Raw genomic sequence first — 57,671 nt, 5'->3', positions numbered from 1 at the left:
ACATCTCCAGAGAGTCTTGTTAAGGTGACGGGTAGTATGATCACTACAAATCCAATTGCGGGCACACGTCCACGAGGAAAAAACACTGTAGAAGATCAACATCTAGCTCGAGAACTGTTACAAGACGAAAAAGAACTCGCTGAACATAAAATGTTGATTGACCTAAGCCGTAATGACCTCGGAAAAATTTCGAATATTGGCTCTATTACAATTAAGAAATATGCGAATATTGAAAAATATCAACATGTTATGCATATTGTTTCAGAAGTTACAGGCGAACTCCCTGATGACCTGCATGCATTAGATGCATTAATGGCTTGTTTACCTGCTGGTACTGTGACGGGGGCACCAAAAATTAGAGCGATGCAACTCATTAATGAATTAGAGTCAGAAGCACGCAATCATTATGCTGGCGCTGTAGGTTATATTTCTTTTTATGCGATGGATTTTGCATTAGCCATTCGTACTATGCTAGTCAAAGATCATATTGCGACTGTACAGGCTGGTGCTGGCATCGTCTATGACTCAGACCCGCAAAAAGAATATGAAGAAACGCTACACAAAGCGCGAGCGCTATTGGAGGTTATACAATGATTTTATTAATTGATCACTATGATTCTTTCACATTCAATCTCTATCAACAAATTAGTGAACTTGGTAAAACGGTAAAAGTGGTACGTTATGATGAAATTACTGTCGATGCTATTGAAGCTATGCAACCAGAGGCTATTGTTTTCTCTCCTGGTCCTGGTCACCCTAAAGATAAACAACAATCACTAACCATCATACGTGCCTTGTATCATCGTTACCCTATGCTTGGTATTTGCTTAGGTCATCAGTTAATTGCCTTAGCTTTTGGTGGCACGATTACACGTGCTACACAAATTAAACATGGTAAAACATCACTCATCACGCATCATAGTGAAGGACCGTTCTCAGCTTTTACTGCACCTATTGTAGCTATGCGTTATCATTCCTTAGTCGTTGACGAGACGCCTGCTCAATTTTCTTGTATTGCTACTGCTGTAGATGATGACACCATCATGGCTATTAGACATCAGCACTATCCTGTAGTTGGGCTGCAATTTCATCCCGAATCAATTGGTACTAAAGATGGCACTACTTTATTAGCACAGTTTTTCCGTTCCTATCATAATACAACCTCTATTCAACAACACTTACTTGCTTTAAGTGAAGGGAAAGACTTACCGACTCAAGCATTACAAACGATTATGGATGATATTTTAGAAGGCAATTTAACAGAAAGTGAAATCGCTGCTTTATTAATGGGCTTAAAAATGAAAGGCGAAACGGTAGAAGAAATTACCGCACTCGTTACATCTTTAACTAAACATGCAACACCTATTACAGTTAGTGACCAAGTCATTGATATTTGTGGCACAGGTGGAGATGGTGTCCAAAGTTTCAATGTAAGTACAACTACCGCTTTTGTTTTGGCTGGCGCTGGTGCTAAAGTTGTCAAAAATGGTAACCGTAGTGTTTCAAGCAAAACAGGTAGTGCAGATGTGTTAGAACATCTCGGTTTACCGTTAAATTTAACGGCTGATGAGACAACACAACTATTAGAGGATATTGGAATTGCATTCTTGTTTGCACCTCATATTCATCCTAAATTAAAACCGATTATGAAGGTACGCAGAGACCTTAAAGTACCTACTATCTTTAATCTTATTGGTCCTCTCACAAATCCCATTGCCCTACATTCGCAATTTATGGGCGTTTATCGTAGAGATATGCTAGAGAAGTTGGCACAAACCTTACATGCATTAGGAAGAGAAAGAGCTGTTGTCATTAACGGTGCAGGTTATGTTGATGAAGCTTCCCTTGCCGGTGATAATGTCTTAGCGATCCTTTGTGATGGTAAAGTACAAACAAAAATCATTAATGCTAAGGACTATGGTTTAGAAAACGCGCCTCTAGATGCCATTCGTGGTGGTGAAGCTTTAGAAAACGCTAAGATTTTACAAGGGATTTTACAAGGTGAACGTGGACCAAAACGAGATACAGTTATTTTCAACGCAGCCATTGCTATGTTTGCTTATGGCATGTGTTCCATTGAAGAAGGCATTGAACGAGCTAAGTCAAGTATTGATAGCGGAAATGCGCTAGCTAAATTGCAAGCTATGCAACAATTTGCTAAACAACGTTTGGAGGTTATATCATGACTATTTTACAGAAAATTATCGACCATAAAAGAAAAGAAGTACATGCATTACCTGATGTATTTCCAGCAAGAGAGACACCTATTATTCCCTTCTTACCAACATTACAACAAAATACCTTAGCTTTAATCACGGAAATCAAAAGAGCTTCTCCTTCAAAAGGCATCATTAATAAACATGTAAACCCTGTACAACAAGCGTTATCTTACGAAAATGCTGGTGCGAGCGCTATTTCTGTGTTAACGGACTTTACCTTTTTCAAGGGTACGATGGATGACTTACGCCAAGTAAAACAAGCCGTTACCATACCCGTTTTAAATAAAGACTTTATTATTCATAAAAAACAAATTGATTATGCTTATGCAAGTGGAGCTGACATCATTTTACTCATTGTAGCAGCACTTGATGACCCTACATTAAAACAACTGTATGAATATGCTAGCTCTCTACAATTACATATCATTGTAGAAGTTCATAATGCAAATGAATTACAACGGGCTGAAGCTATTCATGCACAAATCATCGGTATTAATCATCGCAACTTACATGATTTTTCAGTAGATATTACACGTAGTGAAACATTGCGAAGTAAAGCGAAGTCCGATGCATATTTTATTGCAGAAAGCGGAATTCAAAACAGAGAAGATGCCACATATCTTGCAAATGTAGGTGTAGATGGGCTACTTGTTGGCGAATCGTTAATGCAAGCAAACCGAACAGAAGATTTAGTCAAAAGTTTGAGGGTGACAAAATGCTAATTAAAATTTGTGGGATTCAAGATGTAGAGACAGCTCGTTTTGTACAACTTACTGGCGCTGATTTAATCGGTGTAGTCTTTGCTAAGAGCAAACGTCAAATTACAAAGGAAGTAGCACAAGACATTGCTAAAACGGTCAAGATCCCTGTGGTAGGTGTATTTGTCAATGAAAGCATAAAGACGATTAACCAATTAGTAAAGGATATTCCATTAGATTACGTACAGTTACATGGTGATGAAACAGAAGATTTTGCAAAAAAAATAACAGTGCCTGTTATTAAAGCCTTCAAAAAGGGGCATGAGAATCCACATTATGCATCTTGTTATCACCTCATTGATAATGAGGTAGCTGGTGCTGGCATTGCTTATGATTACCGCACTGTAACATTAAGTGATCGCACATTTTTAGCGGGAGGCTTAACTGTTGAGAATGTTACACAAGCTGTACAACTACAGCCCATTGGTATCGATGTCTCAAGCGGCGTTGAAACAAATGGCGTAAAAGATAAAATAAAAATCAAACAATTCATTGAGAAAGCAAGGAGTGTTACACATGTATAATATGCCAAATGAACAAGGCTATTTTGGCCCCTATGGTGGACGTTTCGTGCCTGAAACATTAATGCATGCCATCACAGAATTAACAAATGCTTATGAACAAATAAAAGAGGACCCACAATTCCAACAAGAATTGCATTACTATTTAAAACAATATGTAGGTCGGGAAAACCCACTATATTATGCCGAACAATTAACAAAATATATTGGCGGAGCTAAAATTTACTTAAAACGCGAAGACCTTAACCATACGGGCGCTCATAAAATTAACAATACAATCGGTCAAGCCTTACTGGCAAAGCGCATGGGGAAAAAACATATCGTAGCCGAAACGGGCGCTGGTCAACATGGTGTTGCCACAGCTACTGTCTGCGCATTATTGGATATGTCTTGCACTATTTTCATGGGGGCAGAAGACGTTGCACGCCAAGAATTGAATGTCTTTCGTATGGAATTATTAGGTGCAAAAGTTGTCAGCGTACAACAAGGCAGTCGCACATTGAAAGATGCGGTAAATGAGGCTTTACGTTACTGGGTTACAAATGTCGACAACACACATTACATTATGGGCTCAGTACTAGGACCGCACCCCTTCCCTGTAATGGTTCGGGATTTTCAAGCTGTCATTGGCAAGGAGACGAAAGCACAATTATTAGAACAAGAAGGTTGTCTACCTCATGCTGTTGTAGCATGTATTGGTGGTGGTAGTAATGCGATGGGAATGTTTTACCCTTTCATACATGATGATGTGGCGTTATACGGTGTGGAAGCTGCTGGTGAAGGATTACAAGCCAAACACGCAGCCGCAATTGCTGAAGGTAAAGTCGGGATTTTACATGGCAGTAAAATGTATCTTATGCAACAAGCTGGACAAATTACAGAGGCTCATTCCATTTCTGCTGGCTTAGACTACCCTGGCGTTGGGCCTGAGCATAGCCACCTACACGATATCGAGCGCGTAACATATACAAGTGTAACCGATGAAGAAGCGCTCACTGCTTTTCAATTACTTGCAAAAACAGAAGGTATTATTCCTGCATTAGAAAGTGCTCATGCCATTGCCTATGTTACACAATTAGCCAAAACAATGGACAAAGATAACATTATTGCAGTGTGTTTATCTGGTCGTGGAGATAAAGATGTACATACTGTAAAACAATTATTACGAGGTGATCAACATGAGTAAAGGTATTGCGCCCTATATTATGGCTGGTGACGGTGGGATACAAACATTACTCCCTACTATTGAATTTTTACAAAAAAATGGGGCAACAATGATTGAGGTTGGTATCCCGTTTTCTGACCCCGTTGCAGATGGTCCTGTTATTCAAGAAGCAGGATTACGTGCACTACAAGCCAATGTGACATTGCAAGATGTCTTACAAGAGATTACTTTACACAAAGCACGCATTCATATCCCACTTGTTATTATGTGCTATGCTAATCCTATTTATGCTTTTGGTATTGAGTCGTTTGCCAAAGCATGTGATGAAGCGAATATTAAAGGGGTTATTATTCCAGATGTGCCTCTTGAAGAAGAATTGGCATTTAGCTCACCCTTAAAGGCATACCAAATTCCATTTATTCGCTTTATTACTTTAACAAGCCCGAAAGAGCGTATTGCTACAATTATAGAAAATGCAGAAGGCTTTATTTATGCTGTAACAGTAAAAGGGACTACTGGAGAACGTGCATCATATGATCAGACTATTTTCGAATTATTGAAAGAGGTCAAAGCAATAAGCCATATTCCTGTATATGCAGGTTTTGGTATTCATACGAAAGAACAAATCACACAATTTCACGAAGTTTGTGATGGCGTTATTATTGGTAGTAAAATTGTACAAGCCTTACATCACAAAGATTATGAGAGTATTACCAAATTACTCGCGCCATAACTAACGACCAGTCTACATCAAACCAATAAACTATCATTGTTGCTAGTGCAATAGAAGGGCCAAATGGAAAGACCGTTTGCTGCCCTTTTTTGCTATATTTGATTAAGCTACCTGTTAATAAGCCAATAAGAGCAGCTAACATAATAATGACTAATACTTGCATACTTCCCACGACATAGCCAATAACAAAAAATAATTTAATATCACCGCTACCTAAACCATCTTTTGAAATGCTTTGTACAATATATAAAATAGTGAAGGCTAGTGTTGCACCTAGCACACTCATTTGCCAATCTTGTGGGCTAATGCCTATAAATATAATAAGAAAGAATAATAAAACTTGATTCGGTATGATCATATATATGAGGTCTGATACGGTGATAATAGCAAATAATATACTTAATAAACAGCCTATGTAAAAGTCTATCGTTAAGCCATATTGACTATAGCAAAACATAAAGCTAACGCCTGTGAGTACTTCTATTAGAGGGTATAAAAAAGTAATCTTTTTTTCACAAAATCGGCATTTCCCCTGTAATCTAATATAGGAAATAACAGGAATTAAATCTTGATAGTTTAATGGCGTATGGCAAGAAGGACATGTGGAAGCTGGCCATATTATAGACTGATGCTTAGGTAGGCGTAGCCCAACAACATTGCAAAATGAGCCAAAAACCATACCTACAATAAAACAACTTAACATATTTTTCATTCCTTTAGCGTAGCATAGGGGTGTCTCAATAAGACACCCTCGATTTATGTGCCACAGTATGTGGTATAAGAACGGGATTTTTCTGATGAAGGGATAACATATTCACATTGTTCTTTCGTATAAGCATAGGGGTTTTGGAGGAGCTGTTGTAAGTTATGAAAAGCGGTTGTATCATTTGCTAATGTCCAGTTAATGATGGCTTGCTCGACTAAATGATTGCGTGGAATCATAGCAGGATTGACTTTTCTCATCATAGTTTGGCTCTCTGTTGTAAGTTGCATTATCCAGTTGTCATACCACGCTGTCATAGCAGTTGTTGTGCAGATTGTATGGTCTTGTAACGTTAATGCACGAAACGTTTCTGTAAAATCTCTTTGCTCCTTTTCCATAATGGTTAGGAGCGTTTCAATGAAAGAACGCTCTGCTTTAGGCAAGCCTATTTTTTCCCTCATCAATTGTAACCACACTTCTTCGTAGTATTCACCATAGCGATTAATTTCTTGTTGGGCGATTTCTAAAGCTTGTGCTTCATTTGAATGAAATAAAGGATAGAGCGCTTCAACAAAACGGGCTAAATTCCAACCTGCTATTTTGGGTTGATTTTCATAGCGATAGCGCCCTGCTGAATCGATAGAGCTAAACACTGTACCTCCGTAATACGTATCCATAAAAGCACATGGCCCATAGTCAATCGTTTCACCGCTTATCGTCATATTATCTGTATTCATCACGCCATGAACAAAGCCTACACTCATCCATTGTGCAACTAATGTTGCCTGTTTGAGCATCACAGCTCTAAAAAAAGCGATATACTTTTGAGGTTGCTGTTGAAGCTCAGGGAAATGGCGTTCAATCGCATAATCTGCCAATTGGCGTAAGTCATCTAGTGTGCCATAATACCTTGCATATTGAAAAGTACCAACGCGCAGATGACTACTCGCCACACGTATAATAGCAGCGCCTCTCTCCTCTGTTGCTCGCTGTACAATTTGGTGTGTGTCTAATAACGCTAGACTGCGCGTTGTAGGGATTTGTAGCGCATGCATTGCCTCGCTAATCACGTATTCGCGCAACATAGGACCTAAGCTGGCTTGCCCATCTCCCCCTCTTGAGTACTTTGTACGCCCACTACCTTTAATTTGTAAATCATAACCAGCAACCTCACCTAGTAAAACCGCTCGGCCATCGCCTAACATAGTTAAATGGCCAAACTGATGCCCCATATACGCTTGTGCTATGGATGATGTTTTGGTATGAAAAAAGTCATATTCCCTAGGTATTTCTAACGTTTGTGCTAATGATTCATTCCATAATAAAGTAGTCGCTTTAACATCTTGTGGCTTGGTTTCTTGATAAAATAAATTAGGTAATGTCGTATAACTTGTGTTTTTCATTCTCTCACCTCACTACATGAAGTATAACAAATTTCTTTACATAGCGAAAAAGCCGCAGTATATGAAATATGAAATACTACGGCTTTTACATCATCTATTTTGCTATTATCAAAGGTGTTTTATCGTATCTATTTTATTTTAATACATTTTTAAATATTGGTCGCGTTCCCATTGATGTACGGTTGTACGATACATATCAAACTCAATTTCTTTTGCTTCTTTAAAATTGGTATAAATATGGTTACCTAACGCTTCTTGTGCAATCTTGTCTTGCGATAATAATAATAAAGCATCGTCTAAATTAGCAGGCAAACTTGTGATACCATTATCTTCACGTTCTTGTTCTGTCATTACATAAATATTGCGGTCTACTGCTGGTGGTGGTGTTAAGGCATTCTTCACCCCATCTAAACCTGCTTCTAAAATTACAGCCATGGCTAAATAAGGATTGGCTGACGGGTCAACAGAGCGTACTTCAATTCGTGTAGATAAGCCACGTGAAGAAGGAATACGTACTAATGGTGAACGATTTTGACCAGACCATGCGACATAACAAGGTGCCTCATAACCTGGTACTAAGCGTTTATACGAGTTTACGGTTGGATTTGTCACAGCGGTAAAGCCACGCACATGTTTTAATACGCCTGCCATAAATTGCATAGCTGTTTCGGATAAACCATGCTTCTCACTTTCATCATAAAAAGCATTTTCTTTACCATTGAATAAGCTCACATTAAAATGCATGCCTGACCCTGCCTCACCAAATAATGGTTTTGGCATAAACGTTGCATGCAAACCATGTTTACGTGCAATCGTTTTAACGACTAATTTAAATGTTTGAATATTATCACATGCCGTAATAGCATCTGCATATTTAAAGTCAATTTCATGTTGGCCTGGTGCTACCTCATGGTGCGAAGCCTCAATCTCAAAGCCCATTTCTTCTAATTCAAGTACAATGTCACGACGGCAATTTTCGCCTAAGTCTGTAGGTGCTAAATCAAAATAACCCCCATGGTCGTTTACTTCTAATGTAGGTTCACCACGTTCGTCTAACTTGAATAAAAAGAACTCAGGCTCTGGTCCTAAATTGAAATCTGTAAATCCTAATTCCTCCATTTTCTTTAACACACGTTTTAAATTATTACGTGGGTCACCTGCAAATGGCTCACCCTTAGCGGTATATACATCACACACAAAGCGGGCTACTTTACCTTTAGCTGCTGTCCATGGAAAAACAACAAATGTATCTAAATCAGGATATAAATACATGTCTGACTCTTCAATACGCACAAAACCTTCAATTGATGAGCCATCAAACATCATTTTATTATCTAACGCTTTATCTAATTGGCTCACAGGAATCTCTACATTTTTAATGGTGCCTAAAATGTCTGTAAATTGTAGACGTATAAAATTGACATCCTTCTCTTCAATTAATTTTTTAATATCTTCTCGTGTATACTTTGCCATACACATCACGCTCCCTTTTAATAAAATCGAGATAAATCACCTTGACGAATAGACGTTGTTTTTAAACGTTGTGCACGTAAATGTTCTTCTCTCATCATTCGTCTTAACGCTTCGTTGTCTTGCTCTTCTTGCTTTTGTTGTGCTCGCATAGCAAATATTTTTCTTACACTCGCCATATTCATTTGATCATCTACTAAATCTTTAATATCAAATAAAATATCGACATCATTTAAAGAGAATTTGCGCTGATTACCTGCTGTACGAGCTGGTGTAATAAACCCTTGTTCTTCGTAATAACGAATTTGCCGGGCGGTTAAATCTGTTAATTGCATCACGACACTTATGGATAAGAGCGGCATTGATTTTCGAACTTCACTTCGCATAAATCAGTAACCCCTTCCTTAAACATGTTGTTATTTTATAGCCATTTTATCCCTTCGTCAAATGTATGTTAGGAAACCTCACATATCATTTTATCATTAACCAAAAAAAGCGTAACCTAAACATAAATTTATGTTAGATTACGCCACACATTATGCATTATTCATTTTTTGTACAGCACTGCAAATAGCTAATTTAACATGTTCATATGTTAAGCCACCTTGAATAAATGCAGTGAATGGCGGTCGAATTGGCCCATCTGCTGTTAACTCAATTGAAGAGCCTTGTATAAACGTACCAGCTGCCATAATGACATCATCCTCATACCCAGGCATATAAGCTGGTACGGGCGCATAATGTGCATTAACTGGTGAATTCACTTGCACCTCTTGACAAAAGGCAATCATTTGTTCAGCTGTTTGGAAAGACACAGATTGAATCAAATCTGTACGTTTAGCTGTATAATGTGGCGTTGTGGTCATTCCTACTTCTTCTAACATAGCCGCTGTAAATACGGCTCCTTTTAGTGCTTGTGCTACAACGTGTGGTGCTAAAAAGAACCCTTGATAAAAATCACTTAATGTATTTAAACTTGCACCCGCTTCTGCGCCTAAACCTGGTGCTGTCATACGATGTGCACAGCGTTCTACCAAATCTGCACGCCCCGCAACATAACCGCCAATCTTAGCTAAACCACCGCCGGGATTTTTGATTAATGAGCCTGCCATCAAGTCAGCACCTACTTCAGTAGGCTCTAACTGTTCAACAAACTCACCATAACAATTATCCACAAAAATAAGGGCATGTGGTGCAATCTCTTTGATTTTGACACACATCTCAGCAATTTCCGCTACGCTAAAGGATGGGCGTAATGCGTAACCTTTTGAGCGCTGAATAGCAATTACTTTTGTTTGTTTGGAAACCGCAGTCGCTACCGCTTGCCAATCAATCATTTGTTGCGTAGTTAAATCAATATGTTGATAGGCGATATTAAAATCTTTTAAGGAACCAATATCTTTGCCACCACCATCTACAATAGATTGCAATGAGTCATATGGCTTTCCTGTAATATACATTAATTCATCACCTGGACGTAATACCCCAAATAATGCGGTGGAGATGGCATGTGTCCCTGAAATAATTTGTTGTCGCACAATACACGCCTCTGCACCAAATACCGTGGCATAAACACGCTCTAAATTATCGCGCCCCTCATCATCATAACCATAACCGTTGGATGGGTTAAAATGATAATCGCTCACTTGATGCTTACGAAAAGCAGCTAATACTTTTTGCTGGTTGAAAAATGCGATATTATCAATGAATTGATGCTGTTCTTCAATTTTCCCTTCTATTTTTTGTGCTAATTGTAGCGTTTCTTCTGTTAGTGTGGATTGAAACATGTTAAAACTCCTTTATTTATAATCTTTACTATCGTATCATGCCAATTTTGAAACAGCTACTAGCTTTTCAAGAGAACTCGCATAGCAACTTGGAAAATAAAAGAGAACTTCTCTTCCTTAATTGCCTTGCTGCAAATGAGTAAAGTTTAAAGCACACCTTCATCATAAATAATTACAAAGCAAAAAAGCACTAAAGGAAAATAGCACATTTCCCTTTAGCACTTTTTATTTCAACCTTTTAAGGTGAGTGATTTATTCTTCTTCACCGTAAGCAATTGGCTTGCTCGGTAAAAATGTTGAGATGGCATGTTTATAAATTAAATGTTGTGCGCCTTCAGCATCTTGCAATAAAACAGTAAAGTTATCATAAGATTTAATCGTCCCTTTAAGTTGAAAACCATTTAATAAAAATACAGTAACAAATATATTATTTTTACGTAATTGATTCAGTGCTGTTTCTTGTAAATTAATTGCTTTCATGTCTCTTGCCCCCTGCATCATTTATAATACCTATACCACTTCAACCTTATAAACAAACCCCTTTTACGTTTGTGCTAATGGATTGATAAACTGAATGTCCATTTTATTACGGAAATAGGTCAGTTGTCGTTTAGCGTAACGACGCGAGTTTTGTTTTAAAGCATCTAGTGCTTCATCTAATGTACATTGGCCATCTAAATAAGCATAAATCTCTTTATAGCCAATAGCTTGAATCGCTTGCACATCTCGAATGCCTTGGTTGTATAAGCCTTCTACTTCTTGTAGTAGCCCTTGTGCCATCATTGCATCTACTCGTTGATTAATTCGTTCATATAATTTTTCTCTTGGGAGATCAAGCCCTATAATAGCGTGATTGTATAGTGGTTGATTCCCTTGCTGTTTATCTGTTGTTGACTTTTTCTCACCTGTTAAGGCCATCTCTAAAGCTCGCACGACTCGTCTTGTGTTGTTTGGATGAATTTGTTGTGCGGTTTGTGCATCTAACACTTCTAGTTTTTGATGCATATGAAGAGGGCCATTTGCTTCTAACTCTTCATACAACGTAAGTCGCAATGCCTCGTCAATTTTTGCTTCTGTAAAGCGAAAATCATAAAGTGCTGCTTGTACATATAAACCTGTGCCACCAACAATAATAGGCATGCGCCCCCGCTGTTGTATGTCAGCAATCTTCTCTCGTGCTAAGCATTGAAAATCTGCCACCGAAAAATCTGCTGTTGGGGCTAAAAAACTCAATAAATGATGGGGTACTCCAGCCATTTCCTCTTTTGTTACCTTAGCAGTGCCAATATCTAACCCTTGATACACTTGCATAGAGTCTCCGTTGATAATTTCGCCATTTAGTTGCTTGGCTAACTGGATGCTGAGTGCTGTTTTACCTGAGGCTGTTGGCCCTACAATGGCTATCACTTCTTTATCTTGTAACTGTAATTCATTCATAACGTTGTAGCCAGCGTAACATAATACGATACGTTGACATTCGATTCTCCTCGTTCATAATTTCATGTCGCATGCCTTCTACTAAGTGTACACAAACCGTTTCTACACCTGCATCTGCCATTTGCTGTCCCACTTTCATTACGCCTTTGCCATTTTCACCTACAGCGTCTTCACTACCGCTGATTAATAATACAGGTAATGTCACAGGGATTTTCATCATTTCTCTCGGCTGGCTGATGGTTAAAATGCCTTCTGTCAAATCTGCGTAAAATTGATTCGTTGCAATGAAGCCGCATTGGGCATCTGCAATATAGGCATCTACAGCCTTTTCATTACAACAAATCCAATCATATTCTGTACGCGGATTCTTGATCTTTTTATTAAAGCCACCAAAGCTTAACTCATTTAACAATGGGCTAGGTTCAGCCTTTCCTTGTTGTTTAGCTAATGCTTTTGCTACTATTGTGCCTACTTGGTGCAAGGGGCTCATAGCACCAGTACCAACTAAAATAACATTGGCTACCTCATATTGCTGGATATAACGCCTTGCAATAAATGACCCCATACTATGTCCAATCAATTGTAAAGGTGGTAATTCTTTATTTTTTCGTACAGCTTCAATTACTTCATGAGCATCAATTACTACTCGGTGAAATCCTGCTTCTTCCGCAAAGTAACCATATGTCCCATTACGCTCTGCTGTTTCACCGTGCCCACGATGGTCATGCAAGGTCACGTAATATCCTGCTTCTTGTAAAAACTGTGCAAATTCATCGTAACGTGCACTATGCTCTGCCATGCCATGCAAAATATGCACATGACCTTTTATTATCGTTGGTTCATATTCACGCACAAAAACTTCATGACCATCACTCATACGTACAAACATGTACAACTCTCCCTTACTGTGGATGTTTGGCTGCATCAATTGCAGCATCTAATTGCGCTGTATATTGAGCAAGCTCATCTGGACGATATTTTATCATTTTGTTCATTACACCGATGACAGCTTTTTTATAACGTTCTACCTTATTGATAGCAAAGTAGAGCATGCCTGTGCGGCGAATAAAGAAGTCTGCTGGTGTGTATACCATCTCATGATTAATCGCATAAAGCAATTTTGCTTGTAAACACTTAGGTAATTCACTTTCTTCATGGCGTAATGCTCGTAAGTACATAAAGACATCATCTACATTCGTGCCATACGTAGAGACAATATTTTTCGCACGCTCATAAGAAATCCCTAAAGCCTCGCCTTCTTTTGCTTTATTTTCTACATATTGCATAAAGTTTTTAGAGTTTAACCCGTTAGCACCTGACAACGTTAAATGTTTAGTAACACATTGTTGCGCATGTTTAAACTTATGCAACTTCACTACGCGGTCTACAATATCTTCTGCCATTTGACGATAGCCTGTTAACTTGCCTCCTGCAATCGTCATAAGGCCATTTTTAGATAGCCATATTTCATCTTTACGTGAAATCTCTGAAGGGTCTTTACCCTTCTCATAAATAAGTGGTCTCACACCTGCCCACGTAGATTCCACGTCTTTTGCTGTCACTTGAACATCGGGGAACATATCATGAATTGTGTGTAATAAGTACGTTACATCCTCAGCCGTCGCTACGGGGTTTTTAGGGTCTTTATCATAAAAGGTATCAGTTGTCCCTACATATGCTTTCCCATCTCTCGGTATCGCAAAGACCATACGACCATCTGGCGTGTCAAAATACACTGCTTGATGCAGTGGGAAAACGGCTTGGTCAATAACAATATGCACACCTTTTGTTAAACGCAATTGCTTATTATTATCCACCACATCTTTATTACGTACCGCATCTACCCAAGGCCCTGTAGCATTAATGACTTGTGTTGCTGTAATATCGAAGGTGTCTCCATGCAACATATCTTGAATTTGTGCACCTGTCACTTTATTTTTTTTATCATACATAAACTCTGTAGCCTTAGCATAATTTAAACAAAGCGCTTGGTATTCTACCGCCTTTTTTAATACCTCAATCGTCAGCCGTGCATCATCTGTACGATATTCCACATAATAACCACCACCGCGAATATCTTTTTCCTTTAATAAGGGTTCTAACGCTAGTGTCTGTTTTTTAGTTAACATCGTGCGTCTTTCCTCTTTTTTCACACCTGCTAAACGATCATAAACTTTTAAGGCTACAGACGTTGCAAGGGGGCCATACGTACCTTTTTTATAAAGGGGCAACAACATATGTTCAGGTGTTGTAATATGAACACCATTCTCATAAACGATTTCACGCTCTCGACCAACTTCAGCCACTACATTTACTTCTAAGTTTTTCAAGTAACGTAATCCACCATGGACAAGCTTAGTTGAACGACTCGAAGTACCTTCAGAAAAATCCTGCATCTCCACAAGGGCAACGGATAATCCGCGCGAGGCAGCATCTAAGGCAATACCTGCACCTGTAATACCGCCACCAATAACTAAGACATCAAAGTGGTAATTACTCATTAATTGTTTAATTTTTGGACGTTGCTCATATGAAAACATCTGTTTTCCTCCTTTTATTATGCTTATTTTTACGTTAGCTTCTTCTCACTTTATTACCCTCACAACCGCTACATCACACGTTTAAACATTTTTTCTATCTCATAAGTTGTGAAATGAATTAACACTGGTCTGCCATGGGGGCATGTAAAGGGATGTTTGGCTTGACGTAAATCAGCGAGAAGTTGTTCCATTTGGGCTCTTGTTAAATAATGATTGGCTTTGATTGAACGCTTGCAGCTCATCATAATAGCGGCTTCCTCACGTAACTTTTTAATATCCGTTTGCTTTTTCGTTAATACTTGTTCAATTAGCCCTTCAATAATAGTTTGTTCCTCCCCTGTAGGGAACCATGTCGGATGCTCTCTCACAACAAAGGTACCTTGCCCAAAAGGCTCTAAATATACCCCCACTTGTTGTAGCACTTCTTGATGAGCTTCTATTAAAATGGCCTCATCACTTGTGTAATGGAAGGTGAGGGGTAATAGTAAACTTTGGCGTTCATTAGGATTTACATCGCCCACCTTCTCTTTAAAAAACTCGTATTTAATGCGCTCTTGTGCCGCATGTTGGTCAATCAAATAAAAGCCATCTTCCATTTGCGCTACGATATAAGTTCCGTGAATTTGCCCAACAACCTCAAGCATAGGAAAGGCCTCATTTTCTACCACTTCTTGAGGTGATTCTTCTTGAATGATGGGTGCTGCTGGCTCATAAATCCATTCAGGCTCTTCTTTTGGCAGTTGTTGCACCGTTTCTTGCCATGTTGTATTAGCCGTTGTTTGTGGTTTCTTCCAGATATTTAGTTGCTCTGTAGGCAATTTAGGTGGCTTTTTCGGCTGTTCGATTTGTGGCACACGGCTTGCTTGATGAATGGTTGTGCGAATAGTATCTGTTATAAGTGACAATAATTCTTTTTCTTTACTCATCCTAATCTGATGTTTAGCAGGATGCACGTTAACATCCGTTAATTGTGGATCACTCTCAATGTAAACGACAACGATAGGGTGTCTATGAATTGGCAAATACGTATGATAGGCATCTGTCACTGCATTTTGCATCAAGAAACTCTTTACCCAGCGACCATTAACAAAAAACGACATATAGTTTTTCGAAGCTCTTGTAATCTCTGGTAATGCTGCAAAGCCATGTATCCTATAATCGTGACTCTCTCCTTCAAAAGGAACCATCTTTTTCGCATTTGCTACGCCATATACTGCCGCTAATACTTGAGCGATATTTCCTCTACCGTTCGTATATAATTGCTCTTGGTCATTGTGCACTAAACGAAATGCGATATCAGGATTACAAAGGGCAAGTCGATTCATTAAGTCCATAATATGCCCTAACTCTGTTTGTAATGTTTTCATATATTTTAAACGTGCTGGTGTATTATAAAATAATTGAGATACTGTAATAGCTGTCCCTTGTCGCAAGTCGGCTTTGTCGTGTTGTTTGATCTCGCCACCTTCAATGACTAGAGTAGTGCCTGTCTGTCCATCTGATGTTTTCATATGCACTTTAGCTACTGCTGCAATGGATGCCAGTGCTTCCCCTCTAAAGCCTAATGTGCGAATGCGGAACAAGTCATGTTCATGGTGAATTTTTGAGGTGGCATGACGAGCAAAGCACTGCATAGCATCGGAGTCATCCATTCCTGCCCCATCATCAATGACTTGAATAGATGTCAAACCAGCTTCTACTAAATAAACAGCAATGCTTTTACTCCCTGCATCAATAGCATTCTCTACAAGCTCTTTAACAACGGATGCAGGGCGCTCTACCACTTCACCTGCTGCAATACGGTTTGATAATAACTCATCCATTACTTGAATATTTCCCATTCCATCACCTTCTTACTTTTTCAATTGTTGCTGTAATTCGTATAATAAATTCATAGCTTCCATAGGCGTTGAAGTAATTAAATTTGCTTGTTGTAATTTCTTTATCACAGCAGCTTGTGCTGATTTTGCTTTTGGTTTCTCCGCCTCAAATAAAGTAAGTTGTGCTGCATCTTCTTGTATAGTCTGTACAGGCACTTGCCCATTATCTTTTTGTTCAAAGCTCTGCAATAAAGCGCTAGCGCGTGTAATGATTGCTTCAGGCAGCTGTGCTAACTCCGCTACATGAATCCCGTAAGACTTATCCGCTGCTCCTTTTTTCACCTTATGCAAAAAGACCACTTTGCCCTCTTGTTCAGTCGCTGTGACATGTACATTTTGCAAACGGGTTAACGCTTGTTCTAGCGCTGTTAACTCATGATAGTGGGTGGAAAATAACGTATTAGCACCAATTTCATTATGAATATACTCCATCATAGCTTGTGCTAAAGCCATACCATCATAAGTTGACGTACCACGACCAATCTCATCAAAGAGTAGTAAACTGTGTGCTGTTGCATTCACAATGGCATGTTGTGACTCTAACATTTCTACCATAAAGGTTGATTGACCTTGTGCTAAGTCATCAGCCGCTCCAATACGCGTAAAGATTTGGTCTGTAATAGGTAATCTCGCCTCGTCTGCTGGCACAAAACAGCCTATTTGCGCCATGATGGTAATGAGTGCTACTTGACGCATATATGTACTTTTACCTGACATATTTGGTCCTGTAATTAGCATCATATTTTCTTGTTCATCTAATAGGCAATCATTTGGTACATACATTTGTTTATTAAGCATCTTTTCTACAACAGGGTGACGCCCTTCTTTAATCGTCAATGCCGTTCCTTTATGGAAGGTAGGACGTACAAAGCGGTATTTTTCTGACACAATAGCAAAACTGATTAACACATCTAACTCACTAATGGTTGCCGCTAATTCCTGCAGGCGCGGGATGTATTGCTTCACTTGCTCACGCAATGCCACAAATAACTCATACTCTAATTTTAAGCTCTCTTCTTCCGCATGCAGAATTAACGCTTCTTTTTCTTTTAATTCATCTGTAATGTAGCGCTCACAATTCGTTAACGTTTGTTTTCGTTCGTAACGTGTTAAATCTGCTAAATGAATATTGGCCTTTGTAATCTCAATATAATAGCCAAATACACGATTATAACTAATCTTTAAATTTTTAATGCCTGTGCGTTCACGCTCTTGCTGTTCAAGTTGTGCCAACCAATCCTTACCGTTGCGAGAAGCATGGCGTAATTCGTCTAAACGCATATGATATTGGTCGCGAATAACATCGCCTTCTTTAATACTAATGGGTGGATGGTCTGTAATCGCGGCTGCTAGTAATTGCTCCACATCTTCACATAAATCGAGGGTGTCACCTAATTTTTGCATCATAGGTGTCCCTTCTTGTAATTGTTGTTGAATGAGTGGTACTTGGCGCAAAGACTCGCGAAGTTGCGCTAAATCCCTACCGCCAACGCTCCCCATCGCCACGCGACCAGCTAAGCGTTCTAAGTCATATACTTGCTTTAATAAGCTTTGTAACTCTGTGCGAATGAAAAATTGTTCAAGTAAATCATCAACCATTTGTAAACGTTCTTCGATTAATGTTTGTGTAGCTAAAGGTTGATGTAACCATTGTTTTAATTTGCGCGCTCCCATAGCAGTTGCTGTCTCATCTAGTAGCCACAATAATGTCCCTTTTTTATCTTTACCTCTCAAGGACTGAATCAACTCCAAATTCCGTTTTGATGAGGCGTCAATTGCTAAATAATGCGTAGGTTGTTCGTAACGAAAAGCTTGTAAGTGAGCTAGTGCTTGCATTTGTGTACGTTCGATATAACGCAATAGGCGTGTGCAACTTGCGTGTAACATAGGAGGTAACTCAAATGGCAGTAACTCACTATCAGGTTCAATGGAAATTACAATAGACACTTGCTCAGCTAATGGGGCAATGTCATGAGCTAGTGCTTCATTCACGACTAACTCTCGTATGCCATAGGTTTGCAATTGTAATAATAATGCTCTACCATCGCCTGTTACAGTAGAAGCAATCGCCTCACCTGTTGCCATATCTAAATAGCTGTATGCAAAACCATTGTCAATCTGTTCTGCTGATGCAATGAAATGATTACTCCTGCCATCAACTGTTTTACCTTCTGTTAACGTACCTGGTGTGATAAGTTGAACAACCTCACGTCTGACGACACCTTTTGCTTGTTTAGGATCTTCTGTTTGTTCACAAATTGCCACTTTATAACCTTTTTGTACGAGCGTTTCAATATAACCTTGTGCAGAGTGATGTGGTACACCACACATCGGAATGCGCTCTTTACTTCCACCATCTCGGCTAGTTAATGTAATTTCGAGTAATTGAGATGCGTGTAAAGCATCGTCGAAAAACAACTCATAAAAATCACCTAAACGGAAAAACACAAACGCATCTTTATAGGCTTCCTTTACGGTTAAATATTGTTGAATCATTGGTGTATATGTCATTTATCTCTCTCCTGTATCTTGTGCGTAGTATTAGTATAACAAACTCTTATTCATTACGTAAAAGCATGGCTGTTAAGAAATTCACCATAAAAAAAAGGCTGACCTATTGTCAACCTTTCATATGATTATTTATGAACAGCCACCTGCTGAATTTTCCACGTAAGAGCCTGTTTCACCCGTTAATTTATTGCCGCCTGTAGATACTACAATTTCATCTGTTACTTCATTTGCAATAGTATTACTTACCAGTTGTAATAATTCATTGACATCCATTTGTACAGCTTTAAATTGTTGCACTACTGGAATAGCATCAATTTCTTCTTCGATTTTTTCAATTTTACCTTCAATCATTTTCAAGCCACGTTCTTTGCCAAGATGTTGGAAATTAACAGCTTGTTTTTGTAACGCCTTTAAACTAGCAATCTTCTCACGCACAAATTGATTTTGATTAATTTGAGCTTCTGCTTCTTTATAAATCTCGACTTGCTCTGTATTTGCAATCATATGTGCAATTTCGCGTGCTTTTGCGATTAAGTCATCTTTTGTATATTTTTCTGTCATGATTGATCCATCCTTATTTTATAATTTCTACAAACTCACCGTTTAATGAGTATGATTTAGCTTCTGTAATTTTCACTTTAACAAACTCACCAATACATGTTGTAGGCCCTTCAAAGTTCACTAAACGATTTTTACGTGTGTACCCTGCCAACACATCTTCACGTCTTTTACTACTACCTTCAACTAATACTTCCACTTCTTGCCCTACCATCTTAGCTAATGATGCCTCGGAATGTTGACGCACTACCTCATTTAAGCGAGCAAGACGTTCCTTTTTCTCTTCCTCTGGTACATTATCTACCATTTTAGCGGCAGGTGTACCTTCACGCGGTGAGTAAATGTACGTAAATGCGGCATCAAAGCCAACTTCATGATACAGTGACAATGTTTCTTGGAATTGTTCTTCTGTTTCATTAGGATACCCTACAATAATATCTGTCGATAATGAAACATCTGGGATTGCGGTTTTAATTTTATCAACAAGCTGTAGGAAATGCTCTCTTGTATATTTACGTGCCATAATTTTTAAAATAGCATTAGAGCCTGATTGCACAGGTAAGTGAATATGTTCTACAAGATTGCCCTTTTGCGCCAAGACCTCAATGAGATGGTCATCAAAGTCACGTGGATGACTGGTTGTAAAGCGAATACGCGGAATATCAATTTTACGTAAATCATTCATTAAATCCCCTAAACGATAGGTTAAATCTTCAAAATCTTTACCATAAGCGTTTACGTTTTGCCCTAACAACATAATTTCTTTATAGCCATGTGCTGCTAAATCACGTACTTCGGCAATAATCTCCTCTGGTCTGCGACTGCGCTCTTTCCCTCTCGTGTAAGGCACAATACAATACGTACAAAACTTGTCGCAACCATACATAATATTAACCCATGCTTTCGTATCACCTAAGCGAGACTTTGGCAGATTTTCAATAACGTCGCCTTCTTTAGACCACACTTCTACTACCATTTCTTTTGAGAAGTAAGCCTCTTGTAAAATATGTGGCAAACGATGAATATTATGCGTACCAAAGACCATATCTACATGTTGATACTGCTTTAAAATACGTTTAACAACGGATTCTTCTTGTGACATACAGCCACAAACACCGATAAGTAAATCGGGATTTTTACGCTTATATTTTAATAAAAAGCCCAGTTCTCCAAATACTTTATTTTCAGCATTTTCGCGAATCGCACAAGTGTTTAATAACACTACATCTGCCTCTTCAATATTTTCTGTGCTTTCATAGCCTAAAGCCATGAAAATCCCTGCCATGACTTCGGTATCATGCTCATTCATTTGACAACCATAAGTACGAATGTAAAACTTACGCCCCACACCCATATTGGCAAATTGTTCATCAATCGAAAAATCTTTATGGTATTTTACGCTTTCTTTCCCACGTTTTTTAGCATCTTGTAAGGATGGTGCTGTAAACACTTTTTCAAAATATTTGCTATAATCCTTCTCTGATTTAGCTTTTGTTGCCGCTTGTTGAGAAGCTAAGCGTTGTTCTTCGTTCATTACGTAATGAAACCCCTTTCCAAAAGAAATGCGATATGCGAATTCTCATTGTTCCATTATAACGAATAGAAGGAATGAACGACAATAGTTCTGTCCGAATTCTCCTAACGACGAAATAAAAAGGTCACATACTCGTCACGATGATTCTCTTTTAATATCGTTAAAAAGGTAATGGCATGTTGAATAGACTGCCACCAGTCTAATTGATATTGAGCGGTATAATATTTAGGCGTTAAGTTAAATACATCCGTAAATACATCCCGTGGTGATAATTGACGCTCATCAAGTTGATGTAAAAAGGCTAAAAAAATGGTATGATTCTCTACTTGTAATATACCCTCCACGACTAAAGCATCAATTTCATCAGGATGATCGAAGTTGCAATACTGCTCAATATGTACTTGAAGTGCTGCTCTCTTTTTTTCTTCATCTTTACGTTCACGCCATTCTTGAAAAGAGATAATATCACCCATTCTAACCACCTCACTCCAACGCATTGTAGCATGAATAATAAAAAAAAGCTGTTCTCAAGTAGAGAACAGCTCGCCTTTACATAAACTCTTTTACAAGTTCATTAAATTTCGTCTCACCCATCATCAGCTCTTGACCAACTAGTGCTTGCTCATCGAAACGGTCTGCTTTACTTTGGTAACACGGTGTCTCTGTATCATGGTAAATGATACCCGTTACTAATCCATCGTGCTGCATCACTGTATTCATTGCTGCTTCTCGGTTTGTAGGGTCATACCCTTCTATATCTGAAAGCTTTGTTAAGTTCTCTTTAAACCAATCATAGGTGTTCACTTTATTATATGTGACACATGGGCTAAAGACATTAATGAAGGAGAACCCTTTATGCTGAATGCCTGCTTCAATAATCGCTGTTAGCTCTTTAATATCTGTAGAGAACCCTTGTGCTACAAATGTTGCACCTGTAGATAATGCTAATTCTAATGGTTTAACATCTGGCTCGATTGCTCCACCTGGCGTTGATTTTGTTACAAAGCCTGCTGCAGAACGAGGCGATGTTTGACCTTTTGTTAACCCATAAATTTGGTTATCCATAATAATATAGGTTAAATCTAAGTTGCGTCGCAAACCATGAATCGTGTGCCCCATACCAATAGCAAAGCCGTCTCCATCACCGCCTGAAGCAATAACATTCAAGTTGCGGTTTGCCATCTTTAAGCCTTGTGCGATTGGCAATGCACGACCGTGAATGCCGTGGAAACCATATGAATTAATATAGCCAGAAATACGTCCTGAACAGCCAATGCCTGAAATAACCGCTAGTTCATGTGGCTCAATACCTACATTCGCTGCCGCACGTTGAATCGCTGCTTGTACTGAAAAGTCACCACACCCTGGACACCAGTTAGGCTTTACATTGTTACGAAAATCCTTAAACGTTGCCATTAGTTAAGCATCTCCTTTACCTTATTGTGTAGTTCACCTGGTAAAAATGGTGTGCCATCTACCTTATTGATTGTTTGAATTTTACCATGACCGCCTGCGCTCATCTTAATAATGTTAGCTAGTTGTCCTGTATGGTTATTCTCTACTACAATGACTTTTTTCGCTTTTGCCATTTGCACTTGCATTTCTTCTGTTGGGAATGGGAAGATCAAGCGAATATGCGCATGATTGGCCTTAATTCCTTCCGTAGCTAAGCGCTCTTGCACCTCTTCAATCGCACCACGCGTAGAGTTAAAACCTACTAATAAAACATCCGCTTCTTCATGTGGTGATTTTGTATAAATCGGCATATCAAAACGTAGTGCATCTAATTTGCGGAAACGTTTATTCATTTGCATCTCGCGATTTGTTGGTGTTTCAGAAGGTTTACCTGTTTGGTCATGTTCCACACCTGTTACGTGGTGAATGCCATGTGGGATACCTGGTAACACACGTGGTGAAATACCATCTGTTGTATCTTCATAGCGCTTGAAATATTCTTTCTCCACTTCTGGCGCTTCTACTTCATTAACTAACTTACCGCGGCGAATTTCTACTTTACTATAGTCAAAAGGCTCTACCGTTTGCTTACCTAATGCCAATTGTAAATCTGTTAATAAAATCACTGGCAATTGTAATTCTTCTGCAATATTGAAGGCTTGAATTGTATCATAAAACGCTTCTTCTGCTGTGGACGGCGCAATAACGACTTTAGGGATTTCACCGTGTGTGCCGTAAATCATTGCCATTAAATCGGATTGCTCTTGTTTTGTAGGTAAACCTGTTGATGGGCCACCACGTTGTGTATCTACAATTACGAGTGGTTGTTCTGTCATACCTGATAAGCCAATTGCTTCCATCATTAAAGATAAACCAGGGCCAGCAGATGCTGTAAAAGCACGCACACCACCATAGTTAGAACCAATTGCCATCGTCGCTGCCGCAATCTCATCTTCTGTTTGAATTACAGCGCCACCAAACTCTGGTAATTTTTTAATTAAATACTCCATAATTTCAGAAGCTGGTGTAATCGGATAAGCTGCCATAAAGCGGACACCTGCTGTTAATGCACCTAATGCTACAGCATCATTACCAATCATAAACATACGTCGTTTACCATCCGCTTCAACTAACTTCCACTCACCTACACGGTCACCTAATAACTCATTCATTACTTCATGACCTTTTGCAATAGCTTCCATATTCTTCTCTACGACTACTTCACCTTTACGGCCAAATATTTCGTTAACAACACTTTGGAAAACGCTATCATCTAAATCTAATAAAGAAGCCGTTGCACCGATGGCTACCATGTTTTTCATTAATGATGTACCTAATTCTGTAGCAATTTCTGTAAAAGGAACAATGAATAATGGTGCTTCGCAATCTTCAGGCTGCTTTGGTTTGAACTTGGCATCAGCTAGAATAATACCTTGTGCTGATAATTCTTTATAATTAACATCAATTGTCTCTTGATCGAAAGCAACTAAAATATTTAAATCGTCTGTAATGGCACGCACTTGTGTTGCGCGTACTGTAATTTTATTATTTGTGTGGCCACCTTTAATACGTGATGAGAAGTGGCGATAGCCATATAGGAAATAACCTAAACGGTTCATTGCCATTGAGAAGATTTCACCTGTGCTCTCAATCCCCTCACCTTGCTGCCCACCGACTTTCCATGAAAGCTGATGTAACAATGTAAACAACTCCTTAGCTTTTGTCTTATACTTTACCTTCATCAGTTTAACATGAAGTAACTTATCTCACTATCGTTATTAACTGAAAATGGCGAATTTCAGACCTTTGACGGAATATGAAATGCCATAGCTTTTTCACGATTTTCTTGATGTTATGATACAACGTACAATAAAAAGAGGGGTTAGCCTAAAGCCATCCCCTTCTCACCTACATTGGTATCATTCACTTATGACTCATGTTGAAATGGGTAATCATCATTAATATAAATGCGCTCACAATGTTGTGCTTTTCCTGTTTTGTTGTCTACTTTAACAAAAAAACCACTCAATTGTTCTCGTCCTGACTTTGGTACTTCAAAACGTGTTGGCATGTTCGTTTTAAAGCGATGTAATACGCTTTCTTTTTTCATGCCTAAAATTTCATCATAAGGGCCTGTCATACCTACATCTGTAATATAAGCTGTACCATTAGGATAAATACGTGCATCCGCTGTTTGCACATGTGTATGTGTACCAACAATCGCTGAGGCACGACCATCTAAATGCCATCCCATAGCAATCTTTTCGCTAGTAGCCTCTGCATGAAAATCAACAAATACAAGTGGTGATACTTCCTTTGCTTCTGCAATAAGGTCATCTACCATCGCAAATGGGTCTTCATGTGGGGGTAAAAAAACGCGTCCGTGTAAATTAATGACGCTTAATGACACATCTTGTTTCGTAATCGTTACCATACCTTTACCTGGCGCTTCGACAGAAAAATTAGCTGGGCGAATTAAATAATCCGCATCATCAATAAAATCAAAGATGTCACGATTATCCCATGTGTGATTCCCCATCGTAATAACATCGACACCCATCTGTAATAGATCTTGATAAATACTTGCTGTGATACCGCGTCCTGCTGCTGCATTCTCACCATTTGCAATCACAACATCAACATTATATTTACGCTTTAAACGTGGTAAGTATTTTTCCAATGTATTGCGCCCAATTGAGCCCACAATATCACCTATAAATAAAATATTCATTCTGTTCCTTCTTTCACCTTGAATTCCTTAACAGGTCGTCCGTGTGAATTCCTGCGCTTCATTTTACATGAAAAGCAAGTATGACACAATGTAACGTCTGTCATATTCTTCACTTTAACACAAAAAAACAAGGGATATGTGTAAATCATCCCTTGTTTTATCATTCATTTTATCGTTATTTAGCGTATTCTACAGAGCGCGTTTCGCGGATTACCGTCACCTTAATATGACCTGGATAATCCAGTTCTTCTTCAATCTGCTTGCGAATATCACGAGCTAAGCGATGCGATGCCAAATCGTCAATCTTATCTGGCTGCACAATAATACGAATTTCTCGCCCTGCTTGAATAGCATATGATTTCTCCACGCCATCATACGACTCAGAGATTTCTTCTAATTTTTCTAAACGACCAATATAGTTCTCTAATGTTTCGCTTCGAGCACCTGGTCTAGCAGCTGACAATGCATCAGCAGCAGCTACAAGCACAGCAATGACAGAAGTAGCTTCTGTGTCACCATGATGCGATGCGATACTATTGATAACTACTGGGTGTTCTTTATATTTTGTCGCTAATTCTACACCGATTTCAACGTGGCTACCTTCCACCTCGTGGTCGATGGCTTTACCAATATCGTGTAATAAGCCTGCTCGACGTGCTAACACAGGGTCTTCTCCAAGTTCAGATGCTAAAAGCCCTGCTAATGTTGCTACTTCTACAGAGTGCTTTAAAACATTTTGACCATAACTTGTGCGATATTTTAAACGTCCTAAGATTTTAATTAAATCTGGATGTAAATTATGCACACCGATATCAAATGTTGTCTGCTCCCCGATTTCTCGGATATGTTCATCGATTTCGCGGCGAGATTTCTCCACCATCTCTTCAATGCGTGCAGGGTGAATACGACCATCCTGTACTAGTTTTTCTAGTGCTAGACGCGCTGTTTCACGACGGATTGGATCAAAGCCTGATAAAATTACTGCTTCTGGTGTATCATCAATAATTAAATCAATACCTGTTAACGTTTCTAACGTACGAATATTACGTCCTTCACGTCCGATAATGCGACCTTTCATTTCATCATTTGGCAAGTTAACAACAGACACTGTTGTCTCTGCCACGTGGTCAGCAGCAAAGCGTTGCAACGCCAGCGATAAAATTTCACGCGCTTTCTTTTCTGACTCTTCTTTAGCTCTTGTTTCCGCTTCTTTTGTCATCACTGCAATATCCGTTGAAAGTTCATTTTCAACTTGATTTAAAATAACATGTTTAGCTTCATCACGAGTTAGCGAAGATATGCGTTCCAATTCAGCTTGTTGTTTTGCAACTAGCTCTTCCACTTTGCTTTCCATCTGTTCAATATGCTGTTGTCGATCGGATAGAGCATTCTCTCGCTTCTCTAGTCCTACTTCTCTTGTATTTAGAGCATCATCTTTGCGATCAAGATTTTCTTCTTTTTGCAATAAACGGTTCTCTTGTTTTTGAAGATCTAAACGACGTTCACGAATGTCGTTTTCTGCCTCAATTCGAAATTGGTGAGTTTCGTCTTTGGCTTCAAGTATTGCCTCTTTTTTGAGCGCCTCCGCTTCTCGCTGTGCCGTTTTATGTGCATCATCAAGAATTGCTTGGGCTTGGTACTTTGCGCCATTGACTTTGTCATTATTCACTTTTTTCATGTATAAATACATAACAGCTGCACCAACAAGGATGCCAAGCAAAGCGGAGATGATAGCTTCCATCATACGAACACCTCCTCTTGCTAGTATGTTTTTAACATTTCATTGGCTTTCATAAAAAAGTAGACGTCAATATCCTCTTTTTATACGCCATTTCATTATTATAATTTAGAAAATTATACATATTTAATTGTAGTATTGTACGTATTCGATGTCAAGATTTGCTCCCATTATCTACTGTTTTATTTTTATAATGAGACCTAATAACTGGAATAAATGCGCTATGAGCTCATTTCACGCAAAGAAAAACGGAAATGGCGTGTTAACTACCATCTCCGTATCACCATTCTATTTTATTTTTCCTCTAACAGTGAAGCTTGTTCTTCTTCTGTTTTTGTTGCTACTTCAGTCGAGTTCTCTCCTGAAATACCATAGGCTTCACGAATTTTTCCAGAAATCTCATCCAATACAAATGGATTCTCTTTCAAGTATTGCTTCGCATTTTCACGACCTTGACCTAAACGCTCATCACCATAAGCATACCAAGAGCCACTCTTTTGAACGATGTCTAATTCCACACCTAAGTCGATCGTTTCGCCTTCTTTAGAAATACCTTCACCATACATAATGTCCACTTCGGCTACTTTAAATGGTGGTGCTACTTTATTTTTAACAATTTTAATTTTTGTGCGGTTACCTACCATATCTGTACCTTGCTTGATCGTTTCTGCACGACGCACTTCTAATCGCACCGAACTGTAGAATTTTAGTGCACGCCCACCCGGTGTTGTTTCAGGGTTACCAAACATGACACCAATCTTTTCACGAATTTGGTTAATAAAGATAGCAATTGTTTTTGATTTATTAATAGAACCTGATAACTTACGTAAAGCTTGTGACATTAGGCGAGCCTGTAGACCCACGTGTGAATCTCCCATCTCACCTTCAATTTCAGCTTTTGGTACCAATGCTGCAACTGAGTCAACGACTAAAATATCTACAGCGCCACTGCGCACTAATGCTTCTGCAATCTCTAATGCTTGCTCACCTGTATCTGGCTGAGACAATAATAACTCGTCAATATCAACACCTAACGCTTGTGCATAGACAGGGTCTAATGCATGCTCTGCATCAATAAAAGCTGCCTGCCCACCTGCTGCTTGCACTTCTGCAATGGCATGTAAAGCAACCGTTGTTTTACCTGAAGACTCTGGGCCATAAATCTCAATAATTCGACCTCGTGGGTAACCACCTACCCCTAATGCCGCATCTAATGCTAATGAACCGCTTGATGATGTCGCTACTTTTAAATCTGTTTTGTCACCAAGTTTCATAATGGAACCTTTACCAAAGTTTTTTTCAATTTGTTTTAACGCCTGTTCTAAGGCTGCTTTACGTTCGCTCACGATTTGTTCCTCCTCAGTCAATGAAATTATTCTTTAACTTTTTACTGTTTTTACTATACTTCTTTTTGAGATGAAAGGCAAGAAAAAAGCGAACATTTATTCGATTTTATCCAAAAAATAAAGATTTGAGCCTAGAAAACTGACTCAAATCTTACTTTTACACCTTATAATTGAATGTCATACCCACAGTGTCTCAATTGTTTTAAAATCGCATCATACGCATATTTTACGGTGCGTAAGCGATTCGTATTACGCATGCCACTTAACTGCAAGTGCTTAGTTACAGGTAATTGGTCACCAATAACAAAGGCAATCCAAATTGAACCCGCTGGCTCATCGCCATGTGCTGTCGGACCAGCTGCACCTGTTAACCCAACGCCAATTGTTGCTCCTGTTTTTGCTTGTGCTGCTTGTGCCATAGCCACTGCACACTCTGCACTTACAACGCCATATGTGTCAATAAGCGAGGATGGAATACCAAGTAAATGCGTTTTAGCATTTACTGTATATGTGACAAAACCACCAATTAATACATCTCCCGCGCCAGGGATTTCAGCAATTTCAGATTGAAATAACCCCGCTGTCAAACTTTCAGCAGCTGAGATCGTTAAATGATTGTGGCGCAACACATCGACTAATTTAGATGCTAGTGAGTCATCATCAATACCATATTGGTAATGCCCAACAATCGCTTGTACTTCTTGTACTTTATGTTGGATTAACTGTTCTGCTTCAGCATCTGATTGTGCCTTTGCTGTAATGCGTAATGTCACTTCGCCATCTGAGGCTAATGGCGCTAATGTAGGGTTGGTTTGTGTTTCTAATAATGTATCTAACTCCGTTTCTAACGCTGCTTCGCCAATGCCAAAAAATCGCATCACATGAGAGCGTATCACACCACCATCATGTATAAGCTCTGCTAATTTAGGCTTTGCCTCATATTGAAACATCGGTTCTAGTTCTTTTGGAGGGCCTGGCAATAAAATGTACGTTTTATTATGATATGTTAAAAACATACCTGGAGCCATGCCATGATGATTGGCCAATACTTCACACCCGTCTAGCACTAGAGCTTGCTTTCGATTATTAGCCGTCATTGGCATCTGTCGTTGCGTGAAAAACGCTTCGATTTGACCAAGCGCTTCATGGTCTGTGACTAATGACAACTGTAAATGGTTAGCAATTGTCTCTTTCGTCAAATCATCTTTTGTTGGACCTAGCCCACCAGAAAAAATAATACAATCTGCACGTGACTCAGCTAGCGTAATCGCTTGTTTTAAACGTTTCGCATTATCACCAATCACTGTATGATAGTAAACATTAATCCCTAATTCTGACAACTGACTTGAAATATATTTTGCGTTTGTATTTGCAATTTGTCCTAGCAATAATTCTGAACCTACTGCAATAATTTCTGCATTCATCACTCGCAACTCCTTTTATTTAGACGTTAATAAGGCATGGCGGTTTTTATAAAAATAATCTGCTCCTGACCAAATCGTGAAAATCAATGCAATATACAACATTACACTATCAAATGGGATGTCCCACTTAGCAAATACTGGATTGTGGAATAACCCTAATACAATGGCAAAGATTTGTGTGACTGTTTTAATTTTACCAAGCTGATTAGCAGCTACTACTTCACCTTCACCTGCTAACACTAAGCGTAGGCCTGTTACAGCAAACTCACGACTAATAATAATAATGATAATCCATGCTGGCGCAGTACCCATTTCTACGAGTAAAATAAAAGCGGCGGATACAAGTAATTTATCTGCTAATGGGTCTAAAAATTTACCAAACGTTGTTACCAAATTGTACTTTCTTGCATAGTAACCATCCACCCAGTCTGTTGCTGATGCAAAAATAAAAATAATACCACCAATCACATGATTAATTGGTAAGGTTACACCAAGTAGTGTCATATCTCCCATACCAAAATTAAACATCATCATAATAACAAAAACAGGGATGAGTAAAATACGCGATACCGTAATCTTATTTGGAATATTCATAACAAAGCACCTTTCTTTTTTGTACATAAAAAAGTCATCTTGTGAGATGACTCTATAGTTTCTACTATGTAATAATAACAGATAGGTAGTTGATACGCTATGTGCACCAACTACCTATTTTTATTATTGTGCTATTTTTAATACGATATTTTGTGGGTAACCTTGTCTCACATACTCCACAGCTTGCTCGTTTACAGTAATCTTTGTAGTTTGAATATTACCAACAACAATAGCTACAGATTGTGCTGTCACACCATCGAGTTTAATTTCCTCACCAGAAGTATAAACTTTACCTTCATTATCTAATAACGTTTGTCGTGTATTAGCATCACGTACTTCAATCCAAGCATCACCTGTAAATGTGAGGGCAAGGTCCATTTCTTCAGCACCTGTCACATTATATACTGTTGTGTTACCGCCAGATTGTGCTTCATCTGCGACGATTTGTTGTTCTTGATTTTTATCTTTGTCTTTCTTATCTTTTTCTTCTTTTGCTTTATCTTCTTGCTCTTTATCTTTTTGTTCCGTTGTTTCTTCTTTATCCTCTACAGTTGTATCATCTTCTGTTGATGTTTCTTCTTGTTCTTCCTCTTCTTGAACAGGTTTTTTAGGTTCTTCTTTTGGTGTTGTCTCCTTAAATTCTAAAGCATTTTGTTCGCCTTGTTCTTCTGGTGCATTAGCATTCAACTTTTGTACTAACATATAAATCATGACAATAACAATCACTAAAATAAATAAGCCTACAATAATTTTAGGCATAGATTGCATCGTTCTTTGCGTTGTTGTACTACTCATTTTATTTCTCTTTTGACGTTGTGGTGCAATCGTCGTAGTAGCTTCTACGCTTGGTGCATTCGGTACCTCATTTTTGTAAGTCTCTAACAATTCGTCAGGGTTAAGCCCTACTGCATCTGCATATTGACGAATAAAAGCGCGTACGTAAAACGCACCTGGAATACTTTCATAATCGCCATTTTCAATGCCTACTAAATAGCGTTTTTGAATCTTTGTAATTTCTTGTAAATCATTAAGTGTATACCCTTTTGCCTCTCTTGCTTCTTTCAATCGTGCTCCGATTTCTGTCAACACAAACACCTACTTTAATTAAAAGTTAAAGTCGCCAAACGCATTTACGCCAGCGAACATATCATTTTTCCGCAACATATCAAATGAAATTTCTTCATTTTCATGATGACGCAATTCAATTATATAATCGAAATCAGCTAATGTGTAATCCCCATTCTGCACAAACATATCAGGATGCTCGATTACCTTAGTAGCAGGCAAACCCATAATTTCACGCACAAGTTGTTTATGACGTTCATCTGTAGAACGTGCTGTTACAACGCCGTCCATAATAAAAATGTTATTCGCTCCATACTCATCTCCTACTAATTGTTGTCTCAAGGTTTGCTTTATCATCGTTGAAGATAAAAATACCCACTTTTTATTTGCACAAACACTTGCAGCCACAACTGATTCCGTTTTACCGACCCGTGGCATCCCTCTCACACCTATTAGGCAATGCCCTTCACGCTTAAATATTTCCGCTAAAAAATCCACTAAAATACCTAATTCATCACGCACAAAACGGAACGTATTACGCTCATCTACATCGCGCGGTATGTAGTGGCCATGACGAATAGCAAGACGGTCTCTTAGTTTAGGTTGACGGAATTTCGCAAATTTAATATGCTCCATCGTCGAGACAATCGACTTAAAGCGATTAATTGCCGTTTCGTCAGCACTTACTAACATACCCCTTCGCGTTTCATCTACACCATTTACGGAAATGATATTAATACGTAACATCCCTAATAATGAGGCAATGTCACCAAGAAGACCCGGACGATTCACTTGAATTTCGTATTCAAAATACCAATCGCTCATATGTCATTTCCTCCATTAATAATAATAAACGCTATTATCTCGTATATGTTCCATGATAGCGGATTTTCCAAGTAATGAAAAGTTACAAAGTGCTTTTCTTGCCTATATTTATGATATTATTTTATTTTTTATAAATTGTATCGAAACTTTTTGTAAAATTGTTACGTCTAAAAAAAGTATGTTCAATCATTTGTGATGAATTGTAGGAGGTTTTCATTGTGAAACGTTCAGAGAAAAATAAAAAACGCAAAATTTTACCTTGGGTCATTGTCATTATATTAATCCTTGTTGGTGGAGTGGCTGGCTTTGGGCTCATGGTTTATAAAGACTTAACGAATACAGCTAAAAACATTCATACCGATTTAAAGCGTGATAAATCCGATAAGCGTGAAGAAGCGATTAATGTGAAAGATCTCCATCCCTTCTCTGTGCTAGTGCTAGGTGTAGATGAGCGTAAAGACGATGCTGGTCGCTCTGATACTATGGTAGTATTAACCGTTAATCCTCAGCAAAAAAGTACAAAGTTATTGAGTATTCCTCGTGATACCTTAACGGAAATTGTGGGTAAAGATTTTAATGATAAAATTAACCATGCTTATGCATATGGTGGTATAAAAATGTCATTAAATACTGTGGAGCATTTTTTAGATATACCTATTGATTATGTCGTACAGGTCAATATGGAAAGTTTTAAAGATATTGTAGATGCTGTTGGTGGTATTGATTTGAAAAATGACTTTGCTTTTAGTTGGGGTGGTAAAGATTTCCCTGTTGGCACCGTTCATTTAAATGGCGAGCAAGCGCTTGCCTATGTGCGCATGCGTTACGAAGACCCACGCGGTGATTTTGGACGTCAAGACCGACAAAAAAACGTCATACAAGCCGTACTCAAAAAAGGGGCATCTGTGAACACTTTATTTAATTATGGCGATATTTTTAAAGCCATTGAAAAAAATGTGCGTACTAATTTAACCTTTGACGAGATGGTAGATATTCAAAGTAATTATCGTGATGCTACGAAGAAAATTGACCAATTATACAGTGGTGATGGTGATGGTCAGATGATTGATGGCGTTTGGTACTACATTTATGATGACAAAGAATTACTATCCATTAAAAATGATTTGCGTAAACATCTCGAGTTGCCTCCTGTCGAAACGTTAAATAACGAAGAATAAATAATAAGGTGAGACGATATTAGCCATCGTCTCACCTTTTAATTTGCGATAACAGCTGATACTTTTTAAGCCATATGCCAACCGCCATTGATTCGCAATACTTGTCCCGTAATATAGTCTGCCTCACCACTGAGTAACATGCGCGTCATTGCCGCAATATCTTGTGGTTGTGCAAACTCTTCTAAAGGAATTGTCGTCTTTAATTCGTCACGTTCAAGCGCTGTGAGATGACCATTCATAGCTGTGTCTACCAAACCAGGGGCAATCGCATTAACACGTGTAAAAGGTGCTGCCTCCTGTGCATAAGCACGAACAAAATTATGCTGTGCCCCTTTAACAGCGGAATACACGACTTCACCTGCTGCGCCGATATCTCCCCATATAGAACCAATGAATACAATATAACTTTTATGTTGGCGTAATTTTGAAGCCGTGAGTGCTGTTAAATGCATTGGATTTTGTACATGTACACGCCAAAGTGCTTCCATCTCTTTTGGTTGTGTCTCCTCTAACAAAGCATAATGTGCTTGACCACTCGCAAACACAATCGCTTGAACAGAAAATAATTGTTGTGCAAGTTGTTCAGCGCCGTCTTGTTGCCTAAAGTCAGCATGCACTATCATACATTCTAAATGAGGATATTGCTGGTCAAATTGGCTAACAAGTCGCTGTGCCTTACGCTGATTCGTGTTGTAGTGTATATAAAGAGACCAACCTGCTGATGCTAAAGCCTCGCAAATTGCCTCACCAATAGCACCTGTAGCCCCTACAACTAATGCAAATTTTTTCATGCGTTCTCTTCTAATGGTAAAATCACAAAGCTCGTTTGTTGTGATTCTCCTTGGATCGATTGAAAAGCATCAATTAAATCTTGCGCTGTTATTTTTTCAAGCGTCGGTACAACATCAAACAAATTCATGTCATTAAAAGCATAACGTGTAAATTGGTTAGCAATAGATTCAATATAATTTAATTGACGTAAAGTAGCACCAATTGTACGACGTTTTTCACGAGCTACTTCTTCCTCAGTAAATGCGATGTGCTTTTCTAACTGTTGAAGTTCATCTTTAACCGCTTGAATAAAAGCATCTGGTTCATTAGTATCTGTGCCAATTAGCGAGAAGCCATAACCTTTTTCTAACATAAAGCCCGCATCATATGTTTCATCCACTAAGCCTGCTTCATAGAGGCGCTCATAAAATGCTGATGTTCGTCCAAATAATAACTCCATTGCCATATCTAATGCCAACTCATGTTTTAACATAGCAACACCTTGTAAACTTGTTTCACGCGCTTTTAAGCCCACATATACTTTTGGCTTTTGTACATCCATATGCAGTGTGCGATGCTTAATCGCCACATCTGTTGGCTCATCATCAAAAAATCGCTCAATCTTTTGTGCTTGTGGGAAATCTTTTGCTGCTTGGTCAGCACGCACAAAATCCATCATCTCTTGTGGGTCCACTGCTCCAATAATAAATAACAACATATTAGAAGGATGATAGAAAGTATTATAACAAGTATATAAATGCTCGGCTGTAATCTCATCGATTGAAGCAATCGTACCTGCAATATCAATCTTTACGGGATAATTGTGATACATATTTTCAATGGCACCAAAATACAAACGCCAACTTGGTTGGTCATCATACATCGTAATCTCTTGCCCAATAATTCCTTTTTCCTTGTTCACTGTCTCCTCTGTGAAATAAGGTTGCTGGACAAAATCTAATAATGTCTTTGTATTATCATAAACGCGCCCTGTTGATGAGAATAAGTACGCCGTTCTTGTAAATGAGGTGAAGGCATTCGCTGATGCACCTTGTTCACTAAATTTTTGGAAAACATCTTCATCCTCTTTTTCAAACATTTTATGCTCCAAAAAGTGGGCAATACCATCTGGCACCGTAATAGGTTCTTCTTTTCCGATCGGTATAAATGTACGGTCAACTGAACCATATTTTGTTGTAAAAGTGGCGTATGTTTTAGAAAAGCCTTTTTTAGGCAAAATATAAACCGTTAAGCCATTTGCCAACTTTTCATAATATAACTTCTCGTCTAATTGTGTAAAATGTAATACTTCCATTACTACTCCCCCTTACCACTTAAGAAATATACGGCTTGTAATTTAATTTGCGCTGCTAATTCACTAATCTCTTGCGCAGTAACAGCCTCCCATTTCGCTGACCAATTCTCTACTGTAAAAGGTTCTTTTAACGATTTGTATTGATCATATACTTCGATTTGTCCACGTGCTACATCTAACGCTTCACGCAATTGATTTTTAAGTTGCGCTTTCGTTTGTTGTAATTCACGCGCTGTAATTTGTCCATCACAGATCGCTTGCAATTGTTGTTGGATTAGTTGATACGCCTTATCTTCGTTCTCTGGTTCGATACCTGACGTTACAAATAATAAACTATAATGAGAAAGATAAGAACTAGACGCATAATAAGCTAAACTCTCCTTCTCCCGAACATTCATAAATAATTTAGAATGCGCATAACCACCAAACACACCATTTAGCACTTGCATAACAGGGAAGCGATCATCGCCAAATGCTACAGGTGTGGAAAAGCCCATATGTAACTTTCCTTGTTTCATCACTTGTTGCTCTCGCACATAGTCAAAAGGTTGCGGAGCTACTTGCTCAATCGTTTGGGTATACGGCATGCGGTCTGTAAAAGCAAAATGAGATTGAATGCGAGCCGCCATCTCCCTAACATCAACATCACCTACAATATAAATATCAATCGTATCTTTTGATAACATCTTCTGATATGTCTCATATAATGACGTTGCTGTAATTGTTGCGACGTCTTGCACTGTGCCATTAGCTGAAATAGAAGCGGCACCTTGTGGTCGTAAAATCTGCATTAAACGATGTTGAGCATAGCGTGTTTTATCATCAAATACAGCTGCAATACGCTCTGTAACGATTTGTTTCTCGCGCGCTACAATATTGTCTAAAAAGACACCATCTTGAAGATTAGGCTGTAATAACGCCGTCTGCATCATCGTCATCATTTTATCTAATACTTGATCTTCTGCTAAATATTGCTCGTTCACCACTTCTGCATTCATATAAAAAGCATGCTGTGTGCCTTTCTTACCTGTATCAAAATAAAGTACAGCTCCGTATAAATCATCTAATGCGCTACGATAGGCTGCATTTGTTTTATATACCGCATTACTATGTTGCAATACATTGGACAACACTGTGCGTTGTGATGCGGATTGTTTTGTTAAAGCAGTACGAAATTTAAACGAAAATGAAATCGTTTTAAATTGAGTCGTTGGACGGATATATAAATTTACGCCCTCTGCTATTTTGATTTTCTCAAACATGAGAATCCCCCATTTCTATAAAAAGCGCTACTTTCTACTATACATGTGATTTGCATATAATTGCAAAAAAAGAGGAGCTAGCTCAATCTTTTCGCTAGCTCCTTATATCTTATCGTTTTCCTTTAATATAGGGTTGTCCATTTGCTTTTGGTGCTGTAGCTTTACCGATAAATCCTGCTAATGCTAAAATCGTTAACACATATGGTAAAACTTGTAGTACCGCAGATGGCACATCTTGAATATAAGGAATTGTTTTACCTACTTGTGCTAATGTTTGAGCAAGCCCAAAGAACAGTGCTGCACCCATCGCACCTACAGGATGCCATTTACCAAAGATCATAGCTGCTAACGCCATGAAACCTTGACCCGTAATTGTAGCATGTGAAAAATCATTTGTAATAGTTTGCGAGTAGAATGCGCCGCCTAACCCTGCTAATGCACCTGAAATGATAACCGCAATATAACGCATACGATTCACATTTACACCCATTGTATCAGCTGCCATAGGGTGCTCCCCTACTGCGCGTAAACGTAGACCAAATGGTGTTTTATACAACACATACCAAGCAATAACAACAATACCAAATGCTAAAAGAGATGGTCCATATACTTCATGGAATAACAATTTACCAATGAACGGAATTTTATCTAATCCTGGAATACTAAAACGTGTAATAGAATGCTCAATCATATCCGTTTGGCCACGCCCATCAAATAATAAGCGCACTAAGAATAAAGAGCCTGCTAAACCTAGTAAGTTAATCGCTACCCCAGATACTACTTGGTCTGCGCGGAATGTAATGGCTGCTACAGCATGTAAGATAGCAAAGATCCCACAAGTTATAGCTGCAATTAACATGGCGATCCAAGGTGTGTTAGCACCAAATGAATCTCCTAACTGTAAGTTAGCATACACACCTACAAACGCACCCACTACCATTAAACCTTCTAAACCAATATTGACAACACCTGAGCGTTCAGAGAATACCCCACCAATAGCTGTGAAAATTAACGGTGTTGCATATAAAATTGCCGAAGGGACGATGAAATATAACACTTCAATAAAGCTCATGTTATTTCGCCTCCTTTTTCTTAGCTAACTTTTGAAGCCCTAAACGAATGACATAGCCTGAAGCTACAAATAATACAATGACAGCAATAATAATGGATACGATTTCTTCTGGTACGCCTGCTGCGTTTGGCATATTGAGCGCGCCGTATTTTAAAGAGCCAAATAAAGAGGCACCAAATAATACACCAAGTGGCGTGTTAGCCCCTAATAAAGCAACAGCGATCCCATCGAAACCAACACCTGTAAATGCATTCATCATAGACATCTTACCAAATGTGCCTAATCCTTCCATCGCACCTGCTAGCCCTGCAAACATCCCTGAAATCGTCATAGCTAAAATAATATTTTTCTTCACACTCATACCAGCATACTCTGCCGCATGTTGGTTAAATCCTACCGCTTTTAACTCATAACCACGTGTTGTTTTTTCCAATAAGAACCACATCACAAATGCCATAAGTAAGGCAACAATTAAACCATAGTGGAATGTCGAGAAGTCCGTCAAATCCTTTAAAAAATCTGAACGTAAAGAAGCTGTCTCATGAATTGTTGGTGTTTTGTAACCACCATCTGATACATATTTGATTAAACCATTCACTGCATAAAGAGCAGTATAATTTAACATAATCGTGACAATTACCTCATGGACTTGTAACTTCGCTTTTAAAAAACCTGCGATAAATGCCCAAAAACCACCTGCTACTGCCGCTGCTAATAAAGCTAATGGCAAATGTATAATCGCTGGTAATTCAAACGTATAACCTACCCATACAGCAGCAAACCAGCCAACAATAAGTTGGCCTTCCACCCCAATATTAAACAAACCAGTACGGAAGGCAAACGCTACTGCTAACCCTGCTAAAATATAAGGCGTGATTTGACGTAATGTATTCCCAATCGAATACATATCACCAAAAATACCTTGCCATAATGCCTGATACCCAGCTATCGGGTCGTAGCCACTGGCATACATAATAATTGCACCTACAATTAAACCAAGAATAATAGAAATTATGGGCACAAGAATATTGACAACGCGATTCGACATTATGCTTGCGCTCCTTTCTTAGAATGACCCGCCATTAATAAACCTAACTCTTGTTCATTCGTTTGTTTAGGGTCTAATTCATCTACAATTTTGCCATCATAAATAACCGCTATACGATCTGATACATTCATCACTTCATCTAGCTCAAAGGAAATTAATAATACAGCCTTCCCTTTATCCCGTTGTTCGATTAAACGTGAGTGAATAAATTCAATCGCGCCTACATCAAGCCCACGCGTCGGTAACGCCGCAATTAGTAAATCAGGGTCACGGTCTATTTCGCGCCCAATGATTGCTTTTTGCTGATTCCCTCCTGATAATGCACGCGCTGGTGTATGTTCCCCATCACCTGTACGCACGTCAAATTCCTCAATGATTTGATTGGCTTTTTTCGATACGGCTTTATAATTCATGATGCCATTTTTTGAATTCGGTTGTTGATAATACGTTTGTAATACAATATTATGACCAATAGAAAAATCAAGTACTAAACCATGTTTATGACGATCTTGTGGGATATGACCCACACTTGACTCTGTAATCTTACGTGGCTTTAAATTCGTAATCTCTTTACCATTAATCGAAATGCTGCCTGCCTTTACTTTACGCAAACCTGTAATAGCTTCAATAAGCTCCGACTGCCCATTACCATCAATACCTGCTATACCAACAATCTCACCACTGCGCACTTGTAAATCAAGCCCTTTTACTTTGTCCACCTTACGATAATCTTCAACTACAATGTTTTGTACTTGTAAAATGACGTCGCCAGGTGTGGCTTCTGTTTTCACTGTGGTAAACTCTACTTGTCTACCTACCATTAACTCCGCTAATTGTGGAGGGCTTGTTTCGGCAGTAACAACTGTGCCAATTCCCTTACCTTTACGAATAACGGTTACGCGATCTGATACTTCCATAATCTCTTTTAACTTATGAGTAATCAAAATAATAGATTTACCTTCTGCGATTAAACGTTTCATAATTTGAATTAATTCTGTAATCTCTTGTGGCGTTAGTGAAGCGGTCGGCTCATCAAAAATTAAAATCTCAGCCCCGCGATAGAGCGTCTTTAAAATCTCGACACGCTGTTGCATCCCAACAGTAATATCTTCGATTTTGGCGTGCGGATCTACATCTAAACCATATTTCTTAGAGAGTGCAGCAATCTCCTCTGCCGCTTTCTTCTTTTTGATATAGCCCATTGTTGTTGGCTCAGCACCTAAAATAATATTTTCAGTTACTGTAAAGTTTTCCACTAGCATAAAGTGCTGATGCACCATGCCAATACCAAGATTGTTAGCGATATTAGGATTTGTAATATTTACCTTCTTCCCTTTAACGCGAATCTCTCCTTGCTCTGGTTGATATAATCCAAAGAGCACATTCATTAAAGTGGATTTCCCTGCACCATTCTCACCAAGTAATGCATGGATCTCACCTTTTTCAAGTTGGAGAGTGATATTATCATTTGCTACAAACCCGCCAAATTCTTTGCGTATGCCTAGCATTTCAATCACATATTCCAAGTTGTTCACTCCCTTAGGCTATTTTATATAAATGAAATGTCATATTAATTACAGTAAATTAATACATGTAAAACCTTAAAAGCCCAAAGCACCTTATGTAAGGTTTAATTTGCATTTACATAGGTGTTACATCTCATTTTTGAAAACCAATCCTGTTCTGAGGACATTTGTCCTTTTTTATAGGAAAGAAATGCTTTAAGCTTTTGCATGTATTAACTTAGAGATAAAAACATCATAGAAGCCACATCATCGTGACTTCTATGATGATTCGTTACATATTATTTTTTATCTTTGTCTGATACATTATCTGGTACTTCGATTTCACCATTAGCAATTTTTTCTGTGTACTCATCAATTACTTTTTGTACATCTTCTGGAATTGCACCGCGTGAGTCAGCTAGTTTAACGCCCTCTTCTTTCAAGCCATAAACAAGCTCCTCACCACCTGGGAAGTTACCTTCTTTTGCTTTTGTCGCAAGGTCAATTACAGCTTTATCGACACCTTTAAGCATTGAAGTTAATGTGATGTTTGTTTCATCATCTACTTTACCTTCATCGTATTGGTCAGCATCAACACCAATTACCCATATGTTAGCATCTGCATCTTTCTTTTTGCGCTCTTTTGCTTCTGAGAATACACCATTACCTGTACCACCAGCCGCATGGAAAATAATATCAACGCCTGAAGAATACATATTATTCGCTGCTAATTTACCTAAATCAGCTTTATCGAACGCACCCGTGTAGTTCACTTGAATTTCGATATCAGGATTAACCGCTTTGGCACCTGCTATGAAACCTGCATGGAAACGATTAATGACAGGAATATCCATACCACCAACGAAACCAATTTTATTTGTTTTTGTCATTTTAGCTGCTGCCACACCTGCAAGGAAAGAACCTTCTTGCTCTTTAAACAATACAGCTGCTACGTTAGGCGCATCTAATTCTGAGTCAATCATAACAAAATTGCGGTTTGGGTTTTGCTCAGCAACTTCACCAAGCGCATCCGCCATGATGTAACCTACGCCAAAGATTAAGTCAAAGTCACGACGTAATAAGTTGTTTAAGTTTGTATCAAAATCAGCTTCACTTTTAGACTGTAAATAATCAAAACCTTCGCCTTTAGATAAGCCATTATCTTTACCAAACGCTTGTACACCTTCCCAAGCCGATTGGTTAAATGATTTATCATCAATACCACCAACGTCTGTTACCATCGCAAGTGTAAACTGATCGCCGCCGTTTTCTGTCGTTTCTGCGCCTTTTGCTGGCTCATCCTTGTCTTTACCTTTTTCTTCTTTATCATTAGTACCACAAGCACCTAAAAGAGCACCAGCTGCTAAAACTGAAGTTAAAGCTAAACCGAATTTACGTTTGTTCATCATAATGAACCCCCCATTTTTTTATAATTAGCAGGATTTATACACGTTTGCGAACGACATGAAAACTAAATTTATCCGCTCTAAAATAATTTTTAGAGTATAACACTAGACGGTCGTCCTCATCATAGTGATATTGTTTCAAGACAAGTAACGCTGTTTCTGGTCCACAGCGCAAAATTGGTGACGCTTGTTCATGATAGCCTATTGGGTCAATATAAGTGACCGCATAAGCTACGTGGATAGCGCCTGATTGTTCTAATGCAGAGAATATGGATACTTCTTTATTCTCCACAAAATGTTTAGGCAAATAATGTGCAGGTAATTTATCAATACAATAAACTACAGGCTCGTCATCTGCTGTTCTTACACGTTCAATTGTAAGGATATCATCATCCTCTTTACATTGAAAGCGCTCTATTTCTTCCTCAGTTGGCACACTTTCTTCTGCACGCAGTAGCAGTGTACCAGGTGTCATGTTAGCTCCTGTAATCATGGATGAAATACTTGAAAGTTGCTCAATCCCTGATGTAAAGATCGGCTTGGGATTAACAAAAGTACCAACCCCATGACGCCTTACAATGACATTATCTTCTTCTAAAAGACGAAGTGCTTCTCGTAAAGTAGCACGACTAACACCTAATGACTTCGAAAGTTCAAATTCTGACGGTAGCTTCTCGTTTTCTTTATAAACGCCAGCTTCAATGTCAGCTTTAAGACGATCAATGACTTGAAGATACAAATGACGATGATCCGTTCTGATTGTCACGCAATCACCACCTTTAAAGTCAGACATCTGATGTACAACAATCCTACTAATCGTTCATAATATACCATTTTTACAACACGAAATAAATGTTTTTGAAAAAATAATACACGTTTCTAAAAAATAATTAGCTTGCTCCCCATGCATATTTAACGAAAAACTGAGCAATATCACGCTATTTCGATTAAAATAATTAAATTATGAACATTACTTTAGCTTATACCCTAAATATGATCGTTTCTTATACAAACCTCATAAAAATTTTTATCCTCACTAAAACTATTAAAAATGGTGTTATTCTGATATCCCTAGGACGCATCAAAAAAAGCGGATTGGGCACCCATGTCCCAATTCGCTTCCATGTCATCTTATTCGTCTAATTGTTGCATTAATACCTCTCTACCTCTACTGCCTCTAGGCGGGCCAATCACGCCACGTTCTTCTAATTGATCCATAATCCTTGCTGCTCTTGCATAACCAATGCTAAATTTGCGTTGAAGCATAGATGTTGAGGCATTTTGCGATTGCACAACTAATACAAGTGCTTCTGGATATAGCTCATCTGCATCTTCAAACGCCGCTTCTTCCTCTGTTGGTATCATTTTTTCCTCATATTGTGCTTTTTGCTGTGCTATAACATGATTCACTACTTGTTCAACCTCTTGGTCAGATAAAAAAGCACCTTGAATACGAGTTGGCTTTGAGGCACCTGATGGTAAAAACAACATATCACCACGTCCTAATAGACGCTCTGCACCTCCTGCATCCAAGATGGTACGAGAATCTACTGCGGATGATACCGCAAAAGCAATACGTGAAGGAATATTTGCCTTAATAATCCCTGTAATCACATCTACACTAGGGCGCTGTGTGGCAATAATTAAATGAATGCCTGCTGCACGTGCCATCTGAGCTAAACGCATGATAGCATCTTCTACTTCACGAGAGGCCACCATCATTAAGTCAGCCAATTCATCTACGATGACTACGATAAATGGCAATCGATTTAAGCCTGGTTCATCTTCTTTTGGCGTATAATTGGCTACATAATTATTATACCCTTCAATATTTCGAGTATTCGTGTGTGCAAATAAATCATAGCGACGTTCCATCTCATCTACTACTTTTTTTAAGGCTTGAGCGGCTTTTCTTGCATCTGTTACAACTGGCGCAAGTAAATGAGGGATGCCGTTATACACATTTAACTCTACCATTTTGGGGTCAATCATCATCATTTTTACTTCATGGGGCGCAGTACGCATTAATAGCGAAGTGATTATGCCATTAATACATACACTTTTACCACTCCCCGTAGAACCTGCCACAAGTAAATGAGGCATTTTATTTAACTCGGCCGTAATCGCTGCCCCTGTAATATCACGCCCTAATCCAACTAATAATTTCTTCTCAACATTCGCGTCAATCCCTTGCACAACCTCACGTAATGTTACCATCGCAACAGAGTGATTAGGGACTTCAATTCCAATGGCTGACTTGCCTGGGATGGGCGCTTCCATACGAATATCTTTAGCAGCTAACGCTAGGGCTAAATCATCTTGCAAACTCACAATCTTACTTACTTTAACGCCTATAGCTGGTAAAATTTCATATTTTGTAACAGCAGGGCCGAGATGCACCTCCGTTACCTTGGCATCCACCCCAAAACTTTTTAAGGTATCTTCCAATTTTTTAGCATTAGCTTGTAACTGCTCATAATCTTTACTTTGATCATGCTCAACAGGTGCTTGCAATAACGCCATTGGTGGCAACTGGTAATCAGCGTTTTCTTGTGTAACGGTTGGCAAAATCATTTCTTCTTGTACTTCTTGATCGGGTTCAATATTTTTCTTGAAGTCAGAAATGATTGGCGTTATTTTCTCTTCTTGTACAACCTCTTTCACACTGCGACGTTTAACCCGTTCGACAGGCTGCTGCACTTCCTTTGAGTTAGCCTTTTGCTCCTTAGGCGCTCGTTCACCACGTTGAAAGATAGCCAAACTTTTAATGCTTGGCATCTTCAAATCAAATTGCTTTAATTTTTCGGCAAGAATAGGCATGATTGTTTTACCAGTCAAGACGATCAAACCAATAAAAAAGGTAACCCAAGCTATTAATTTGGTACCTGTTGTATCAAATAATATATGCATGATAGCAAATAATAAAGCACCTATCATACCACCACCAAGTGCACCGCTACGCAAAACAATCCCTTGTTTGTCAATAAGCGCTCGCCACGTCTCTTTAATCACAGAATTTGATGATGCACTAGGCACATCAATAAATTGTGTATAAAATAAACTATGACTCCACATTAAAAAGCTGATGGTAATCAATGTGATACCTATAAAAACAGGTGTATTCCATTGTATTTTTTGCTGTTTTACCATTAAATAAAACGCCATAATAATCATGGCAATCGGAATGACAAGATAACTATTGCCAAATAAAAATAGACCTACTGTTTTCAGAAAACGACCTACTATACCAAATTCAAAAAAACCAATGATGGCAGCTGTAATTAATGTGATACCAATTACTTCATACATAATAACTTGCCATAAACTATCCCATTTTGTTTTTTGGGGTGGCTTTTTGGCGGTTGTTGTTTTAGGGCTTGTTTTAGTTGTCTTTTTTCTAACAGGGCGCTTTTGTACCACCTTACTCCACTCCTTACTTTAGAACTGATATGAATAATAAAGCTGCCGAGAAAAATATTCTCGACAGCCTAACGGTTTCTTAATATTCCATAATAATTGGGATAATCATTGGGCGGCGCTTCGTTTTTTGGAATAGATAAGAATTTAACGTATCTCGAATTTCCTGTTTAATATTTGTCCATTCAAACGTTTCTTTACCAACATATTTTTCAATGACATTACGCGCAATTTTAGCTGACTCTTCCATCAACTCCTCAGACTCTCGTACATACACAAAGCCACGCGATAAAATTTCTGGCCCAGAGGCAATCTTTTTATCTAAACGGTTTAATGTCACGACAACAATGAAAATACCATCTTGTGATAATAGTTTACGGTCACGTAATACAATATTACCTACGTCACCAACACCAATACCATCAATCAATACATTCCCTGCTGTAACTCGGCCACTCATACGCATGCGTCCTGATTTATATTCTACAATATCGCCTTTATCTGCAATAAAGACTTGATGTTGTGGTATGCCTACTTGTTGCGCGATTTTAGCATGTGCAATCAGCATACGATATTCACCTTGCACAGGCATAAAGTATTTAGGTTTCATTAAATTTAACATCAGTTTCAAATCTTCTTGGCTTGCGTGACTTGAAACGTGTACATTTTTACTTGCCGTTAAAATTGTAGCGCCAGCTTTAGCTAATAAATTCATCGTATTTGACATTTGTACTTCCATGGCTGGTGAAGGAGTAAACGTGAATAATACCGTATCGCCTTCTTTAATTTTAATATCACGATGATGCTTGCGCACAAGCTTCTCTAAAGCATCTAAAGGCTCGCCTTGATTACCTGTCACTAAAATAATCACTTCATGCTCATCATATTTGGCAATCTCATTTACAGCAATCATCGTATCTTCTGCTGTTTTTAAGTAGCCTAATTGTAAACCTAAGTTCACCGAACGCTCTAAACTTTTCCCTACTAATGCTACTTTACGATTTGTTTTTTGCGCTTGTGTTAATACTTGTTGAATACGGCTAAAGTTAGAAGCGTAAACAGCAATCAACACACGACCTTCCGCATTATGAAACGTCTTTTGCAATTGAGTTTCAATGACAAGTTCTGTCGTTGTATGCCCTGGGCGCTCTGCTTCTACAGATTCTGATAGTAATAAAAATACACCTTCTTCGCCAACTTGTGCCATCTTGCCTAAATCGGGCTTAAATTTGCCACGTGCGGATTGATCAAATTTAAAGTCACCTGTATACACAATAGCGCCTTCAGACGTATGGAAAACAATCGCTAAAGAGTCCGGCACACTATGTGTTGTGTGGAAAAATGTTACGTAAGTTGAGTTGAAGTTCATACGGCTACGGTTTGTGACCTCAAAGAACTTCACTTGATATGGCGCTGGTAACTCTTTTAAACGTTCCTTTACAAGCGCAATCGTTAATTTTGAGCCGTATACTGGCGCTTTGATTTTTTGTAATACGTAAGCAATTGAACCAATTGCAGATTCATGCCCATGTGTCAGGAAAATTCCTTTCACACGGTCTTTATTTTCTTCTAAGTAAGCAATATCTGGTATGACAATATCAATGCCGAGCATTTCATCTTGTGGGAACATGAGCCCGCTATCACAGATAAAAATTTCGTCATCAATTTCAACTACATACATTGCTTTTCCGATTTCGCCTACGCCACCTAATGGAATAACGCGAATCACTTCATTTTTCTTTTTTGTCACTTATGTTTCCTCCTAAAAATATCCCGTACAGCAACCACTTATTTTTCATTATACGGTTTCAACACGAATTGCACAAACAAAAATGTATGTTTTTGTCGCTTAATATCTGTTTGTTATATGCCCGTACTACTAGAACATAAACCAGCATGCTATTTTCGGTAAAAAAATAGGAGCCATTCAGCTCCTAATGTTCTCTGAATGCCCCCTGTTTACTTCACTATTATTTAAATTTTTTTGCTTTCGCTTGATAAATGTCCCAGACACGATCAAAATTCACTTTTTCTTCTGTAGTCATTTCTACCATTGGCAAGCGAACATTCAACGTATCAAAGCCTAATTTTGTCATAGCATATTTTACTGGCGACGGATTAGGCTGAGCAAATAGCGCACGAATTAATGGCAACATAGCGCGGTGAATGTAAGCAGCATCTTCATGACGGCCTTCATCAAATGCTTTAAACATCTTCTGTAAGTCATTACCCACAACGTGAGCGGCTACAGAAATAACGCCTGCGCCACCAACAGCCCATAACGGCAATGCTAAGCCATCATCACCACTATACACATAAAAATCATCCGCCACATGGTCTATAATTTCTGCCATTTGATCTAAATTACCGCTTGCTTCTTTAATCAATTGGATATTATCAATCTTGCTTAAAGCAATTGTCGTTTCAGCATTAACATTAATACCTGTACGCCCTGGAATGTTGTATAACATCACAGGTAATGTTGTTTCTTTAGCGATGACTTCAAAGTGTTTGTAAATGCCTAATTGATTTGGCTTATTATAATAAGGAGCCACTAACATGATGCCATCTGCACCATTTTTCTCTGCTGCATGAGTCATATCGATGGAATATTTTGTTTCATTATCACCTGTACCTGCAAAAACAGGTACGCGCCCCGCTACCTTTTCAACAGTAAAGCGCACAACCTCTAATTTTTCTTCTGTTGTTAATGTTGGGTTTTCAGCAGTTGTACCACAAGCTACAATACAATCTGTACCATTATCAATCAAATAGTCAATAATACGTGCCATTTCTTCATAATTCACTTCATTCTCACTCGTAAACGGCGTAATCATTGCCGTTGCTACACGACCAATATTCATGTAAAACTCCCCCTATTTATTATAGTAAGTCATCTTCTAACATCGCCTCGGCAATTTGGATAGAATTCAGAGCCGCACCTTTTAATAAATTATCAGCAACTACCCATAAGTGATACCCTTTTTTATTATGCAAATCTTGACGGATGCGTCCCACAAATACAGGCTCTTCACCTTCTGCAAAAATAGGCATAGGATAACCTTGTGCCGTAATATCATCTTGTAACACAATGCCTGGGGCTAAACGTAGTGCCTCAAAGATCTCTTCTTTAGATGCTTCTTTTTCAAGCTCAATATATACCGACTCTGAGTGACCAGACACTACAGGTACACGCACACATGTCGCAGCTACTGCTAAATGAGGCATTTCCATAATTTTTTTTGTTTCATTAATCATTTTCATTTCTTCTTTTGTAAAACCATTGTCTTCAAACACATCAATTTGAGGAATCACATTACGTGCAATCGGGAAGTGTTTTTCATCACTTTTCACAGGTAAGACAGACGCAGACACATCTCGACCTTTGTCCCACTCTGCACTTTGACTTTTCAACTCTTCAATCGCTGCAATGCCTGAACCTGATACTGCTTGATAAGTAGATACAACAACCGAAGTTAATCCAAATTTTTCACGAATAGGCGCCAATGCTGCCACCATTTGAATCGTTGAACAATTGGGATTAGCAATGATGCCTTTATGTTGTTGTAACGCATGTCGATTCACTTCTGGTACCACTAAAGGAACGCCTTCAGCCATGCGGAAATGACTTGTATTGTCAATCACGACTGCGCCACGTTTTGCCGCTTCAGGAGCTAACTTTTCTGACACTGAACCACCAGCACTAAATAGCGCTACATCAACACCTTCAAATGCTTCAGGCGTAGCTTCCTCAATTGTATATGTAGCACCGTTAAATTCAATAGACTTACCAGCTGAACGAGCAGATGCTAAAAATTTAATTGTTTTAATTGGAAATTTTCGTTTTACTAATTGCGCCATCATCGTAGAACCGACTGCGCCTGTTGCACCAACAACAGCTACAGATACTTGCTTAACCATTCTCATCTCTCCTCAAAACTATAGTACATAATGTGTGCTATTGTATCATAAAAACTCGCTATATAACGCTCTTTTATTGAATTATTCGAAAATTTGTTGCAATAGTGTATGAAATTATTCTTTTTCGAGCGTACAAATGTATTTTCAGAAAACACAAAAATAAGATTTGACACACTGTGCATAACTGTGTACACTGTGCATATACAGTTAGCGAGGTGATATACAGTTGAATATTATACTACGCAATACAAGTAACCAACCTATTTATGAACAAATTACTACTCAAATTAAACAAGCCATTTTAGCTGATACATTACAACAAGGAGATGCCCTTCCCTCCATCCGGATGTTAGCCAAAGACTTAAAAATTAGTGTAATGACTACAAAGCGCGCTTATGCTGACTTAGAGCGCGACGGCTTTATTGAAACCGTAGCTGGTAAAGGTAGCTTTGTCTCCGCACGCAACAAAGACTTCATTCGGGAAGAACATTATCGACAAGTGGAGCAACACTTACAACAAGCCATTGAACTAGCGAAATTGGCAAATTTTACACAAGATGAATTTTTTGACCTTGTCACTACGTTATATGAGGAGGAACAACAATGACAGCTTTACAAATTCAAGACTTATACCTAACACGAGACGAATTTGCATTAGTAAATATTAACCTCGTATTACCTAAAGGTACAATTATGGGGCTAATTGGTGAAAACGGCGCTGGTAAAACGACATTATTAAAAGCGATATTGAACTTGATCCCACTTCAAGACGGTACGATTACATTAGTAGGACACGATCATAAAAATGAGGAAGTAGCTGCTAAACAACATATTGGAATTGTCTTTGATGATTTATTTTTTCCGCCTTATTATAAGCCAAAGCATATTGAAGGTGTTTTGCAACGCACATTTTCAACATTTGATAAGTACTATTTTTATGGATTACTAGAGCAGCTAAAAGTCCCTACACATAAGAAAATAACACAATTATCACGTGGTATGCGCATGAAACTTGCATTAGCTAGCGCATTAGCACATCGCCCTACTTTATTATTACTAGATGAGCCGACAAGCGGTTTAGACCCTATCATTCGCGATGAGGTGTTAACACTACTTGTAACTTATATGGATGAAGATGCTGAACGCAGTATTTTATTTTCGTCCCACATTACATCCGACTTAGAAAAAATTGCAGATACAATAACATTTTTGCATAAGGGGAATATTCACTTCTCTACTGCTAAAGATGAATTACAATACCAATATGGTTTATTTCAAGGAGATGAAGAAACACTAAACATGTTACCACCTTATGCCATCGTTGGTACGCGTAAAACAGCTGTAGGTATAGAAGCTCTCGTCAAACGAGAAGAAGTAAATGAGGTCTTTCATTTAGCACAGCCTACTATCGAGGAGATTATGTTGTATTTTGTAAAGGTAGAACGCCTATGAGTGCCTTATTGTATAGCGATATTTTTTACTTACACCAAAGTCGACGCAACTTTATTTTTATCGTTTTATTTATCTTATTAACAGCCATTGTCTTTCAACAAGGTGTATTTACAGCTAGCTTAATGGTCACTGTACCGAGCTTTTTATTTATTGGCACTATACATGAACAAAAGTCAACACATTATATGTACCGTTTACTTGGCTCGTCTATTTCACGTAGAGGGTATGTAGTAGAAAAATATAGTGTAGCACTTGCCCTACTCATCATGACAACGATAAGTATGTCACCTTTATTATGGCTTATACAATGGTTTTTTAATCAAAGTTTAGCTATGACATACACCAGTTTATTATTGGCAATCACTTTTTTACTTATCACTTTATCTTTTGCTTTACCATTATATTTGCTTGCATCCTCTTACTTTTCAAGTCTTATTTTTGTTACTTTATTTATTACTAGTCTCGGTTCTATTGGTGTGTACAGTACAACGAATGAACAATGGCATTTATCTGGGCATCAACTCATTACGTTAGTGGCATCTTATATCCATCGGCTAAGCCTAGGCGCTTTATTATGTTATACTTTGTCATTACTTTTAGTACTCATCACATTTCATAAATGCAAATTATAGAAAGAGGTAAATATATGCGTGCTTTACATTATATTTATTGGACACAAACGAATAAATTCACTTTATTACTTTTTATTATCGTTCTTTTAGGAATAGGGGTTTTAGTCCGTTTACCAGACCCCGCACTCCTTATTATTATTATCCACTTTAATTTGCACATCCCTTGGGCTAAAGAGACTGCTTTTTATTTTACATTTCCTATTAGCAAAAAAACCTTTATTACACAATATTTTCAACAGCAATGGTTATGGATTGGGATAACGATACTTGTCATTATGTTGTTTTGGTTAATGCCAATGCCTATTACACTAGCTAGTAGTTTTGCTATGTTGAGCTTTACTTGCTATGCCCGTATGATTGATGCTTATTTAACATGTAAACAGGAAAATACATTCGGCAACCGTTTTTTGCACATATTCCCGTTTATTGTCGTATGTACAATAGCCAGTTTTTCACTTTATATTGCAGTAGCTGTCTTGATAAGCAGCATCCTCTTGAGCCTTTTTCTATACCAAAAGGCTTTACGTGTCTTTTTAGCGCACCCTTATCTACATGTAAGAGACGCGAGACCATAAAGAGTCTCGCGTCCTTTGTTAAATTGGCATAATAACGCCTGTTGCCACAGAGGTGCTAAACATCTTTTTTGCTAATGTATTTACTTCCTCAACCGTCACTTCACCTATGCGTACTAAAGCTTCATCTACTGTACGCACAGTTAATCCATGTAATAAAAGTTCACCATTTCTCGTCATATGCGACTCGGCACTCTCCATACCTAATACAAAACTTCCTTGTAAGTGGGTAATGGCATCTTTTACCTCTTCTAACGTAACACCATTATGATAAATTTCTTGTATCACTTCTTGTACTTTAGCTTTAGCTAATGGGAACTCAGATTCATTTGTTGCTACATAAACAAGCCACGTGCCTATGTCTTCATATAAAGAAGTCGTAGAATAAATTTGATAAGCTAGCCCTAATTGTTCACGCACAGTTTGAAACAACCTAGATGAAGTCGTACCACCAATAATCGTATCTAATACAAGTAAAGCATAGCTCTCCTCTGTCCCTCTTTTCGATGCTTCATACGCCAAGGTAAAATGTGCTTGTTCTACTGATTTTTCGTATACATAATCTCCTACACAAAATACAGGTGCTACGCTGTCAAGTTGTGTCTCACCAGAAAACGCACCAAATAATAGTCGAACTTGCTCAATCAAAGTATCTGAAATATTACCTGCCAAGGACACAACAATATGTTCTGGTACGTAGTATTTTTTCACATATTGTAAAATAGCCGCTTGCGTAAAATTTTCTATCGTTGCTTTTGTGCCTAAAATAGGGCGCCCTAATGGATGATTGGCATAGAGGTCTTGATAAAAGTGATCTGCCAAATACTCTTCTGGTGTATCCTCATCCATTGCCATCTCCTCATAAATTACTCTTTTCTCTTTCTCAATCGCTTCTTTATCAAATACGGAGTTAAAAAACATATCACTTAATACCGCCAACCCTTGCTCTGCATGCGTATCAAGCACTGTCACATGATAACAAGTATGATCTCTTGATGTATAAGCATTTAACTCGCCACCTATACGGTCAATTGTTTGAGAGATTTGTTGCGCTGTGCGGGTTGTTGTACCTTTGAATAACATATGTTCAATAAAATGCGTCATACCATTTTCATGTGCTTGTTCATAACGCGAGCCTGCGCGCACAAAAATACCAATCGAAACTGCACGTGTCGTGTTAATCTTCTCTGTTACAATTTTTACACCGTTTGGACAAACGATTTGTTCCATTGTCATTACCTCCCCATAAAAAAACTAGCAAAGTGAGCCTCTCACTTTACTAGCCATCTTGTCTTTATTGTGATTACGCTTCTTGTGCGCGTTCTTTTTCTTCTTTTAAGACGATTTTACGCGATAAATTTACACGACCTTGCTTATCAATTTCAATTACTTTAACTAATAATTGGTCGCCTAATTTTAATACGTCCTCTACATTTTTCGTACGTTCTTCTTGGATTTCCGAAATGTGTAGCAAACCATCTTTACCAGGGAAGATTTCACAGAATGCGCCAAATTTTTCGATGCGTTTTACTGTTGATAGGTAGTATTCGCCCACTTTAGCTTCACGTACAATATCTTCAATAATTTGTTTAGCACGTGCATTCATCTCTTCATCTGCTGAAGCGATATAAATTGTACCGTCTTGTTCTGTATCAATTTTAACGCCCGTTTCTTCAATGATTTTATTGATTTGTTTACCACCTGGTCCAATCACATCACGAATTTTATCTGGGTTAATTTTAATGATAACAATTTTAGGAGCATAAGCGGATAACTTTTCACGAGGCTCTGCTAACGTCGCTAACATAGACTCTAAAATATGCATACGCCCTACTTTAGCTTGTGCTAATGCTTCTTCTAAAATCTCGCGAGATAAACCATCAATCTTAATATCCATTTGTAAAGCTGTAACACCTTTAGCTGTACCTGCTACTTTAAAGTCCATATCACCAAGGTGGTCTTCCATCCCTTGAATATCTGTTAAAATAGAGTAATGCTCACCCTTTTTAATTAAGCCCATAGCAATACCTGCCACTGGTGCTTTCAATGGCACACCTGCATCCATCATCGCTAATGTAGAAGCACAGATGGAAGCCTGCGATGTCGAACCATTTGACTCTAACACCTCAGATACACAGCGAATAGTGTACGGGAATACATCTTCATCAGGTATAACGGCTTCAATCGCTCGTTCACCTAAGGCACCATGTCCAATTTCACGTCGGCCTGGTCCACGAATTGGGCCTGTTTCGCCAACAGAAAATTGAGGGAAGTTGTAGTGATGCATCCAACGTTTAGACTCTTCCACACCTAAGCCGTCAATAATTTGAACATCCCCTAATGCGCCTAATGTACAAATAGATAATGCTTGTGTTTGTCCACGTGTGAATAAACCTGAGCCATGTGTACGTTGTAATACGCCTACTTCTGAAGAGAGAGGACGAATCTCGTCTAATTTACGGCCATCTGGACGAATTTTATCTTCTGTGATTAAACGGCGTACTTCTTCTTTCACCATTTGATCTAATATGCCGTTCACTTGTTTCATTGTTTCATCATCAGCTTCTTCAGCCTCAAATTGTTCAACTACTTTTGATTTAACCGCACTAATCGCCTCATCACGTGCTTGTTTATCAGCCGTTTGAATAGCTGTATTCATTTCATCTTCACATAATGATTTAATGCGTGTTGTTAATGCTTCATCTAGCTCATATAATGAAACTTCAATTTTTTCTTTACCAACCTCTGCAATAATTTTTTCTTGGAAAGCGATTAATTTCTTCACTTCTTCATGACCATAAATAATAGCTTCTAACATCGTTTCTTCTGGTACTTCTAAAGCACCTGCTTCTACCATATTAATAGCTTCTTTATTACCTGCCACTGTTAAATCTACTGTGCTGTGCTCGGTTTGTTCAGTCGTTGGATTTAAAACGAATTGACCATCAATATAACCTACTTGAGCGCCTGCAATTGGGCCATTAAACGGGATATCTGAAATACCTAGCGCTAATGACGAACCAAGCATAGCCGCAATATCTGAAGGGCAATCTGGATCATTAGACATCACCATTGAGATGACTTGTACTTCATTACGGAAACCATCTGGGAACATCGGACGAATTGGACGGTCGATTAAACGACTTGTCAATACGGCATGCTCTGACGGACGACCTTCACGTTTAATGAAGCCTCCTGGAATCTTACCTGCCGCATATAAGCGTTCTTCATAATTAACCGTTAATGGGAAAAAATCAAGTGGTTTTGGTGATTTTGACATTGTTGCTGTTGATAACACTGCCGTTTCTCCGTATCGTACTAACACAGCGCCATTTGCCTGCTTTGCTAGCTGTCCTACTTCAACTGTAAGTGGACGACCAGCCCATTCATAAGAATAGACTTTTTTCTCGTTCATTCAATGAACCCCTTTCTTTAACTCACATCTGCAACAGATATGTATTTCATTCTATTTTATCAAAATTGCGTTTTGTATGCAGAAAATATACCAAATTTTATCATCATTTAGGAGTGGGAAAACCATAAAGAAAAAGCGGGAGTAACTCCCGCTTTTTCAATTCGTCAATTAGCGACGTAAACCTAAACGTTGGATTAGTTCACGGTAACGTTGTACGTCATTTTCACGTAGGTAACGTAATAGGTGACGACGACGACCTACCATTTTTAAAAGACCACGCTCAGAGTGGAAGTCTTTTTTATGTGTACGTAAGTGCTCGCTTAATGCGTTAATTTCAGCTGTTAATACAGCGATTTGTACTTCTGGTGAACCTGTATCGCTTTCGTGAGTACGGTACTCAGCGATGATTTCGTTTTTACGTTCTTTTGTAATTGCCATGTGAATGGACCTCCTAAATTTTAGTATCCCCTGTAGCACAGTAAACGTTGGAGAATCGTGATACCGAGCTAAGGTTAAGTGCGTTTATGCACTAATGAATCGTAACATAAAATAACTACCCTCGCAACTATTATACGAGGTTTGTAAAATATTGTATTGTTGCATCTTTATCTTTTGCGATTTGTGTAATTAAAGCTTCAATACCATCAAATTTCTGCTCACTGCGAATGCGTTTATACCATGTTACTTGTACTTCTTCTCCATAAATGTTTTTGTCGAAATTTAAAATATGTACTTCGACTGTAATATGCTTATTATTATCTTTAAAGGTAGGGACATAGCCTACATTACATACACCATCATACCATGCATCTTGCACTTTAATTCGCACTGCATATACGCCTATCGCAGGAATAAATGAGCCTTCTGCACATTGCACATTAGCTGTTGGAAAACCAATTTGACGCCCTCGTTTATCTCCTTGAATCACAATGCCGTCAATTGCAAAGGGACGCCCTAATAGTGCATGTGCACCTTCCATATCTCCTGCCTCTAGCATGCGGCGAATGCGTGTAGAGCTTACTTTATCTTCCTCAATGGTTTGCTTATCTACGATGGTAACGTCATAATCATTATTGCTTAATTGTTGCATTTCTGCCATTGTACCAGCACCTTTACTACCAAAAGAATAGTCAAAGCCCGCTGTTACATGTACTACGTTCATATCACGAATGAATGTATCAATAAATGCAGCTGGTGAAAGTCGCGCAAAATCGGACGTAAACTGGACAACAAATACCGTATCTACACCAAGCGCTTCAAGTAAGCGTAGCTTTTCTGGCATTAATGTAATATAAAATACCTGTTCGCTACGCCCTCCTAACACGATAGATGGATGAGGATCGAACGTCATAACTGCTGTTTTTACATCTTTATCATACGCATGTTGTTTAGCTTGTTGAATAACGGCTTGATGCCCTAAATGAACACCATCAAAAAAACCTAGTGCCATTGAATATGCTTCTTCTTGTTGTTTAATTAATTGATATGGGTATTTTAAATGAATAACTTCCATAAAAGCCTCCTACTTATACGGGAAACATTTTATCTGGCTTCATTAAGCCTTCTTTTGTAGGGTGTGCCATATAAATAGCACGCGCCTTCCCGTCTATTCCAAATACAATTTTATCATGTTTACTTAATAATGAATGCATAGGAAGCACTTGTCCATTTAAAATTTTAGGTGTCTCATCATTTGTTAGCTCAATAAATGGATAATCTGTTAATGCTGATTCTACGGGCAAAAGTGCTTGTGTTAAAGTATGTGCCTCTTTCATCACACGCAGCTCATCCAATGTATAACACTGCTCCCTTGTAAACGTACCAGACATTGTTCTAACTAATGATTGCATATGAGCAGGATAGCCTAATGCCTCACCAATTTGAACAGCCAATGTACGAATATATGTGCCTTTACCACAAGCAATACGTAAAGGAAATGTAATAGTATGCCCTTCGTACTGCGTCTGTTCATCTAATAATGTTAACTCATGAATTATAACTTCTCTCGTTGGCCGCTCTATCTCGATACCTTTTCGTGCATATTCGTACAATCTTCTACCATTTACTTTAACAGCCGAATACATAGGTGGTGTTTGGGTAATAACACCTGTTAAACCTTGTAATACATGTTGTAATTGCACTCTTGTTATCACTTTTAAAGTTTCATCACTTGTTACTACATCACCTTCTGCATCTTCTGTAGTCGTGGCACTTCCTATGGATATTATCGCTTCATACGTCTTTCCACTATCTGTAATATACTCAGCTAGACGCGTCGCATTGCCTACACAAATAGGCAATACACCTT

General features: G+C 38.5%; 51 protein-coding genes (2 of these 51 cut by a window edge). 11 read left to right on the top strand and 40 right to left on the bottom strand.

Features of this window, described 5'->3' with window-relative positions:
• The 6 genes in view from trpE to trpA are tightly spaced (each overlapping or abutting the next) and all read left to right on the top strand, a layout consistent with a single transcriptional unit that may run on beyond the window.
• On the top strand, positions 1-594 hold the end of the coding sequence (gene trpE / locus IEW44_RS08065; protein WP_188614535.1) for an anthranilate synthase component I. Its footprint begins 771 nt before the window's first position; 594 of the gene's 1,365 nt are visible here — the last part of the coding sequence; the start codon falls outside the window, past its left edge; its stop codon occupies positions 592-594.
• Positions 591-2,186, top strand: a complete 1,596-nt coding sequence (trpD, locus tag IEW44_RS08060; protein ID WP_188614534.1) for an anthranilate phosphoribosyltransferase — start codon at positions 591-593, stop codon at positions 2,184-2,186. The genes trpE and trpD overlap by 4 nt, the downstream gene beginning before the upstream one ends.
• On the top strand, positions 2,183-2,941 hold the full coding sequence (gene trpC / locus IEW44_RS08055) for an indole-3-glycerol phosphate synthase TrpC (protein WP_188614533.1): 759 nt from the start codon (positions 2,183-2,185) through the stop codon (positions 2,939-2,941). Before trpD ends, trpC begins: the two co-directional genes overlap by 4 nt.
• The gene (locus IEW44_RS08050; RefSeq protein WP_188614532.1) at positions 2,935-3,501 is read left to right on the top strand and encodes a phosphoribosylanthranilate isomerase; all 567 of its coding nucleotides are present in this window, start codon (positions 2,935-2,937) and stop codon (positions 3,499-3,501) included. Before trpC ends, IEW44_RS08050 begins: the two co-directional genes overlap by 7 nt.
• Positions 3,494-4,684 carry a tryptophan synthase subunit beta gene (trpB, locus tag IEW44_RS08045; protein WP_188614531.1) on the top strand — a complete coding sequence of 397 codons (1,191 nt, stop codon included), beginning with the start codon at positions 3,494-3,496 and terminating at the stop codon, positions 4,682-4,684. Before IEW44_RS08050 ends, trpB begins: the two co-directional genes overlap by 8 nt.
• Positions 4,677-5,396, top strand: coding sequence for a tryptophan synthase subunit alpha (trpA, locus tag IEW44_RS08040; RefSeq protein WP_188614530.1), 720 nt, complete (start codon positions 4,677-4,679; stop codon positions 5,394-5,396). Before trpB ends, trpA begins: the two co-directional genes overlap by 8 nt.
• Here the strand turns inward: trpA and IEW44_RS08035 are convergent.
• From IEW44_RS08035 to IEW44_RS07925, 23 genes are all read right to left on the bottom strand, one after another.
• Positions 5,374-6,099, bottom strand: coding sequence for a prepilin peptidase (locus IEW44_RS08035; protein WP_229704189.1), 726 nt, complete (start codon positions 6,097-6,099; stop codon positions 5,374-5,376). The genes trpA and IEW44_RS08035 overlap by 23 nt on opposite strands.
• Before the next feature lie 53 nt (positions 6,100-6,152).
• The gene (locus IEW44_RS08030; RefSeq protein WP_188614528.1) at positions 6,153-7,502 is read right to left on the bottom strand and encodes a protein adenylyltransferase SelO; all 1,350 of its coding nucleotides are present in this window, start codon (positions 7,500-7,502) and stop codon (positions 6,153-6,155) included.
• 138 nt (positions 7,503-7,640) lie between these two features.
• Positions 7,641-8,975: a type I glutamate--ammonia ligase gene (gene glnA / locus IEW44_RS08025; protein ID WP_188614527.1), complete on the bottom strand. Its 1,335-nt coding sequence runs from the start codon at positions 8,973-8,975 to the stop codon at positions 7,641-7,643.
• Between the two features lie 17 nt (positions 8,976-8,992).
• A complete protein-coding gene (locus tag IEW44_RS08020) occupies positions 8,993-9,358 on the bottom strand; it encodes a MerR family transcriptional regulator (protein ID WP_188614526.1) in 366 nt (121 codons plus the stop codon).
• 150 nt (positions 9,359-9,508) lie between these two features.
• Entirely contained in the window at positions 9,509-10,759 is a 1,251-nt protein-coding gene (locus tag IEW44_RS08015) for a methionine gamma-lyase family protein (protein WP_188614525.1), read from the bottom strand.
• Positions 10,760-11,011: 252 nt separating this feature from the next.
• Entirely contained in the window at positions 11,012-11,239 is a 228-nt protein-coding gene (gene hfq / locus IEW44_RS08010; RefSeq protein ID WP_188614524.1) for an RNA chaperone Hfq, read from the bottom strand.
• 63 nt (positions 11,240-11,302) lie between these two features.
• Positions 11,303-12,196 (bottom strand): tRNA (adenosine(37)-N6)-dimethylallyltransferase MiaA, encoded by an 894-nt coding sequence (gene miaA, locus IEW44_RS08005; protein ID WP_188614523.1) that lies wholly within the window; start codon positions 12,194-12,196, stop codon positions 11,303-11,305.
• Positions 12,189-13,085 (bottom strand): alpha/beta fold hydrolase, encoded by an 897-nt coding sequence (locus IEW44_RS08000; RefSeq protein WP_229704188.1) that lies wholly within the window; start codon positions 13,083-13,085, stop codon positions 12,189-12,191. The genes miaA and IEW44_RS08000 overlap by 8 nt, the downstream gene beginning before the upstream one ends.
• Before the next feature lie 13 nt (positions 13,086-13,098).
• A complete protein-coding gene (locus IEW44_RS07995; protein WP_188614522.1) occupies positions 13,099-14,736 on the bottom strand; it encodes a glycerol-3-phosphate dehydrogenase/oxidase in 1,638 nt (545 codons plus the stop codon).
• 68 nt (positions 14,737-14,804) lie between these two features.
• On the bottom strand, positions 14,805-16,577 hold the full coding sequence (gene mutL, locus IEW44_RS07990; protein WP_188614521.1) for a DNA mismatch repair endonuclease MutL: 1,773 nt from the start codon (positions 16,575-16,577) through the stop codon (positions 14,805-14,807).
• 12 nt (positions 16,578-16,589) lie between these two features.
• On the bottom strand, positions 16,590-19,127 hold the full coding sequence (mutS, locus tag IEW44_RS07985) for a DNA mismatch repair protein MutS (protein ID WP_188614520.1): 2,538 nt from the start codon (positions 19,125-19,127) through the stop codon (positions 16,590-16,592).
• Between the two features lie 129 nt (positions 19,128-19,256).
• Complete coding sequence (locus tag IEW44_RS07980) at positions 19,257-19,688, bottom strand: YlbF/YmcA family competence regulator (RefSeq protein ID WP_188614519.1); 432 nt, start codon at positions 19,686-19,688, stop codon at positions 19,257-19,259.
• 13 nt (positions 19,689-19,701) lie between these two features.
• Complete coding sequence (gene miaB, locus IEW44_RS07975) at positions 19,702-21,219, bottom strand: tRNA (N6-isopentenyl adenosine(37)-C2)-methylthiotransferase MiaB (RefSeq protein ID WP_188614518.1); 1,518 nt, start codon at positions 21,217-21,219, stop codon at positions 19,702-19,704.
• A 104-nt stretch (positions 21,220-21,323) separates the two neighbouring features.
• Positions 21,324-21,692: a 2-oxoglutarate ferredoxin oxidoreductase subunit beta gene (locus IEW44_RS07970; protein WP_188614517.1), complete on the bottom strand. Its 369-nt coding sequence runs from the start codon at positions 21,690-21,692 to the stop codon at positions 21,324-21,326.
• Positions 21,693-21,768: 76 nt separating this feature from the next.
• Entirely contained in the window at positions 21,769-22,635 is an 867-nt protein-coding gene (locus IEW44_RS07965; protein ID WP_188614516.1) for a 2-oxoacid:ferredoxin oxidoreductase subunit beta, read from the bottom strand.
• Positions 22,635-24,374, bottom strand: a complete 1,740-nt coding sequence (locus IEW44_RS07960; protein WP_188614515.1) for a 2-oxoacid:acceptor oxidoreductase subunit alpha — start codon at positions 24,372-24,374, stop codon at positions 22,635-22,637. The genes IEW44_RS07965 and IEW44_RS07960 overlap by 1 nt, the downstream gene beginning before the upstream one ends.
• 227 nt (positions 24,375-24,601) lie before the next feature.
• Entirely contained in the window at positions 24,602-25,405 is an 804-nt protein-coding gene (locus IEW44_RS07955; protein WP_188614514.1) for a TIGR00282 family metallophosphoesterase, read from the bottom strand.
• A gap of 175 nt (positions 25,406-25,580) precedes the next feature.
• On the bottom strand, positions 25,581-27,146 hold the full coding sequence (gene rny, locus IEW44_RS07950; RefSeq protein ID WP_188614564.1) for a ribonuclease Y: 1,566 nt from the start codon (positions 27,144-27,146) through the stop codon (positions 25,581-25,583).
• A gap of 290 nt (positions 27,147-27,436) precedes the next feature.
• Entirely contained in the window at positions 27,437-28,489 is a 1,053-nt protein-coding gene (gene recA, locus IEW44_RS07945) for a recombinase RecA (protein ID WP_188614513.1), read from the bottom strand.
• A 164-nt stretch (positions 28,490-28,653) separates the two neighbouring features.
• Positions 28,654-29,913, bottom strand: a complete 1,260-nt coding sequence (locus tag IEW44_RS07940) for a competence/damage-inducible protein A (RefSeq protein WP_188614512.1) — start codon at positions 29,911-29,913, stop codon at positions 28,654-28,656.
• A 15-nt stretch (positions 29,914-29,928) separates the two neighbouring features.
• Positions 29,929-30,507 carry a CDP-diacylglycerol--glycerol-3-phosphate 3-phosphatidyltransferase gene (gene pgsA / locus IEW44_RS07935; RefSeq protein WP_188614511.1) on the bottom strand — a complete coding sequence of 193 codons (579 nt, stop codon included), beginning with the start codon at positions 30,505-30,507 and terminating at the stop codon, positions 29,929-29,931.
• Positions 30,508-30,630: 123 nt separating this feature from the next.
• Entirely contained in the window at positions 30,631-31,593 is a 963-nt protein-coding gene (locus tag IEW44_RS07930) for a helix-turn-helix domain-containing protein (protein ID WP_188614510.1), read from the bottom strand.
• A gap of 18 nt (positions 31,594-31,611) precedes the next feature.
• Positions 31,612-32,397 (bottom strand): DUF3388 domain-containing protein, encoded by a 786-nt coding sequence (locus tag IEW44_RS07925; protein ID WP_188614509.1) that lies wholly within the window; start codon positions 32,395-32,397, stop codon positions 31,612-31,614.
• Between the two features lie 218 nt (positions 32,398-32,615).
• Here IEW44_RS07925 and IEW44_RS07920 point away from each other — a divergent pair, with 218 nt between their 5' ends.
• Positions 32,616-33,575 (top strand): LCP family glycopolymer transferase, encoded by a 960-nt coding sequence (locus tag IEW44_RS07920; RefSeq protein WP_188614508.1) that lies wholly within the window; start codon positions 32,616-32,618, stop codon positions 33,573-33,575.
• 65 nt (positions 33,576-33,640) lie between these two features.
• Here the strand turns inward: IEW44_RS07920 and ymfI are convergent, their stop codons facing one another.
• The 12 genes from ymfI to IEW44_RS07860 form a co-directional block, all read right to left on the bottom strand.
• Positions 33,641-34,366, bottom strand: a complete 726-nt coding sequence (ymfI, locus tag IEW44_RS07915) for an elongation factor P 5-aminopentanone reductase (RefSeq protein ID WP_188614507.1) — start codon at positions 34,364-34,366, stop codon at positions 33,641-33,643.
• Complete coding sequence (yfmH, locus tag IEW44_RS07910; protein ID WP_188614506.1) at positions 34,363-35,661, bottom strand: EF-P 5-aminopentanol modification-associated protein YfmH; 1,299 nt, start codon at positions 35,659-35,661, stop codon at positions 34,363-34,365. Before yfmH ends, ymfI begins: the two co-directional genes overlap by 4 nt.
• Positions 35,662-35,663: 2 nt before the next feature.
• Positions 35,664-36,923 (bottom strand): EF-P 5-aminopentanol modification-associated protein YfmF, encoded by a 1,260-nt coding sequence (gene yfmF, locus IEW44_RS07905; RefSeq protein ID WP_188614505.1) that lies wholly within the window; start codon positions 36,921-36,923, stop codon positions 35,664-35,666.
• A 109-nt stretch (positions 36,924-37,032) separates the two neighbouring features.
• The gene (locus IEW44_RS07900) at positions 37,033-37,995 is read right to left on the bottom strand and encodes an ABC transporter permease (protein WP_188614504.1); all 963 of its coding nucleotides are present in this window, start codon (positions 37,993-37,995) and stop codon (positions 37,033-37,035) included.
• Between the two features lies 1 nt (position 37,996).
• Entirely contained in the window at positions 37,997-39,043 is a 1,047-nt protein-coding gene (locus IEW44_RS07895) for an ABC transporter permease (protein ID WP_188614503.1), read from the bottom strand.
• Positions 39,043-40,569 carry an ABC transporter ATP-binding protein gene (locus IEW44_RS07890; RefSeq protein WP_188614502.1) on the bottom strand — a complete coding sequence of 509 codons (1,527 nt, stop codon included), beginning with the start codon at positions 40,567-40,569 and terminating at the stop codon, positions 39,043-39,045. The genes IEW44_RS07895 and IEW44_RS07890 overlap by 1 nt, the downstream gene beginning before the upstream one ends.
• Positions 40,570-40,847: 278 nt before the next feature.
• A complete protein-coding gene (locus IEW44_RS07885) occupies positions 40,848-41,954 on the bottom strand; it encodes a BMP family lipoprotein (protein ID WP_188614563.1) in 1,107 nt (368 codons plus the stop codon).
• Between the two features lie 37 nt (positions 41,955-41,991).
• Positions 41,992-42,720 (bottom strand): GntR family transcriptional regulator, encoded by a 729-nt coding sequence (locus IEW44_RS07880; RefSeq protein ID WP_188614501.1) that lies wholly within the window; start codon positions 42,718-42,720, stop codon positions 41,992-41,994.
• 365 nt (positions 42,721-43,085) lie between these two features.
• Positions 43,086-45,263, bottom strand: a complete 2,178-nt coding sequence (locus IEW44_RS07875; RefSeq protein ID WP_188614562.1) for an FtsK/SpoIIIE family DNA translocase — start codon at positions 45,261-45,263, stop codon at positions 43,086-43,088.
• A gap of 190 nt (positions 45,264-45,453) precedes the next feature.
• Positions 45,454-47,121 carry a ribonuclease J gene (locus IEW44_RS07870; protein ID WP_188614500.1) on the bottom strand — a complete coding sequence of 556 codons (1,668 nt, stop codon included), beginning with the start codon at positions 47,119-47,121 and terminating at the stop codon, positions 45,454-45,456.
• A 220-nt stretch (positions 47,122-47,341) separates the two neighbouring features.
• Positions 47,342-48,235, bottom strand: coding sequence for a 4-hydroxy-tetrahydrodipicolinate synthase (gene dapA / locus IEW44_RS07865; RefSeq protein ID WP_188614499.1), 894 nt, complete (start codon positions 48,233-48,235; stop codon positions 47,342-47,344).
• A gap of 19 nt (positions 48,236-48,254) precedes the next feature.
• A complete protein-coding gene (locus IEW44_RS07860; RefSeq protein WP_188614498.1) occupies positions 48,255-49,292 on the bottom strand; it encodes an aspartate-semialdehyde dehydrogenase in 1,038 nt (345 codons plus the stop codon).
• A gap of 226 nt (positions 49,293-49,518) precedes the next feature.
• On the opposite strand from IEW44_RS07860, the gene IEW44_RS07855 reads away from it, so the two are divergent.
• From IEW44_RS07855 to IEW44_RS07840, 4 genes are read left to right on the top strand one after another with little or no spacing between them, the layout of a single operon-like run.
• The gene (locus tag IEW44_RS07855; protein ID WP_188614497.1) at positions 49,519-49,899 is read left to right on the top strand and encodes a GntR family transcriptional regulator; all 381 of its coding nucleotides are present in this window, start codon (positions 49,519-49,521) and stop codon (positions 49,897-49,899) included.
• Positions 49,896-50,744 (top strand): ABC transporter ATP-binding protein, encoded by an 849-nt coding sequence (locus tag IEW44_RS07850; protein ID WP_188614496.1) that lies wholly within the window; start codon positions 49,896-49,898, stop codon positions 50,742-50,744. The genes IEW44_RS07855 and IEW44_RS07850 overlap by 4 nt, the downstream gene beginning before the upstream one ends.
• On the top strand, positions 50,741-51,376 hold the full coding sequence (locus tag IEW44_RS07845) for an ABC-2 transporter permease (protein ID WP_188614495.1): 636 nt from the start codon (positions 50,741-50,743) through the stop codon (positions 51,374-51,376). The genes IEW44_RS07850 and IEW44_RS07845 overlap by 4 nt, the downstream gene beginning before the upstream one ends.
• Before the next feature lie 14 nt (positions 51,377-51,390).
• Complete coding sequence (locus IEW44_RS07840; RefSeq protein ID WP_188614494.1) at positions 51,391-51,951, top strand: hypothetical protein; 561 nt, start codon at positions 51,391-51,393, stop codon at positions 51,949-51,951.
• Between the two features lie 18 nt (positions 51,952-51,969).
• Here the strand turns inward: IEW44_RS07840 and IEW44_RS07835 are convergent, their stop codons facing one another.
• From IEW44_RS07835 to truB, 5 genes are all read right to left on the bottom strand, one after another.
• Positions 51,970-53,178 (bottom strand): M16 family metallopeptidase, encoded by a 1,209-nt coding sequence (locus tag IEW44_RS07835; protein WP_188614493.1) that lies wholly within the window; start codon positions 53,176-53,178, stop codon positions 51,970-51,972.
• Positions 53,179-53,251: 73 nt separating this feature from the next.
• A complete protein-coding gene (gene pnp / locus IEW44_RS07830) occupies positions 53,252-55,363 on the bottom strand; it encodes a polyribonucleotide nucleotidyltransferase (protein ID WP_188614492.1) in 2,112 nt (703 codons plus the stop codon).
• Between the two features lie 168 nt (positions 55,364-55,531).
• Positions 55,532-55,801: a 30S ribosomal protein S15 gene (gene rpsO / locus IEW44_RS07825; protein WP_188614491.1), complete on the bottom strand. Its 270-nt coding sequence runs from the start codon at positions 55,799-55,801 to the stop codon at positions 55,532-55,534.
• A 130-nt stretch (positions 55,802-55,931) separates the two neighbouring features.
• Positions 55,932-56,876 (bottom strand): bifunctional riboflavin kinase/FAD synthetase, encoded by a 945-nt coding sequence (locus IEW44_RS07820; protein ID WP_188614490.1) that lies wholly within the window; start codon positions 56,874-56,876, stop codon positions 55,932-55,934.
• Between the two features lie 13 nt (positions 56,877-56,889).
• A protein-coding gene (truB, locus tag IEW44_RS07815) for a tRNA pseudouridine(55) synthase TruB (RefSeq protein ID WP_188614489.1) crosses the window boundary here: on the bottom strand, positions 56,890-57,671 show its 3' portion. The gene runs 124 nt beyond the window's last position; 782 of the gene's 906 nt are visible here — the last part of the coding sequence; its start codon lies off the right edge, out of view; it ends in the stop codon at positions 56,890-56,892.

Source organism: Lysinibacillus alkalisoli (genome assembly GCF_014643595.1).
In the GTDB taxonomy this organism is placed as follows: domain Bacteria; phylum Bacillota; class Bacilli; order Bacillales_A; family Planococcaceae; genus Metalysinibacillus; species Metalysinibacillus alkalisoli.
Note: the sequence above shows the minus strand (reverse complement) of the source record. Positions and strands in the feature narration are given on the sequence as shown.

What these genes read in the sequence shown, in the direction of transcription:
- miaA (WP_188614523.1), bottom strand. Translation starts at nt 12,196, where the DNA reads ATGAATGAATTACAGTTACAAGATAAAGAAGTGATAGCCATTGTAGGG.
- IEW44_RS08030 (WP_188614528.1), bottom strand. Translation starts at nt 7,502, where the DNA reads ATGAAAAACACAAGTTATACGACATTACCTAATTTATTTTATCAAGAA.
- IEW44_RS07965 (WP_188614516.1), bottom strand. Translation starts at nt 22,635, where the DNA reads ATGGCAACGTTTAAGGATTTTCGTAACAATGTAAAGCCTAACTGGTGT.
- IEW44_RS07940 (WP_188614512.1), bottom strand. Translation starts at nt 29,913, where the DNA reads ATGAATGCAGAAATTATTGCAGTAGGTTCAGAATTATTGCTAGGACAA.
- IEW44_RS07900 (WP_188614504.1), bottom strand. Translation starts at nt 37,995, where the DNA reads ATGAGCTTTATTGAAGTGTTATATTTCATCGTCCCTTCGGCAATTTTA.
- yfmH (WP_188614506.1), bottom strand. Translation starts at nt 35,661, where the DNA reads ATGGAAGTATTACATTTTACACAATTAGACGAGAAGTTATATTATGAA.
- IEW44_RS08050 (WP_188614532.1), top strand. Translation starts at nt 2,935, where the DNA reads ATGCTAATTAAAATTTGTGGGATTCAAGATGTAGAGACAGCTCGTTTT.
- IEW44_RS07885 (WP_188614563.1), bottom strand. Translation starts at nt 41,954, where the DNA reads ATGAACAAACGTAAATTCGGTTTAGCTTTAACTTCAGTTTTAGCAGCT.
- pgsA (WP_188614511.1), bottom strand. Translation starts at nt 30,507, where the DNA reads ATGAATATTCCAAATAAGATTACGGTATCGCGTATTTTACTCATCCCT.
- IEW44_RS07820 (WP_188614490.1), bottom strand. Translation starts at nt 56,876, where the DNA reads ATGGAAGTTATTCATTTAAAATACCCATATCAATTAATTAAACAACAA.
- trpD (WP_188614534.1), top strand. Translation starts at nt 591, where the DNA reads ATGATTTTATTAATTGATCACTATGATTCTTTCACATTCAATCTCTAT.
- dapA (WP_188614499.1), bottom strand. Translation starts at nt 48,235, where the DNA reads ATGAATATTGGTCGTGTAGCAACGGCAATGATTACGCCGTTTACGAGT.
- IEW44_RS07860 (WP_188614498.1), bottom strand. Translation starts at nt 49,292, where the DNA reads ATGGTTAAGCAAGTATCTGTAGCTGTTGTTGGTGCAACAGGCGCAGTC.
- glnA (WP_188614527.1), bottom strand. Translation starts at nt 8,975, where the DNA reads ATGGCAAAGTATACACGAGAAGATATTAAAAAATTAATTGAAGAGAAG.
- yfmF (WP_188614505.1), bottom strand. Translation starts at nt 36,923, where the DNA reads ATGTTTGAGAAAATCAAAATAGCAGAGGGCGTAAATTTATATATCCGT.
- IEW44_RS07840 (WP_188614494.1), top strand. Translation starts at nt 51,391, where the DNA reads ATGCGTGCTTTACATTATATTTATTGGACACAAACGAATAAATTCACT.
- IEW44_RS07875 (WP_188614562.1), bottom strand. Translation starts at nt 45,263, where the DNA reads ATGTATGAAGTAATTGGTATCACATTAATTACAGCTGCCATCATTGGT.
- ymfI (WP_188614507.1), bottom strand. Translation starts at nt 34,366, where the DNA reads ATGAAAAAATTTGCATTAGTTGTAGGGGCTACAGGTGCTATTGGTGAG.
- mutS (WP_188614520.1), bottom strand. Translation starts at nt 19,127, where the DNA reads ATGACATATACACCAATGATTCAACAATATTTAACCGTAAAGGAAGCC.
- IEW44_RS07955 (WP_188614514.1), bottom strand. Translation starts at nt 25,405, where the DNA reads ATGAATATTTTATTTATAGGTGATATTGTGGGCTCAATTGGGCGCAAT.
- IEW44_RS07845 (WP_188614495.1), top strand. Translation starts at nt 50,741, where the DNA reads ATGAGTGCCTTATTGTATAGCGATATTTTTTACTTACACCAAAGTCGA.
- IEW44_RS07895 (WP_188614503.1), bottom strand. Translation starts at nt 39,043, where the DNA reads ATGTCGAATCGCGTTGTCAATATTCTTGTGCCCATAATTTCTATTATT.
- IEW44_RS07995 (WP_188614522.1), bottom strand. Translation starts at nt 14,736, where the DNA reads ATGTTTTCATATGAGCAACGTCCAAAAATTAAACAATTAATGAGTAAT.
- trpA (WP_188614530.1), top strand. Translation starts at nt 4,677, where the DNA reads ATGAGTAAAGGTATTGCGCCCTATATTATGGCTGGTGACGGTGGGATA.
- IEW44_RS08000 (WP_229704188.1), bottom strand. Translation starts at nt 13,085, where the DNA reads ATGTTTGTACGTATGAGTGATGGTCATGAAGTTTTTGTGCGTGAATAT.
- IEW44_RS08015 (WP_188614525.1), bottom strand. Translation starts at nt 10,759, where the DNA reads ATGTTTCAATCCACACTAACAGAAGAAACGCTACAATTAGCACAAAAA.
- trpB (WP_188614531.1), top strand. Translation starts at nt 3,494, where the DNA reads ATGTATAATATGCCAAATGAACAAGGCTATTTTGGCCCCTATGGTGGA.
- rpsO (WP_188614491.1), bottom strand. Translation starts at nt 55,801, where the DNA reads ATGGCAATTACAAAAGAACGTAAAAACGAAATCATCGCTGAGTACCGT.
- hfq (WP_188614524.1), bottom strand. Translation starts at nt 11,239, where the DNA reads ATGAAAGCAATTAATTTACAAGAAACAGCACTGAATCAATTACGTAAA.
- mutL (WP_188614521.1), bottom strand. Translation starts at nt 16,577, where the DNA reads ATGGGAAATATTCAAGTAATGGATGAGTTATTATCAAACCGTATTGCA.
- pnp (WP_188614492.1), bottom strand. Translation starts at nt 55,363, where the DNA reads ATGAACGAGAAAAAAGTCTATTCTTATGAATGGGCTGGTCGTCCACTT.
- IEW44_RS07970 (WP_188614517.1), bottom strand. Translation starts at nt 21,692, where the DNA reads ATGGGTGATATTATCTCTTTTCAAGAATGGCGTGAACGTAAAGATGAA.
- IEW44_RS08035 (WP_229704189.1), bottom strand. Translation starts at nt 6,099, where the DNA reads ATGTTAAGTTGTTTTATTGTAGGTATGGTTTTTGGCTCATTTTGCAAT.
- IEW44_RS07850 (WP_188614496.1), top strand. Translation starts at nt 49,896, where the DNA reads ATGACAGCTTTACAAATTCAAGACTTATACCTAACACGAGACGAATTT.
- IEW44_RS07980 (WP_188614519.1), bottom strand. Translation starts at nt 19,688, where the DNA reads ATGACAGAAAAATATACAAAAGATGACTTAATCGCAAAAGCACGCGAA.
- rny (WP_188614564.1), bottom strand. Translation starts at nt 27,146, where the DNA reads ATGGAAGCTATCATCTCCGCTTTGCTTGGCATCCTTGTTGGTGCAGCT.
- IEW44_RS07835 (WP_188614493.1), bottom strand. Translation starts at nt 53,178, where the DNA reads ATGGAACAAATCGTTTGTCCAAACGGTGTAAAAATTGTAACAGAGAAG.
- IEW44_RS08020 (WP_188614526.1), bottom strand. Translation starts at nt 9,358, where the DNA reads ATGCGAAGTGAAGTTCGAAAATCAATGCCGCTCTTATCCATAAGTGTC.
- miaB (WP_188614518.1), bottom strand. Translation starts at nt 21,219, where the DNA reads ATGAACGAAGAACAACGCTTAGCTTCTCAACAAGCGGCAACAAAAGCT.
- trpC (WP_188614533.1), top strand. Translation starts at nt 2,183, where the DNA reads ATGACTATTTTACAGAAAATTATCGACCATAAAAGAAAAGAAGTACAT.
- IEW44_RS07925 (WP_188614509.1), bottom strand. Translation starts at nt 32,397, where the DNA reads ATGAGCGATTGGTATTTTGAATACGAAATTCAAGTGAATCGTCCGGGT.